Origin of the sequence: Streptomyces sp. CMB-StM0423 (assembly GCF_002847285.1) — a bacterium.
Taxonomy (GTDB): Bacteria; Actinomycetota; Actinomycetes; order Streptomycetales; family Streptomycetaceae; genus Streptomyces.
In genome coordinates this window covers 5,965,691-6,020,715 of the sequence record NZ_CP025407.1, presented here as the reverse complement: position 1 = coordinate 6,020,715, position 55,025 = coordinate 5,965,691, and the positions used below count along the sequence as shown (strand labels likewise).

General features: G+C 73.7%; 51 protein-coding genes and 7 pseudogenes (2 of these 58 running past the window's edge). 27 read left to right on the top strand and 31 right to left on the bottom strand.

Annotation, left to right across the window (positions count from 1 at the left end):
* The 3 genes and pseudogenes from CXR04_RS26150 to CXR04_RS26135 all read right to left on the bottom strand — a co-directional run.
* Positions 1-942, bottom strand: partial view of a glycosyltransferase family 39 protein gene (locus CXR04_RS26150; protein WP_234380507.1) — the 5' portion only. 774 nt of this gene lie to the left of the window's left edge; 942 of the gene's 1,716 nt are visible here — the first part of the coding sequence; the start codon lies at positions 940-942; the stop codon falls past the left edge of the window.
* 383 nt (positions 943-1,325) lie between these two features.
* Complete coding sequence (locus tag CXR04_RS26140) at positions 1,326-1,808, bottom strand: SRPBCC family protein (protein ID WP_159072395.1); 483 nt, start codon at positions 1,806-1,808, stop codon at positions 1,326-1,328.
* Positions 1,809-1,999: 191 nt separating this feature from the next.
* Positions 2,000-2,653, bottom strand: a pseudogene (locus CXR04_RS26135) (peptidoglycan recognition protein family protein); the annotation flags it as partial.
* Positions 2,654-2,871: 218 nt separating this feature from the next.
* Between CXR04_RS26135 and CXR04_RS26130 the strand changes: the two are divergent.
* Both CXR04_RS26130 and CXR04_RS36150 read left to right on the top strand, forming a co-directional pair.
* Complete coding sequence (locus CXR04_RS26130) at positions 2,872-3,267, top strand: EF-hand domain-containing protein (protein ID WP_234380506.1); 396 nt, start codon at positions 2,872-2,874, stop codon at positions 3,265-3,267.
* On the top strand, positions 3,195-3,434 hold the full coding sequence (locus CXR04_RS36150; protein WP_234380505.1) for an EF-hand domain-containing protein: 240 nt from the start codon (positions 3,195-3,197) through the stop codon (positions 3,432-3,434). Before CXR04_RS26130 ends, CXR04_RS36150 begins: the two co-directional genes overlap by 73 nt.
* 74 nt (positions 3,435-3,508) lie before the next feature.
* Here CXR04_RS36150 and CXR04_RS26125 read toward each other — a convergent pair whose 3' ends face one another.
* Positions 3,509-3,829: an AzlD domain-containing protein gene (locus tag CXR04_RS26125; RefSeq protein WP_101424696.1), complete on the bottom strand. Its 321-nt coding sequence runs from the start codon at positions 3,827-3,829 to the stop codon at positions 3,509-3,511.
* A complete protein-coding gene (locus CXR04_RS36520; RefSeq protein WP_267898208.1) occupies positions 3,826-4,647 on the bottom strand; it encodes an AzlC family ABC transporter permease in 822 nt (273 codons plus the stop codon). Before CXR04_RS36520 ends, CXR04_RS26125 begins: the two co-directional genes overlap by 4 nt.
* Before the next feature lie 74 nt (positions 4,648-4,721).
* On the opposite strand from CXR04_RS36520, the gene CXR04_RS26115 reads away from it, so the two are divergent.
* The gene (locus tag CXR04_RS26115) at positions 4,722-5,282 is read left to right on the top strand and encodes a helix-turn-helix domain-containing protein (RefSeq protein WP_101424694.1); all 561 of its coding nucleotides are present in this window, start codon (positions 4,722-4,724) and stop codon (positions 5,280-5,282) included.
* 57 nt (positions 5,283-5,339) lie between these two features.
* On the opposite strand, the gene CXR04_RS26110 is transcribed toward CXR04_RS26115, so the two are convergent.
* Both CXR04_RS26110 and CXR04_RS26105 read right to left on the bottom strand, forming a co-directional pair.
* On the bottom strand, positions 5,340-6,101 hold the full coding sequence (locus tag CXR04_RS26110) for a TNT domain-containing protein (RefSeq protein WP_101424693.1): 762 nt from the start codon (positions 6,099-6,101) through the stop codon (positions 5,340-5,342).
* 160 nt (positions 6,102-6,261) lie between these two features.
* Positions 6,262-6,924 carry an arsenate reductase/protein-tyrosine-phosphatase family protein gene (locus tag CXR04_RS26105; protein ID WP_234380504.1) on the bottom strand — a complete coding sequence of 221 codons (663 nt, stop codon included), beginning with the start codon at positions 6,922-6,924 and terminating at the stop codon, positions 6,262-6,264.
* A 165-nt stretch (positions 6,925-7,089) separates the two neighbouring features.
* On the opposite strand from CXR04_RS26105, the gene CXR04_RS26100 reads away from it, so the two are divergent.
* Positions 7,090-7,521: an SseB family protein gene (locus CXR04_RS26100; RefSeq protein WP_101424691.1), complete on the top strand. Its 432-nt coding sequence runs from the start codon at positions 7,090-7,092 to the stop codon at positions 7,519-7,521.
* A gap of 41 nt (positions 7,522-7,562) precedes the next feature.
* Here the strand turns inward: CXR04_RS26100 and CXR04_RS26095 are convergent, their stop codons facing one another.
* The 6 genes from CXR04_RS26095 to CXR04_RS26070 form a co-directional block, all read right to left on the bottom strand.
* Entirely contained in the window at positions 7,563-7,937 is a 375-nt protein-coding gene (locus CXR04_RS26095) for a DUF6221 family protein (RefSeq protein WP_234380503.1), read from the bottom strand.
* A gap of 144 nt (positions 7,938-8,081) precedes the next feature.
* Positions 8,082-8,528, bottom strand: coding sequence for a DUF7144 family membrane protein (locus CXR04_RS26090; RefSeq protein ID WP_101424690.1), 447 nt, complete (start codon positions 8,526-8,528; stop codon positions 8,082-8,084).
* A gap of 146 nt (positions 8,529-8,674) precedes the next feature.
* Positions 8,675-9,418 carry a potassium channel family protein gene (locus tag CXR04_RS26085; RefSeq protein ID WP_234380501.1) on the bottom strand — a complete coding sequence of 248 codons (744 nt, stop codon included), beginning with the start codon at positions 9,416-9,418 and terminating at the stop codon, positions 8,675-8,677.
* Positions 9,415-10,212 (bottom strand): family 1 encapsulin nanocompartment shell protein, encoded by a 798-nt coding sequence (locus CXR04_RS26080; protein WP_101424689.1) that lies wholly within the window; start codon positions 10,210-10,212, stop codon positions 9,415-9,417. The genes CXR04_RS26085 and CXR04_RS26080 overlap by 4 nt, the downstream gene beginning before the upstream one ends.
* Positions 10,209-11,261 carry a Dyp-type peroxidase gene (locus CXR04_RS26075; RefSeq protein ID WP_101424688.1) on the bottom strand — a complete coding sequence of 351 codons (1,053 nt, stop codon included), beginning with the start codon at positions 11,259-11,261 and terminating at the stop codon, positions 10,209-10,211. Before CXR04_RS26075 ends, CXR04_RS26080 begins: the two co-directional genes overlap by 4 nt.
* A gap of 120 nt (positions 11,262-11,381) precedes the next feature.
* A complete protein-coding gene (locus CXR04_RS26070) occupies positions 11,382-11,756 on the bottom strand; it encodes a DUF6401 family natural product biosynthesis protein (protein ID WP_101424687.1) in 375 nt (124 codons plus the stop codon).
* 198 nt (positions 11,757-11,954) lie between these two features.
* Here CXR04_RS26070 and CXR04_RS26065 point away from each other — a divergent pair, with 198 nt between their 5' ends.
* Positions 11,955-12,944: a glycoside hydrolase family 6 protein gene (locus CXR04_RS26065; RefSeq protein ID WP_101424686.1), complete on the top strand. Its 990-nt coding sequence runs from the start codon at positions 11,955-11,957 to the stop codon at positions 12,942-12,944.
* Between the two features lie 105 nt (positions 12,945-13,049).
* Here the strand turns inward: CXR04_RS26065 and CXR04_RS26060 are convergent, their stop codons facing one another.
* Both CXR04_RS26060 and CXR04_RS26055 read right to left on the bottom strand, forming a co-directional pair.
* Positions 13,050-14,876, bottom strand: coding sequence for a tetratricopeptide repeat protein (locus CXR04_RS26060; protein WP_159072394.1), 1,827 nt, complete (start codon positions 14,874-14,876; stop codon positions 13,050-13,052).
* Between the two features lie 405 nt (positions 14,877-15,281).
* Positions 15,282-15,974, bottom strand: a complete 693-nt coding sequence (locus CXR04_RS26055; protein WP_101424684.1) for a haloacid dehalogenase type II — start codon at positions 15,972-15,974, stop codon at positions 15,282-15,284.
* Between the two features lie 313 nt (positions 15,975-16,287).
* On the opposite strand from CXR04_RS26055, the gene CXR04_RS26050 reads away from it, so the two are divergent.
* Entirely contained in the window at positions 16,288-17,304 is a 1,017-nt protein-coding gene (locus CXR04_RS26050; protein ID WP_101424683.1) for a lytic polysaccharide monooxygenase auxiliary activity family 9 protein, read from the top strand.
* Between the two features lie 153 nt (positions 17,305-17,457).
* Here the strand turns inward: CXR04_RS26050 and CXR04_RS26045 are convergent, their stop codons facing one another.
* Positions 17,458-18,087, bottom strand: a complete 630-nt coding sequence (locus CXR04_RS26045) for a TetR/AcrR family transcriptional regulator (protein ID WP_101424682.1) — start codon at positions 18,085-18,087, stop codon at positions 17,458-17,460.
* 118 nt (positions 18,088-18,205) lie between these two features.
* Here CXR04_RS26045 and CXR04_RS26040 point away from each other — a divergent pair, with 118 nt between their 5' ends.
* The 3 genes and pseudogenes from CXR04_RS26040 to CXR04_RS26030 all read left to right on the top strand — a co-directional run.
* A complete protein-coding gene (locus CXR04_RS26040; RefSeq protein ID WP_101424681.1) occupies positions 18,206-18,643 on the top strand; it encodes a nuclear transport factor 2 family protein in 438 nt (145 codons plus the stop codon).
* Entirely contained in the window at positions 18,640-18,969 is a 330-nt protein-coding gene (locus tag CXR04_RS26035; protein ID WP_101424680.1) for a heavy-metal-associated domain-containing protein, read from the top strand. Before CXR04_RS26040 ends, CXR04_RS26035 begins: the two co-directional genes overlap by 4 nt.
* 29 nt (positions 18,970-18,998) lie before the next feature.
* Positions 18,999-19,322 (top strand): annotated as a pseudogene (locus tag CXR04_RS26030) (anthrone oxygenase family protein); the annotation flags it as partial.
* Positions 19,323-19,379: 57 nt separating this feature from the next.
* Here the strand turns inward: CXR04_RS26030 and CXR04_RS26025 are convergent.
* Positions 19,380-19,751: pseudogene (locus CXR04_RS26025) on the bottom strand (ADP-ribosylglycohydrolase family protein); the annotation flags it as partial.
* Between the two features lie 322 nt (positions 19,752-20,073).
* Positions 20,074-20,571: pseudogene (locus CXR04_RS26020) on the bottom strand (MarR family winged helix-turn-helix transcriptional regulator); the annotation flags it as partial.
* A gap of 95 nt (positions 20,572-20,666) precedes the next feature.
* On the opposite strand from CXR04_RS26020, the gene CXR04_RS26015 reads away from it, so the two are divergent.
* From CXR04_RS26015 to CXR04_RS26005, 3 genes are all read left to right on the top strand, one after another.
* Entirely contained in the window at positions 20,667-22,103 is a 1,437-nt protein-coding gene (locus CXR04_RS26015; protein WP_101424679.1) for an MFS transporter, read from the top strand.
* Positions 22,104-22,218: 115 nt separating this feature from the next.
* A complete protein-coding gene (locus CXR04_RS26010) occupies positions 22,219-23,016 on the top strand; it encodes a thymidylate synthase (protein ID WP_101424678.1) in 798 nt (265 codons plus the stop codon).
* Positions 23,013-23,510, top strand: coding sequence for a dihydrofolate reductase (locus CXR04_RS26005; RefSeq protein WP_101424677.1), 498 nt, complete (start codon positions 23,013-23,015; stop codon positions 23,508-23,510). Before CXR04_RS26010 ends, CXR04_RS26005 begins: the two co-directional genes overlap by 4 nt.
* A gap of 256 nt (positions 23,511-23,766) precedes the next feature.
* Here the strand turns inward: CXR04_RS26005 and CXR04_RS26000 are convergent, their stop codons facing one another.
* From CXR04_RS26000 to CXR04_RS25990, 3 genes are all read right to left on the bottom strand, one after another.
* On the bottom strand, positions 23,767-24,543 hold the full coding sequence (locus tag CXR04_RS26000; RefSeq protein ID WP_101426612.1) for a DUF4232 domain-containing protein: 777 nt from the start codon (positions 24,541-24,543) through the stop codon (positions 23,767-23,769).
* A 352-nt stretch (positions 24,544-24,895) separates the two neighbouring features.
* On the bottom strand, positions 24,896-25,879 hold the full coding sequence (locus CXR04_RS25995) for a hypothetical protein (protein WP_101424676.1): 984 nt from the start codon (positions 25,877-25,879) through the stop codon (positions 24,896-24,898).
* 140 nt (positions 25,880-26,019) lie between these two features.
* Positions 26,020-26,628, bottom strand: coding sequence for a class I SAM-dependent methyltransferase (locus tag CXR04_RS25990; RefSeq protein WP_101424675.1), 609 nt, complete (start codon positions 26,626-26,628; stop codon positions 26,020-26,022).
* A 348-nt stretch (positions 26,629-26,976) separates the two neighbouring features.
* Here CXR04_RS25990 and CXR04_RS25985 point away from each other — a divergent pair, with 348 nt between their 5' ends.
* From CXR04_RS25985 to CXR04_RS25955, 7 genes and pseudogenes are all read left to right on the top strand, one after another.
* Positions 26,977-28,080 carry a DUF1996 domain-containing protein gene (locus CXR04_RS25985; RefSeq protein ID WP_101424674.1) on the top strand — a complete coding sequence of 368 codons (1,104 nt, stop codon included), beginning with the start codon at positions 26,977-26,979 and terminating at the stop codon, positions 28,078-28,080.
* A 26-nt stretch (positions 28,081-28,106) separates the two neighbouring features.
* Complete coding sequence (locus CXR04_RS25980; protein ID WP_101424673.1) at positions 28,107-29,954, top strand: discoidin domain-containing protein; 1,848 nt, start codon at positions 28,107-28,109, stop codon at positions 29,952-29,954.
* A gap of 49 nt (positions 29,955-30,003) precedes the next feature.
* Positions 30,004-31,035 (top strand): LacI family DNA-binding transcriptional regulator, encoded by a 1,032-nt coding sequence (locus CXR04_RS25975; protein ID WP_101424672.1) that lies wholly within the window; start codon positions 30,004-30,006, stop codon positions 31,033-31,035.
* 2,703 nt (positions 31,036-33,738) lie between these two features.
* A pseudogene (locus CXR04_RS25970) lies at positions 33,739-34,275 on the top strand (STAS domain-containing protein); the annotation flags it as partial.
* A 222-nt stretch (positions 34,276-34,497) separates the two neighbouring features.
* Positions 34,498-35,544 (top strand): ArsR/SmtB family transcription factor, encoded by a 1,047-nt coding sequence (locus tag CXR04_RS25965; protein WP_101424671.1) that lies wholly within the window; start codon positions 34,498-34,500, stop codon positions 35,542-35,544.
* 103 nt (positions 35,545-35,647) lie between these two features.
* A complete protein-coding gene (locus tag CXR04_RS25960; protein WP_101424670.1) occupies positions 35,648-36,568 on the top strand; it encodes a hypothetical protein in 921 nt (306 codons plus the stop codon).
* Between the two features lie 59 nt (positions 36,569-36,627).
* Positions 36,628-37,107 carry a hypothetical protein gene (locus CXR04_RS25955; protein ID WP_159072393.1) on the top strand — a complete coding sequence of 160 codons (480 nt, stop codon included), beginning with the start codon at positions 36,628-36,630 and terminating at the stop codon, positions 37,105-37,107.
* A gap of 58 nt (positions 37,108-37,165) precedes the next feature.
* Here the strand turns inward: CXR04_RS25955 and CXR04_RS25950 are convergent, their stop codons facing one another.
* Positions 37,166-37,810, bottom strand: coding sequence for a PadR family transcriptional regulator (locus tag CXR04_RS25950; RefSeq protein WP_101424668.1), 645 nt, complete (start codon positions 37,808-37,810; stop codon positions 37,166-37,168).
* A 111-nt stretch (positions 37,811-37,921) separates the two neighbouring features.
* Here CXR04_RS25950 and CXR04_RS25945 point away from each other — a divergent pair, with 111 nt between their 5' ends.
* On the top strand, positions 37,922-39,343 hold the full coding sequence (locus CXR04_RS25945) for a carotenoid oxygenase family protein (protein ID WP_101424667.1): 1,422 nt from the start codon (positions 37,922-37,924) through the stop codon (positions 39,341-39,343).
* A gap of 170 nt (positions 39,344-39,513) precedes the next feature.
* On the opposite strand, the gene CXR04_RS25940 is transcribed toward CXR04_RS25945, so the two are convergent.
* On the bottom strand, positions 39,514-39,957 hold the full coding sequence (locus CXR04_RS25940) for a carboxymuconolactone decarboxylase family protein (RefSeq protein WP_101424666.1): 444 nt from the start codon (positions 39,955-39,957) through the stop codon (positions 39,514-39,516).
* Positions 39,958-40,090: 133 nt separating this feature from the next.
* On the opposite strand from CXR04_RS25940, the gene CXR04_RS25935 reads away from it, so the two are divergent.
* Complete coding sequence (locus CXR04_RS25935) at positions 40,091-40,978, top strand: sigma-70 family RNA polymerase sigma factor (RefSeq protein ID WP_101424665.1); 888 nt, start codon at positions 40,091-40,093, stop codon at positions 40,976-40,978.
* Between the two features lie 128 nt (positions 40,979-41,106).
* Here CXR04_RS25935 and CXR04_RS25930 read toward each other — a convergent pair.
* The 3 genes and pseudogenes from CXR04_RS25930 to CXR04_RS25920 form a co-directional block, all read right to left on the bottom strand.
* Positions 41,107-42,426 (bottom strand): annotated as a pseudogene (locus CXR04_RS25930) (PQQ-dependent sugar dehydrogenase); the annotation flags it as partial.
* A 182-nt stretch (positions 42,427-42,608) separates the two neighbouring features.
* A pseudogene (locus CXR04_RS25925) lies at positions 42,609-43,142 on the bottom strand (3-keto-disaccharide hydrolase); the annotation flags it as partial.
* Between the two features lie 306 nt (positions 43,143-43,448).
* Positions 43,449-44,099 (bottom strand): HAD family hydrolase, encoded by a 651-nt coding sequence (locus tag CXR04_RS25920; protein ID WP_199850532.1) that lies wholly within the window; start codon positions 44,097-44,099, stop codon positions 43,449-43,451.
* 127 nt (positions 44,100-44,226) lie between these two features.
* Between CXR04_RS25920 and CXR04_RS25915 the strand changes: the two genes are divergently transcribed.
* On the top strand, positions 44,227-45,105 hold the full coding sequence (locus tag CXR04_RS25915; RefSeq protein WP_324842872.1) for a sigma-70 family RNA polymerase sigma factor: 879 nt from the start codon (positions 44,227-44,229) through the stop codon (positions 45,103-45,105).
* 12 nt (positions 45,106-45,117) lie between these two features.
* Here the strand turns inward: CXR04_RS25915 and CXR04_RS25910 are convergent, their stop codons facing one another.
* Positions 45,118-45,453 (bottom strand): hypothetical protein, encoded by a 336-nt coding sequence (locus CXR04_RS25910; RefSeq protein WP_159072392.1) that lies wholly within the window; start codon positions 45,451-45,453, stop codon positions 45,118-45,120.
* Between the two features lie 92 nt (positions 45,454-45,545).
* On the opposite strand from CXR04_RS25910, the gene CXR04_RS25905 reads away from it, so the two are divergent.
* From CXR04_RS25905 to CXR04_RS25885, 5 genes are all read left to right on the top strand, one after another.
* Positions 45,546-46,028, top strand: a complete 483-nt coding sequence (locus CXR04_RS25905) for an NUDIX hydrolase (protein WP_101424660.1) — start codon at positions 45,546-45,548, stop codon at positions 46,026-46,028.
* A gap of 70 nt (positions 46,029-46,098) precedes the next feature.
* Positions 46,099-47,184 (top strand): S-(hydroxymethyl)mycothiol dehydrogenase, encoded by a 1,086-nt coding sequence (locus CXR04_RS25900; protein WP_101424659.1) that lies wholly within the window; start codon positions 46,099-46,101, stop codon positions 47,182-47,184.
* On the top strand, positions 47,181-47,798 hold the full coding sequence (locus tag CXR04_RS25895; RefSeq protein WP_101424658.1) for an MBL fold metallo-hydrolase: 618 nt from the start codon (positions 47,181-47,183) through the stop codon (positions 47,796-47,798). Before CXR04_RS25900 ends, CXR04_RS25895 begins: the two co-directional genes overlap by 4 nt.
* Positions 47,799-47,971: 173 nt before the next feature.
* Positions 47,972-49,129, top strand: coding sequence for a lactonase family protein (locus CXR04_RS25890; RefSeq protein ID WP_101424657.1), 1,158 nt, complete (start codon positions 47,972-47,974; stop codon positions 49,127-49,129).
* Between the two features lie 322 nt (positions 49,130-49,451).
* Positions 49,452-51,020 (top strand): class I adenylate-forming enzyme family protein, encoded by a 1,569-nt coding sequence (locus tag CXR04_RS25885; RefSeq protein ID WP_234380499.1) that lies wholly within the window; start codon positions 49,452-49,454, stop codon positions 51,018-51,020.
* Positions 51,021-51,041: 21 nt separating this feature from the next.
* On the opposite strand, the gene CXR04_RS25880 is transcribed toward CXR04_RS25885, so the two are convergent.
* From CXR04_RS25880 to CXR04_RS25865, 4 genes are all read right to left on the bottom strand, one after another.
* On the bottom strand, positions 51,042-51,353 hold the full coding sequence (locus tag CXR04_RS25880; protein WP_101424655.1) for a hypothetical protein: 312 nt from the start codon (positions 51,351-51,353) through the stop codon (positions 51,042-51,044).
* Between the two features lie 34 nt (positions 51,354-51,387).
* Positions 51,388-51,870: a hypothetical protein gene (locus tag CXR04_RS25875; RefSeq protein WP_101424654.1), complete on the bottom strand. Its 483-nt coding sequence runs from the start codon at positions 51,868-51,870 to the stop codon at positions 51,388-51,390.
* Between the two features lie 24 nt (positions 51,871-51,894).
* Positions 51,895-53,478 carry an RHS repeat-associated core domain-containing protein gene (locus CXR04_RS25870; protein WP_101424653.1) on the bottom strand — a complete coding sequence of 528 codons (1,584 nt, stop codon included), beginning with the start codon at positions 53,476-53,478 and terminating at the stop codon, positions 51,895-51,897.
* A 95-nt stretch (positions 53,479-53,573) separates the two neighbouring features.
* Positions 53,574-55,025: the 3' portion of an ABC transporter permease gene (locus CXR04_RS25865; RefSeq protein WP_199850531.1), read on the bottom strand. 1,038 nt of this gene lie beyond the right edge of the window; only the last 1,452 of its 2,490 coding nucleotides appear in the window; its start codon lies off the right edge, out of view — the gene reads right to left on this strand; the stop codon is at positions 53,574-53,576.

Genomic DNA, 55,025 nt, shown 5'->3' with positions numbered 1-55,025 from the left:
CGCGAAGTGCGTGAGACGCCGCGAGGCACGCGGGACGAACCCGGCGAGCCCGACGCCGAGGACCACGATCGCGGCGTACTTCAGCAGCGCGACCGGGCCCGGCATGCCGATCCAGTCCACCTGCGCGGACTGCCCGGCGCTGCGCACCGCGTGCGGCGTCAGCCCCACCGCGACGCAGCCCACGGCCACCCACCAGCCGCGCCGGGCCGCTTGCCCCGGGCGCCGCAGCCACAGGGTCACGCCGTGGGCGGCCATCGCGAGCACCGCGAACTCGTGCAGCAGGCCGGCGGCCAGCATCAGCGCGGCGTAGCCGGCCCAGAGCCGGGGGCTGCGCTCGTCGAGGGCGCGGACGAGCAGCCAGCCGGCCCAGACCAGGCAGGCGGCGACCAGCGCGTACGACCGGCCCTCCTGCGCGTACCGCTGCACGTCCGGGACCAGCGGGTACACCAGCCCGGCGACGAGCCCCGCGCGCGGGCCCGCCAGCCGGCGGCCGAGGAGCGCGACGCCGGCCGCGGCGGCGGCCGTCGCGAGCACGGAGGGCATCCGGAGCGCGAGGAGACCGCCGTCCCAGAGGCCGAAGACGCCGTGCATCAGCAGGTAGTAGAGGCCGTGCACGGCGTCGAAGTGCGGCAGGGTCTGCCACAGCGCGGTCAGGTCGCGGTGGGCCATCTCGTACGTGACGGCCTCGTCGCGCCACATCGTGCCCTGCCGGCCGAGGCCCCACAGCCCCAGGACGAGCGCGAGCGCGGCGGGCGCGAGGACGAGGGGCGCGGTGGCCACGCCGCGGCCCGGCGCCCGGACGGCTTCGGCGAGGGCGGTGGCGGCCGGGCGGTGGCCCGGCGGCTCCGCGTCGGGGGCGGGGGCGAGGCCGCGGTGCTGGACGGTGGCGATGGCGGGCTCCGGCGGGAGGGAGGACAGGACTCCCCGGAGTCCAGCGGCCACCCGTTTGATGGGCAGCCCCCACTCGACCGGCCTATCAATTCGGCTAGCGTGAAAGGGGGGCGGGAACGCGATGGGTCGCCGGGAAAAGGCGCTGGATCCGGCCGCCGGACCGGTGCAGCGGTTCGCGTACATGCTGCGCATGCTGCGGCACGAGGCGGGCGCGCCGACGTACCGCGAGCCGACCGGGCGCGCCGGTTACTCCGCCGAGGGCGACAGGGAGCTGCGGGTGGCCGCCCCGCACACGCCGCCGTACCCGCTGAGGGTGGACCCCGACCCGGCTCGACTCGGCCCACTCGGCCCGACTCGGCCCGACTCGGCCCGGGTCGGCCCGGGTCGGCCCGGGTCGGCCCGGGTCGGCCCGGGTCGGCCAGGGTCGGCCAGGGTCAGGTGAGGGTGTGCAGGAGTGCTTCGAGGTTGTCGAACGACGTGGTCCACGTCGCGCGGGCCCCGGGGCGGCGGTCGGGCGGGTAGGGGCGGGTGAACGTCAGGCGGGTGCCGGGCGGGGCCGGGGTCAGGTGGATGCGGGTGGTGACCGGTGCGGGGGTGCCGTACTCCGGCATGGGGGCGGAGGTGAGGACGAGGAGGTGGGGGGCGGCGAGTTCGGTGATGTGGTTGCGGAGCCAGTAGCGGTCGCGGTCGGTTGTGTCCTCGTGGGTGTCGTCGGCCGCGTCGACCATGCAGTAGTCGAAGCGCCCGCCGACGTACGGCTCGACGGTGACGGTGTCGCGCGGAACGGTGTAGCCCCGCGGACCGATCCACCGCGCCAGCAGGTCCGCCTCCGTCCACGCCCGGTGGACCAACCGGGGCGGCGCGGGCAGGTCCCGGACGACGAGCGGCGCGGTGGTGTCGGCGGGCGATGCGGTCACGGTGCCTCCGCTGGGTGGCTGGCGGACTTGCCGCCAGATGCAACCTGCACGGCGCGGCGAGGCTTCCCGAGCGGCGGGGCGGGGTGGCGGACGGGTCGGATGGGGCGGCTGGCCGGGTCCGGTTCAAGGCGGGCCGGGCTGGACCCCACGGATCGAGCACGCGGCGATCGGGCTCGGCCCGCTCCGGATCAGGGTGCGGGGGTTGAGGGGTCGGAGGGCTCCGGTGCGGGCTCGCCTTCCGGCTTGCCCGCCAGGCGCTTCGCGATGCGTTCGCGCATCCCCGGCATGCCGAAGCCCACCGGGTCGATCTTCTGGTTCGTCCACTCCTTGTGACCGATCACCGACTTCGCCTGCCAGCCGTGCGCCCGGCACAGCGCCGCCGAGGCCCGCTCGGCGGCCTCCAACTGCGCGTCGGGCCACGGGTCCTCGCCGTCGCCGAGGTTGATGCACTCGAAGCCGTAGAACCGCGCGTTGCCGTCGGTGTTCTGCTCGTTGGGCGACGGCGGGCGCTCCCCGTACCGCTCGGCGATCACCGCGCGCAGCACCTCGTCGTCCCCCAGCCCCGCGTGGTTCGCCCGGCCGTGGCCGACGAGGTGGACCCGGCCGCTCTTGTCGATGACGCCGTGGCAGAGCGGGCCCGGCAGGTCGGTCCTGCCGCGGTAGCAGAGCCGGACGCTGTCGTCCGTGCCGGACGTGGCCGTGTGGTGGAGGACCACCCCGTGCACCGGGCCCCACGGGCCCATGTGGTTGCGATTGTGCGTGCGCCATTCGCCGTGCTCGACGATCGTCAGCCCCTCGCGCTTCAGCGCGCGCAGTACGACGGCGGCGGACAGTGGTTCTGCCATGCGAGCAACCCCCCGGTTTTCCCTGGCTGGTGACGTCGGTCCGCGCCGGTCTTCGGCGCCGTCACGCACTCATCGTAAATGTTTCATCACTCTCCGTAAAGGGGTCGGCTCCCCCTCCGTCTCCGGGCCACCGTGCGCCCGTCCGGGCGCCCTGTGTACCCCGGCGGACCGGCCGTAGCGTCGTGGGCCGGCGGCAATTCCTGCGGAGAGGACGGCTCGTGGAGGTATCGACGTTCCTGGCGCGGAAGCTCGCGCGGCGCTTCCGCACGTACGACACGGACGGCGACGGCTACGTCGACCGCGCGGACTTCGAGCGCGCCGCCCGGCAACTGGGCGAGGAGTTCGGCCACGGCCCCGACTCGCCGGCGCGGCGCCGGGTGGAGGAGCTGTGCCTCGGGGTGTGGGAGCGGCTCGTACGGGCCGCGGACACGGACGGGGACGGGCGGGTCGACGAGGCCGAGTACGCGGCGGCGTTCGCCGCGGGCTGCTGGAGACGCCGGAGGACTTCGCCGAGGGGTACGGGGAGTTCCTGGAGGCGATCATGGCGATCGCCGACGTCGACGGCGACGGCTCGCTCGACCGGGAGGAGCACGTGCGCTGGACGGGCGCACTGATGAACCTCCCGGCGCACGACGCCCGCGAGGTCTTCCGCCGGCTGGACGCCGACGGGGACGGTCGCGTCACCACCGCCGACCTGCTCGCCGCCATCAGGGACTACTACTTCGACGACGATCCCGCCTCGGCCGGGAGTTGGCTCCTGGGTCCCCTCGACCCCGCTTGACACCCGCCGGCCGGGACCGCCGGGTTCACCCCCCGGCCCGTACGGCACGGGCGGCAACGGCGGGCGGCGGCCGGTCAGTCCACGCCTGGCAGCCGCAGCAGCGCCGCCGTGGCCGCCGCGGCGACGACCACGACCACGAACGGCGCCCGCCGCCACGCCAGGACGCCGCCGACCGCGACGCCCGCCGGCCGCGCGATCCCCGCGAAGCCGCCGCCGTCCAGCAGTGCCTGCGTGCCGACCAGGGCGGTGAGCAGCACGATGGCCGCGACGGTCATCAGCCGCTCCACCCGCGGCTCCAGACGTACGCGGGAGCGCAGCGCGGGGCCGGCGAAGCGGAAGGCGAACGTGCCGGCGCCGAGCACGAAGACGGCGAGCACCAGGGCCGTCGTGCTCACGGCACCCGCTCCTCGTCGTACGAACCGGCCCCGGGCTCGTCGCCACCGCCACCCGGCACACCGCCCCCGGGCACGCCGCCTTCAGGCACCGGACCGCCCACCGGACCACCCTGCGCCACCGCACCGCTCCCCTGCTCCGGCGCCGCCTCGCCGCCGCCGGCCCCCGCCACCGCGAGCCCCGCCAGCGCCAGCAGCACCGGCACCCCCGCCGGCAGGAACGGCGCCGCCGCCAGCGAGACGCCCACCCCCACCAGCGCCGCCCGCCGTGTACCCGCCTCGCGCAGCGACGGCAGCACCAGCGCCAGCAGCACCGCGGGGAACGCCGCGTCCAGTCCGAAGGCGTCCGTGTCGCTCACCGCCGTACCGCCCAGGGCACCGAGCACCACCCCCAGGTTCCAGCAGACGAACAGGCCCACGCCGCACGCCCAGTACGCCGCCCGCCGCCGCACCGGGTCCCGCTGGGCCAGCGCGAACGCCACGGTCTCGTCGATCATCAGATGGCTGCCGGCGAACCGCCGCAGCCTCCCGCCGCCCAGCGCGTCGCCGACGGTGAAGCCGAACGGCACGTGCCGCGCGTTGACCAGCAGCCCCGCCGCCACCGCCGCCAGCGCCGTACCACCGGAGGCGACGATGCCGACGAACATGAACTGGGCCGCCCCCGCGAAGACCACCACCGACAGCAGCACCGGAAGCCACAGCGGCAGCCCCTCGCCGACCGCGATGGCCCCGAAGGAGACGCCGACCAGGGTGTCGGCGGCGCAGACGAGCGCGATATCGCGGGCGAGGCCGCCGCGCAGGGTTCGCCATATCGAACGCATGACTGCCATGCTGAACATCCGCTACTCTGTTCGTCAAGCCGAATGAACGACCGACAGAGCGAACGGAGTGCGTCATGGTCCCGAGCGGCGGAGCCCCCCTTGACGCCATCGCCGCGTCGCTCCAGCGCGAGCGCCGCCGTACGGGGCTGACGCTGACGGAGCTGGCCCGCCGGGCGGGCATCGCCAAGTCGACGCTCTCCCAACTGGAGTCCGGCACCGGCAACCCGAGCGTGGAGACCCTGTGGGCGCTCAGCGTCGCGCTCGACGCGCCCTTCTCCCGGCTGGTCGAGCCGCCCCGCCCGCGGGTGCAGGTCATACGCCGCGGCGAGGGCCCGTCCGTGCCCTCCGAGCACGCCGACTACGCGGCGACGCTGCTCGCCTCCTCCCCCGCCCACGCCCGCCGTGACATCTACCTCGTCACCGTCCAGCCCGGCACCCCGCGCCGCTCGGATCCGCACTCACCCGGCGTCGTGGAGCACGTGATACTCAGCAGCGGGCACGCGCGCGTGGGCGTCGCGGAGGAGCCGGTCGACCTGGAGCCGGGTGACTACGCCTCGTACCCCGCCGACGTCCCGCACGTCTTCGAGGCCCTGGCACCGGACACGGTCGCCGTCCTCGTCTCCGAGCACGACTGACGCCCCGCCCCGCCGGCCCGGCACCCAGCCAGCCGGGCATGACAGGGGCGCCAGACGTTACGCGGGCGCCAGGTAGCCGTGCTCCAGCAGCCAGGTGACGTTCAGCCGCTGCCCCTCGCCCGGGTCGAGGAACACCGGGTCCAGCTTGATCTGCTCGCCCCCGCCGGGCTGCTCGAACCACGGCGCGACCGCCCCCTGCCAGACCCAGAACGGCTTGGTGACCTGGTAGACGCGGTAGTCGCAGGGGGCGCCGGGGTCGCGGGTGTTGAGGTTCTGCGGGGGCAGCGCGCGCTCGGCGTAGCGGTCGCCCGCGGGGGCGAGGTAGCCGCCGTACTCCGAGCCGAAGCGGTCGAGCAACTGCCCGGCCTCCAGCCGCGTCGCCTCCCGGTCGACGGTCCCGTTGACCTCGGCGAAGCCGTCGTGCGGCGGGTACTTCCAGGTGCCGCCCTCTGCGGGGCCCGTCCAGTACTTCTCCAGGAACGCGGCGGGCGTGAGCGCGCCGGTGGGCCGCCAGCCCCGCAGCAGCGGCCCCACCCGCGGCTCCCACCGGCCCGGCAGGTACTCGGGCCCCAGCCGGGCGTCGCCGAGCCGCTCGCCGGTGCAGACGGGCGCGGCCCGCAGGGAGGCCCCCACGGCGGGCGCGGGCACGGCGGCCCGGCCGGCGGAGGCACCGTCGGCGGCCGGACGGTGGACGGCCGCGGAGTGGGTCGCCGGGTCGGGGTGTCCGGCGGCGACTGCCGCGGCGGGGAGGCCGCCGGCCAGCCCTGCGGCGGCGACGAGGACGGCAAGTGCCGTGCGTACGGTGCGGGTTCGCGTCACGGTGGGGGCCCTTCGCGCTCGGCGGTCGGCGGCCCCACCATGATCCGCAGGGCGGGCGGCGGGCCCGCAGACCAACACGCGCGCCACCGCCCGCCCTTCGGGTGAAGCGGGCGCGCCCAGGCGGGCGTACGGAACCCGTGGGCGCGGTCGTACGCCGCCGTCAGCCGCGGGGCGGTATGCCCAGGTCCGCGAGGAGTTTGCGGACCCGCTGCTCGATCTCGTCCCGCAGCGGACGCACCTCCGCCGCCACCCACCCGTGCGGATCGGCCAGCGGCCAGTCCACGTAGCGCTTGCCGGGGAACACCGGGCAGGCGTCCCCGCAGCCCATCGTGACGACCACGTCCGCCGCCCTGACCACCTCGTCCGTCCACGCCGTGGGGAACTCCCCGGAGATGTCGATCCCCCGCTCCCCCATCACCGCGACCGCCGCCGCGTTGGCCGAGGCGCCCGGCGCGGAACCCGCCGACCAGGCCACCGCGCGGTTGCCCGCCAGCCGGGCCATCAGGCCCATCGCCATCAGGCTGCGTCCGGCGTTGTGCACGCACAGGAAGAGCACGACCGGCCGCCCGTCGCCGCTCACCCCCTCCACCCGGGCCAGCGCGTGCAGCCGGCGGCGCGCGTAGCGCTCGGTGAGCCGCGGGAGGTCGTCCGGCGGGGCGCCGCGTACCGCTATGTCCCCGTACGCGCCGTACAGGAACCGCTCGATGGTCTGCTCGCCGAACACCCCCTGGAACTCCGCCCGTAACCTCTTGGCGGCGGTGTGCAGCGCGAGCCGGTGACCGGCTCTGGGATCGGGTCGTGCCTGGCCCCCGGGGTCGCTCATCGCCGGATTATGGTCCCTCCGGGCCGCGCGCACACCCGGAACGGCTCCGTCACCCGTTCGGGGAGTGACAGCGGGGGCACGTTCGACGCTGTACGGGGTAGGCAATGCCGCGGGCGGGCCGGAAAGGGACTGCGCGCCGCGGCACACCGGAGGAAGCGAAGGACCATGACCGAGGCACCGCAGGGGAGCGACCCCTCGACCACTCAGCGGGCGCTGGAGGCACTGGCGACCGACGCCAAGGACCCGGCGGCGCTGCACGCGCTGGCCCACAGCGAAGTCCTCGTGCCCGTGCCGGACGAGGGACCGGGTCCGCCGGAGGAGGGCGCGGAGCAGGAGCGCGCCGGATCCGAGGAGAGCATGATGCTGCCGGTGATGCAGCAGCCGAACGGCGACCGGCTCGTGCCCGTCTTCACCTCCGAGTCCCGGATGGGGTACGCGCTGCCCTCCGTCGACAGGTACCGCAAGCTGCCGCTGGTGCTGCTGGCCAACGCCTGGCCGTCGGACGAGGTGTATCTGACCATCGACACCGGCAGTCCCGGCGCGCTGACGCTGAGCGCCGCGGGCGTACGCACCCTCCTCGGCCGCTCCGGCGGCTGACGCCGCGCCGCCGGCGGCTCACCCCGCGCCCCGCCGGGGCCTCACGGCCCCGGCGGCGGCCGCCACGCCTCCCGGTACCCGGGGTGGCGCTGGTACGGCAGCGCCAGCGTCGCCACGACATGGATCATCGCCGTCGCGCAGCCGTCCAGCCGGGCCGCCTCCAGCGCCTCGCCCGGCTCGACGCCGAGACCGGCGGCGGCCCGCTCGGCGATCCTGCGCCCCGCCTCGTCGGCGATGAGGGACCACCGCTCGCAGTTGTCCACGACGGCCTGCTTGGCGTTCAGCTCGGCGACCTCCCGCTGCCAGTGCTGCAACCGCTGCTCGACGGCGGTCCTGCGCTGCTCCGTGTACCGCTCGCGGAGGAATGCGACCAGATCGCGGGCGCGGTGGGCCGGCTCGTGGAAACCGTTGTTCATGTCTGCGGCGCTGACGGTTCACACCTCCACACGTCGGGACCCCCGTAGTTCAGCGTCACCGCATGGAAAGGTGTCACACCGCATCAGCCGGAGCGGGCGCTTCCGCATGGGAGCGGAGGCGCCCGCCGCCGGAGCCGCGAAGCCTCAGACGAGGGACCGGGACCTGTCGGTGCACAGCGCCCAGATCACGAAGATGCCGATCGCGATGTTCACGATCGCCCACACCGGCAGGTACGGCAGCCACGCGAAGTTGGCGATCACCGCCAGGGCGGCCAGCGCGACGCCCAGCAGCCGGGCCCACTCGTTGCCCATGAGTATGCCCAGGCCCGCCGCGGCGACGACGACGCCGAGGATCAGGTGGATCCAGCCCCAGGTCGTCAGGTCGAACTTGAACACGTAGTCGCCCTGCCGGGCGTACACGTCGTTGTGGGCGATGCCCGCGATGCCCTGGAACACGGCGAGGACGCCGTACACCAGCATCAGCACCCCGGCGAACACCGTGCCCCCCGTCGCCCAGGGGCTGCCGCCGCGGTTGGGTGGGGTGGGGCTCGACGGCGTGGTGTCGTGGGAGGAGGCGGTGGGGGAGGTCATCGGAACACACTCCTTGCCGAGGGCCGCCGGGGGGTGGCCAGGAGTCCCAGCATCACGCCGGGACCGCGGGCGGACGATCCCGTGACGGCCGTACGGGTGAACGCCCCGGGCCCCGGCGCCGCCCCGGCCCGGCCCTGCCCCGGGCCTCAGCCCCGCCCCGCGCCCCGGCCTGCGGCCCCGTCCGCCCGGCCGCCGCCCGGCCCCGTACCGCCGCCGCGCCTGCGGTCGCCGTGCCGCCGCCCGCGCCCGTGCCGCCGCCCGCCGTGCCGCCGCCCGTCCGCCGTCTGCCGCTCCCCGAGCGCCCGGCGCAGCCGGCGGCTCAGCGCGGTCGCGGCGGCGGTCAGGAAGACGAAGCTGTACGAGATCTGCCCCATCACCAGGATCCGGGCCGTCTGCCCCTGCGCGGTGATGTCCCCGTAGCCGACGGTCGCCACGGTCGCGACCGTGAAGTAGAGCGCGTCGACCCGGGTCCGCAGCCCGTGGAACTCCCCCGACTGCCGGGCGATCGAGCTGTACGCGGCGGAGAAGACGAGGAGCGAGGCGATCATCAGCAGCGGGATGGTGACCCCGGGGCGGGCGTGCGGCACGTCCATCAGCACCCCCCGGATCTCGCGGAGCAGCAGCAGCGTCACCGCGCCCAGCGCCAGCACGAAGAGCGTCCAGCTCAGCTCGGGCCTCTCCGCGCCCAGCAGGTGCAGCGGCAGCAGGAAGTACGCGACGACCATGATCGCCACGGGTACTGCTTCGCGCAGCCAGGGCAGCAGGGGGTCCCGGCGGCGCTGCGGGCCGCGATCCCCTTCACCGCCCCCGTCGCCGTCACGGCCGTCGTCCCGGGCGTCGTCGCAGTCGCCGCCCCTGGCGTCGTCGCCCCCGTCGCGCCCGGCCGTCACGCCCGTAGGACGACGATCGCCTCGTCCGTGTACGTCAGGAACGTCAGCGTCTCGTGCAGGTAGAGCTGCACCGTCTTCGCGTCGTGCGCGGTGTACCCGATGGCCAGGTCCTCGCCGAGGCGCAGCTCGAAGTCGCCGCCCCGGGTGGACAGCGCGAGCCCGCCGGTCATGGCCGGGGCCCAGATCAGCTCGCCGTCCAGCAGCCGGGAGATGTGCTGGGCGACCGGATAGCCGTGGTCGGCGGTCTCGCTCACCGCCGTGTACGCGTCCGCCCCCAGCAGCAGCGAGTACGGGCCGTCCACCCCGGCCAGCCGCAGCGCCGAGAGCGCCTGGCTGACGGTGTCCGGGTAGTCGCGTACCTCGGCGGGCAGGCTCAGCTCGGGCAGCGAGCTGCGCGTGCGCAGGCCCTCGACGCCGGCGGCCGCGTACCCGTCGGCGATCATCCGGTCCTCGGCGAACGCGGCAGTGCGGGCGGCGTCCTTGACCGGCTGCCAGTCGGAGTCCTGGGAGCCGCGCTCCACGTCGTCCACGGCGTCGCGGCTGACGGTGAACGGCACCCGCAGCTCGATCAGCGACTGCGCCGCGCGCAGCCGCGCGGTCGCGCCGGGCGCGGGCGGGGCGATCTCCTCCAGGTGCCCGGTGCCGACGGCGGCCAGCCCGGGGCCCTCGGGCCCGGTGACGTCGACGACGCGGCGGCCCGCGACATGGCGGCGGAAGGTGCGCCGGGCCTCTTCCTCGATCTCCGCCCAGGCCGCCTGGGTGACCGGAGCGAGTTCGCGGTGCAGGTTGTTCATCGTGCGGGTGCTCCTTTGAGGCCGCCGATCCCCAGCGAGCCGTCACCGGCGCCCTGCGGGTCGGGTACGGGGTCCGGGGCGACGGGGTCCGGAACGGCGGTCGCCGCCGCGCCGAGGGCGGCGGGCAGGTCCGGGAGGTCGTCGAGGAAGCCGGCCGCGGGGGCGAAGAACAGGCAGCCGGTCACGGCCGTGGAGAAGTCCAGGATCCGGTCGTACGTCCCGTGCGGGCGGCCGAGGAACATGTTCTCCAGCATTTCCTCCAGCACCCCGGGCTCGCTCGCGTAGCCGATGAAGTACGTGCCGAACTCGCCGTCGCCGACGGAGCCGAACGGCATGTTGTCCCGTACGACCTGGCGCTCCTCGCCGCCCGGGCCCGTGAGGGTGTTGAGCGCGACGTGCGAGTCGTCGGGCTGCACCCCCTCCGGCAGTTCGGTGTTGCCCAGCTTGGTGCGCCCGATGACCCGCTCCTGCTCCTCGGTGCTCAGCGCCTCCCAGGCTTCGAGGTCGTGCACGTACTTCTGCACCATCACGTAGCTGCCGCCGGCGAACCGCGGGTCCTCGGGTCCGGTGAACACCGCGGCGCCCGCGGCCTGTCCGACCGGGTTCTCGGTGCCGTCGACGAAGCCGAGCAGGTCGCGCATGTCGTAGTACTTGAAGCCGTGCACCTCGTCGGCGACCGCGACGGCGTCGCCGAGCCGGGCGCGCAGCCGTCTGGCCAGCTCGAAGCAGAGGTCCATGCGCCGGGAGCGGATGTGGAAGAGCACGTCGCCCGGGGTGGCCACGGCGCGGTGGTGCTCGCCCGCCAGCTCGCGGAACGGGTGCAGCCCGGCCGGGCGCGGGCCCTGGAAGAGCCGGCCCCAGACGTCGGCGCCGATGCCGGCGACGCACGTCAGATCGTCGTCGGGGGCGCCGAAGCCCACGGCGCGCTGGAGGGCGGGGAGGTCTTCGAGTACGTCGCGGATCGTGTCCTCGCCGCCGGGCGCGACGGTGACGACGAGGAACACCGCGGCGGTGGCGGGCGGGGCCAGCACGGGCTGGGGTTCGGGCACGGTCCCTCCTGGTCACGGGGGCATTCGTGACGATACGGGACGTACCGGACAGCGCAATCCGGCGGCGGGCCGCGTTCACCCGCTTGTGCGGCGGGGAGTCGCAAGGGGGTCTTCGCCGGGTCAGCCCGACAGGAGGTCGTACTCGCGGATCAGCCAGCAGACCGCCGTCAGCCGCAGCACCGCGAAGTCGTATCCGACCGGCTCGCGCCAGTCGCTCTCGGCCAGCACGTCGGTGAACCCGACCACGTAATCCGTCAGATCCTCGCGCCGCATCCGCTGCGGCGCGCAGACGCGCTCGATCCGCTGCGGCAGGAGGTCGTGCCAGGGGCGGCGCTGGCGGGGCACGAGCGCATCGCGTACGGCGGCCGCGTGCTGGTCGACGGCCGCGACGAGCCCCGGCTCGAAAGCGAACTCCGACAGCCGGGGCAGGTACCTGGCGGCGACGGCGGTCAGCGGGCAGCCGACGGCTCCGTCCTCGGGTCCTCCCACGTTCACCGGTCGACTGTAACCCGGATCCCGCGGGCCTCCCGCCGTGCGGTACGCCCCACGCATCCCCGCCCCGCGCGCGGGCGGTGTTTCCAACCCGGCGGTCCGCCGCTATGCTCCGGCAACGCATGGGAGCGCTCCCAAAACGGCACACCTCCCACCCGGGGACCCACCCGTCTCCGGCAGACGCGACAAGGACGGACCACCATGCGCGTACGCATCCTGCGCCGATGGCGCCGCACCACCCTGGCAGGACTCCTCGGCGCCGGCCTCGCCCTCGCCGGGCTCGCCACCCCGGCCCCTGCGGCGGAGTCGCACTCCGGACGAGGCACCCCGCACGCCTCCGCCGCACTGCCCGGCCCCCTGTACGTCGACCCCGACTCCCAGGTCCGGCGGTGGACCGCGGCCAACCCCGGCGACTGGCGGCAGCCGGTCATCGCCGACCGGATCGCCTCCCGGCCGCAGGCCCGCTGGCTCTCCCAGTACAACCCCGGCACCGTGCAGCAGGAGGTCACCGGCTACATGTCCGCCGCCGGCGACGCCCTGCCCGTGCTCTCCGTCTACGGCATCCCCAACCGCGACTGCGGCGGCGCCAGCTCAGGCGGCGCCCCCGACCTGCCCTCGTACCAGAACTGGATCCGGCTCATCGCCGCCGGCCTCGGCGACCACCCCGTGGTGGTCATCCTGGAGACCGACGCGCTCGCCCTGGAGGACTGCCTCGACCAGGCGGGCCGCGACGCCCGGCACGCGGCGCTGCGGCAGGCCGTCACCACCCTGAAGGCCGCGGGCCCGCAGACCCACGTCTACCTCGACGGCGGCCACTCCGCCTGGCACTCCCCCGGCGACCAGGCCGCCCGGCTGGCGGCCTCCGGGGTCGCGGCGGCGGACGGCGTGTTCACCAACGTCTCCAACTTCCGCACCACGGCGGAGGAAGTCGCGTACGGCAAGCAGATCCTGGCCGCCCTCGGCGACCCTGACCTCAACCTGGTCGTGGACACCAGCCGCAACGGCAACGGCTCCAACGGCCAGTGGTGCGACCCCTCGGGACGCGCGCTGGGCGCGGAACCGACGCTGGCGACCGGGGACGACGCCGTGGACGCGCTGCTGTGGGTCAAGCCGCCCGGCGAGGCTGACGGCTGCGCGGCGCGGGCGGGGCAGTTCGTCCCCGACCTGGCGTACGCGCTGGCGACCAACTGAGCCTGCTCGCCCGGCGAGTCCGCCTGCCACCGGCGGGCGTTCAGCCGGTCCGGTCCGGGTCGGCCGCCACCGACCCGGACCGGACCCGGCTCTCAGGGGTGGCTCTCACGGATGGATCAGCGACTCGTATCCCGCGCGCACGTCGGACTTGGACGACGTGACGTACGCCACGGACGGCGGGCCGGTGTCGACGTCGTAGTACGTGTACGGCAGCAGGGCCGGGCAACTGGAGCCGCCTATCTCCACGCTGGTCTTCTCCACCAGCTTGCCGGTGCGCAGTTCGTACACCCGCACCGGGATCCGCCGGTTCTTGAACGACACGTTCTGGATCTTGCTGTTGCCCGGGCCGTACTCGTACGGGCAGGTCGCGACGGTGGCGCCGTAATCGGTCTCGCCGGCGCAGATCACCACCACCGCGTCCTTCGCGTCCTTCGCCTTCCAGGAGGACGGGAGCTTGGACCGGTGCTTGTTCTGCCCGTAGAGCATCGCGCGGTGCGGGCCGCCGCCGCGGTAGGGCTTCGCCCCGCGGTACGGGGCCGGGTTGTCGCAGTACTCGGGCTTGCCGCCGCCCCCGCCGGACAGCAGCCCGCGTACGTTGTCGAGCTGGATGGCCAGGTCCGCGCGCTCGATTCCGTCCTCGGACGCGCCGGCCAGCTCATGGTCGGGATACTCGTCGAGGAGCTGCCGGTACTGCGCACGGGCCTCCTCCCAGGTGCCGTCGGCCATCAGCGCGTCGCCGCACCCGACCAGCGCGGCGGGCGCGACCTCGGGGACGACGTCGGCGGCCCGGTCCAGCGCGTCGTCGCCGCTCTCGCGCTGCGCGAGCCAGTCGGTGACCTTCTCCGTCTGGCAGGCGTCGTCGGTGGGGAGCGCGCCGAGGAACCCGTCCAGCACCTCGTCCACGTCGCCGCCGCGGTCCTTGCCGCCGTTCTCGCCCGTGAACTCGTCGAGGACGGTGCCGAGATGGCCGAAACCGGCACTCAGCGCGGTGGTGTCGCCGGTCAGCCCGGCTTCCAGCTTGTCTCCGGCCTCGGCGAGGAAGAGGTCTGCCCGGCGGTCGTCGGCGCCCTTCCAGAGCGCGGCGGGGTGTTTCGCGTACTCCTGGAGGGTGCGGGCGCCGCGTACGCGGTGGCGACCGGACTCCTCCTCGGCCTTGAGCAGCAGCTCGCACGCCTCGGTGCTGTCCTCGGCGCGGGCGGTCAGCGGGGCGTCGGCGAGGCGGTGGCCGAACCAGAGGCCGTCGAGGTCGGAGACGGCCTGGTCGCACTCGCCGGCGCGGTGGGCGTCGGCGGCGTTGTCCTCGATCCGGGAGGCGTCGAGGCGCAGGGAGGTGCAGGCGAGGAGGACGGGGGCGGCGACGAGGAGGGCGACGAGGCGGTCGCGGCGCACGTTCGCGGGGAGGACGGGGGGTGCGGCGGGGGGCGGGGGCGGGGGCGTGGGAGGCGCGTCGGCGGGCTCGGGCTGAGGCTCCGCGGCGTGTGCCGCTACGGCGGGCTGCGCGGGCTCCGTCGGCTGCGACTCCGTGGCCTGCGGGGATGCCCCCGGCGCGGCGGCGCCGCGGCGGGGCAGGCGGCCCCCGGCGAGATACCAGCCGTGCACCGTGACGCCGATCCACCACGCCAGCACGACGGCCTGGAACCACGCGTTCCGTCCGGCCGTCGCCAGCAGGATGACGAGTATGACCGACACGCCCGCGGTGCCGAGCGCGATCCGGGGCCTGCGGAGCATCCCGTACCCGATGCCCAGCAGCGAGGCGTTGGCGAGCCCGACGGCGTACGGGTCCCGGGCCCGTACGGGCACGGGCGCCAGCTCGAACACCGGGCGGTCGGGCCCGGACGCGAGTATGTCGGGTTCGGTGGGCTGCTGCCCGGAGCCGGCGGTCCTTTCGGGCTCGGCGGGCGGCTCGCTGGGCATCGGGGGAAACGCTTCCATCGTGATCCCTTTCTCGGGCGAGCCACCGGCGGGCCGTCCCCATCTTTCGGCACCGGAGCCGGGAGGGGTCCCGGAACACCCGCCCCCCGGCGGGCACTTGAGCCGCCAGGAAGAGCGTGGCCCATCGCGGCCCCGCCGAACAGGCAGAACCCGGCCTTGCCGCGGGTCACGGAAGTGCACCCGGCGCCGCGCGCCCCTTGCGGGACGGGTGCGCCGAGTGGGGCCGATGGGGACTTGCGGAGTGCGCTTGCGGCGGCGTAAGAGCAACGGCGGATGTGCCGCAGCGCGCGCTGCGGCACATCCGCCGTCCACGTTGCCGTCCGGTCGCGGGCATGCCGGGCCGGGTACGCGCTACGCGCCCACCCGGCCCGCCGCGTCTTTCTGCCGGCGCACCCGCCGTGCGCCTTACTCCGCCGTCAGCGTCTGGACAAGACCCTCCAGCCCGTCGAAGTGCCAGTCGAACGCGTCCGTCGCCGCCGGCGGATCGCCGACCGGCCGCGGGACGTACGCCGTGCGCAGCCCGTTCTCCTGCGCCGCGCGCAGGTCCCAGGCGTGGGCGGCGACCATCAGCACCCGTTCGGGCGGGCAGTCGGCGGCTTGCGCGGCGAGCCGGTAGACCTCGGGCGCCGGCTTGTAGGCCCGTACCGCCGCGCCCGACAGGGCCTGGTGCCAGCGCAGCCCGCCGTGCGCGGCGAGATGGAGCAGCGCGGGGCCGGAGGCGTTGGAGAGCCCGGCGACCGGGAAGTGCCGGGCGATGCGGTCGAGTCCGGCGGCGGAGTCGGGCCACGGGGGCAGCCGCCGGGTGGCGGTGGCCAGCCGGTCGACGGCGGCCGGGTCGGTGGCGCCGGCGCGTGCGGCCACCAGTTCGGCGGCTTCGCGGTCGACGGTGTCGCTGTCGGCGTACGGGCGCTCGCCCCGGGCCATCCGCGCCTGCTCGGTCTCGACGTGCCGCTGCCACAGGGCGAGGAGTTCACCGGCCGCCGTGTCGTCGGCGGCGGGCGCGGCGGCGCGGATCTCCGCGCGCAGCCCGCCGGGTTCGTCGACGAGCGTGCCGAGGACGTCGAAGACGACGACCCGGGCGTCACGGATCTCGGGCATGTGTTTCTCCTGTTCGCGGCGGGGCTGTCGTGATCGGCAACAACGCAGCCGGCCGGCCCATGCCCGGAGGAGGGGAAGAGATGTCGGCACGCGGGCGCACATTCCGTTTACAGCCGCGAAATCCCGCGCTACCGTCAATGGGAGCGCTCCCATTGACCTGTTCACGACGAACGTGAGACCCCCCGCCAGGTCGGTCGCCGGCCCCGGCCCCGGGCCCGAGCCCCGGTTTGCTCCGGGACGGCCCGGCGGCCCGGCACGCGCACCGAGGTCGCGGGCTCTCGCGTCAGCGCTCAGGGAGAACCCGAAGGAGACCATGACCATGGCTGTCCAACGACTCGTCCGCGCCGCAAGATCACTCCGCCTCCGGCGCACGCTCGCACTCGCCGGGGTCGCCGGCGTCGCGACCGCCGCACTGGCGGTGCCCACACCCGCGTCGGCCCACGGCGTCGCGATGGTGCCCGGCTCGCGTACGTTCCTGTGCTACAAGGACCTGATCGCGAACAGCTCCACGCAGATGCCGCAGAACCCGGCGTGCAAGGCGGCGGTGCAGTCCGCCGGTACGACGCCGCTGTACAACTGGTTCGCCGTACTGGACTCCAACGCCGGCGGGCGCGCCCAGGGCTACGTACCGGACGGCAAGCTCTGCAGCGCCGGCGACCGCAGCCCGTACAGCTTCTCGCCGTACAACGCGGCCCGCACCGACTGGCCGCTCACGCACCTCACCTCCGGCTCGAACATCAACCTGCAGTACAGCAACTGGGCGCACCACCCGGGCCGGTTCGAGGTCTACATCACCAACAACGGCTGGACCCCGTCCAAGACGCTGGCCTGGGGCGACCTGACGCACCTGCAGACGGTCACCAACCCGCCGCAGGCGGGCGGCGCCGGCTCGGACGGCGGGCACTACTACTGGAACCTGCAACTGCCGCAGCGCAGCGGGCAGCACATGCTGTTCATCCAGTGGATCCGCTCGGACAGCCAGGAGAACTTCTTCTCCTGCTCGGACGTCGTCTTCGACGGCGGCAACGGCGAGGTCACCGGGCTGACGCCGGGCGCGATGTCGGCGGACGAGGTCGAGGCGCTGGGCGAGGGCCAGGAGAACACCAAGGCCGACCCGGTCAAGGGCGCGCACGGCGACCACGGCGCGGCGGCGCCGCAGGCGCAGGCGGTGGAGACGCTGAACGCGGGCGAGTCGAACCTGGCCGCCTCGTCGGACGACTCCTCGGCGGTGCTGCCGGCGGCGCTGGCGGGCGCGGGCGCGGTGATCTTCGCGGGCGGCGCGCTGGTGTACAACCAGCGCCGGAACGGCCCGGGGAGGCAGCAGGGCTGACGGCGGCGACGGGGGCGGCACGGACGGCGGCGCCGAGGGGCGCCGCGCGGGGCGGGGCGAGCACGGGGGCGCCCGGCCTTGCGAAGGGCCCCGCGGCCCGGGCCGCCGGGCCCGGGCCGCGGGTCGTATCCCCAACCTCACAGGGCAATACACCTAGTCCTCCGCCTCCGCCCCGTGCAGACGCAGCACCCCCACGCGCAGGGCTTCCGCCGCCGCGGCCGGGGTCATCCGGCCGGCGGCGACCTCCGCTCCCGCCGCGTGGCCGAGGGCGACGGTGGCGGCGGCCAGCCAGTGCGGCTCGGCGTCGCGCGCGAACTCCCCCGACTCCTGGCCGCGGCGGGCGATCCGCTCCAGCCGGTCGGTGATCGGCCGGTGCTGCTCGTCCTCCTGCCGGCGGTCCGCGGGGGGCGGCTCCGCGTGCCGGAGGCCGGGGTAGCGGTCGGCGATCTCCCAGCTCACGTCGAGCAGCCGCAGCAGACCCGTGGCGGCGGGGAGTTCGTCGAGGCGGGCGGCGTCGAGCGCGGCGTCTGTCTCCGCGGTGACGCGGTCGAAGACTGCGGTGAGCACCTCGTTGCGCGAGGGGTAGTGGGCGTAGACGGTCTGGCGGGTGACGCCCGCGGCGGCGGCGATGGCCTCCACGCTGACCTCCGGCCGCTCGCCGAGCAGCCGGACCGCGGCGTCGACGATGGCGGACCTGCTGCGCTCGGCGTCGGCGCGGCGGCGGCGCGGGGCGGGGCGGCGGCCGGCGGACTCGGCGGGTTCGCTGGATCCCTTGGACGACAAAATCTTACACCTTGTCAAAGTTAGGTCGGGCGCTATATCTTACGGAGTGTAAGAGATAGCGCCCTGCGGGTGCTACGTCGCCGTGCGCGCGGGCTCGCCCGCCATCGGGGGGAGCGAGATGACAGAGACAGCCCGCCAGTTCATGGCCGAGTTCTTCACCTCTTTCACGCGTGAGATCACGGCGGACGGCAGCGACCCGGGCCCGGTCGTCGACCGTTACTACACGCCCGACATCGTGCAGACGGCCGACGGGATCCGCATCGACCGCGAGCGGCTGGTGGCGCACATCCGCCCGGTCCGTAAGAACCTGGCGGACTTCGCCTTCGAGGTGCACGAAGCGCTGCGGGACGGAGAGCGGATCGCGGCCCGCTTCACCATCCACGCCACGGACCGCAGAGGCAGGCGCACGGCCACGGAGGTCCATCTCTTCGGCGAGCTGGCCCCGGACGGCCGGATACGGAGGACGCACCAGCTCAGCAGGACCATCAAGGACCCGGGGGCGGAGGGGAAGAGCCCGCGCGGGAAAGCGGCGAGCAAGGAGGGGGACGGCCTGTGATCGAGACCCGTCACACCGTGCTGGGCATGGTGTGCAGTCACTGCGCGGCCATGGTCGGCGAGGAGATCGGCCGGGTCCCGGGGGTCACGGACGTGCGCGTGGACGTAGCGGCCGAGACCGTGGTCGTGCGGGCGGACCGCCCGGTGCCGCGGGAGCACATCCACGCCGCCGTGGAGGAAGCCGGCTACACCCCGGGCCCACCCCTGCCCGAACCGCCCGACACCGGCGCGGGTGACACCGGACCACCTGACACGGGCCCGCCCTCCCCCGCACCCCCCGGCGCCGTACGGCCCCGCGCCGCACCACCCCCGCCGAATCACCCCTGACACCACAGAGTTAGCCCGTGCCGATCCGTATGCTCACCGCCGTCGTCCTGCTCTCCGCCGGGCCGCTCGCCGGCGCGTTCGGCTACGGCGCGGTGAACCTCGGCCCGACGTTCGACGCCGTGCCGCTGGAGACCCGCCTGTCGTTCCACGCCGAGCTGATGAAGATGAACTCGCCCGTGATGCAGACGGCGATGACGCTCACCGCGCTCAGCGCGCTCGTCCTCGCCCTGCTGCACCGCGGCCGCGAGCGGCTGCTCGCCGCCGGGGCCACGCTGCTGGCGCTGGCCTCGTTCCTCTTCACCCGGTTCGGCAACGTGCCGATCAACGCCGACATCAAGAGGTGGGCCGTCCCCTCGGCCCCCGCCGACCACGCGGAGATACTCCGGCGCTGGGACCTCTACAACAACCTGCGCCCGTTGGTTGATCCGGAAGTGGACAGCGGCGGCGCGGTCCCAGGAGTTGCCGTTGGTCAGGACGTCTTCGGTCTGCAGGCCGATGTCCTTGGGCTCCGATGCCGCCCAGCGCTGGAAGCGGGCGAAGATGTCGGGCAGATCGAGTCCGCGGCGTTCCAGCAGCGACTCCGCGACCAGAACGGCCATCTGCGTGTCGTCAGTTGCCTCGCCGGGGTCCCAGCCGCCACCACCGCACATCTCGCCACCGGCACCGGGCGCGGGAACCCGCACGGAAAACGCGCCCCCGGGACCGAACTCGAAGGGGCCGCCCAGGGCGTCACCCACCGCTGAGCCGACGATCACGCCGGCGGCCCGCTGCATCCGCTTCATTCGCGCAGGCTAGCCGTACCGCGCCGACGACCAAGGGGCCCTGTGCCCTTGTGACAGACCGGTGCCCTATCGGTGCCGCCGCGGGCCGGGCGATCCCGGCCAGTGGTCAGCGGTGGACGATCTGGCAGCCCGCCACACGAGACCTCCGCCCCCGTCAGGCCCCCGCCCCCGACGGGCCGTCGCCGCCGGGGCGGCCCGCGGCACCGGCCCCGCCCGGCACGCCTGCCTCGCCCGCCCCGTCCGCCCCGTCCGGCCTGTCCGCCCCGTCCACCCCGTCCGGCCCGTCCGGCCCGTCCGGCCTGTCCGGCCCGCCGTCGGCGATCCGTTCCACCTCCGCCGCCCACTCGTCGACGTGCGCGACGAAGTCGTCGACCATCCGGTGGAACAGCTCCGCCAGCGTCCGCAGATCCTCCGGCGACCACCCCGCCAGCGCCCCCTGCATCCCCCGGCACGCCACCTCGCGGATGCGCCCGATCGCCTCGCGCCCGGCGGCGGTGAGCTGGATGCGCTGCGCCCGGCGGTCGTCCGGATCCGGGACGCGGGAGACGTAGGCCGCCTTCTGCAACTGCTGCACCTGCCGCGTCACGTGCGACGCCTCGACCCCCAGCCGGTCCGCCAGCTCGCCCAGGCGCAGCGGCTCGGAGTCGTCGATCTGCCGCAGCAGCGCCACCGCCGCCCGGTCCAGCGGCACCTCGGCCAGCGCCATCAACCGGTCGTGCTGCCGCGCCCGGCTGCTCAGATACGCGATACGGCTGAGGGCGCGCTCGATCTCGGCCACGTCCGAGGAGACGTGGGTGGCTTGAGGCGGCCGGACAGACATGGGGATCACTTTAACCTTAATTTGCTTGACTCAACTAAGTATCACATGCTTGCGTAAGTCAAGTAATCCACTTCCCGTCGCAGGAGTCCACCCCGATGACAGACACCGCCACCACGGTGGCCGAGGACGGCCGCGCCGACCAGCCGGAACAGTCCTCAGGACCCGGCCTGACGCTGCTCGCGCTGGCGTCCGCCGGACTCGTCGTATCGCTGCAGCAGACGCTGGTGCTGCCCCTGCTCCCCCAGCTCATGCAGACGTTCGACATCTCGGTCGCCGCCGTCTCGTGGGTCTTCACCGCGACGCTGCTCGCCGGGGCGGTCGCCACGCCGCTGCTCGCCCGCTTCGGCGACATGTACGGCAAGAAGAAGATGATCTCGGTGACGATGGGCCTGCTCGTCGCCGGCTCCGTCATCTGCGCGATAGCCGACTCGCTCGCCCTGCTCATCGTCGGCCGCGCCCTCCAGGGCACCGCCGCGGCCGTCATCCCCCTGGCCATCGGGATGATCCGCGACTCCTACCCGCGCGAGCGGGTCACCACCGCCATCGGCGTCGTCAGCGCCACCCTCGGCGTCGGCGGTGCCGTGGGCATGCTCGTCACCGGTCTCATCGCCGACAACACCGACTCCCACCACCCGGTCTTCTGGATCGCCGCCGCCATGGCCGCCGTGGGACTGCTCTTCGTGCTGTTCTGCACCCGCGACTCCGGCCGCCGCGCCGGCGGCCGCCCCGACCTGATCGGCGCCGCCCTGCTCGGCGGCTGGCTGGTCAGCCTGCTGATCGGCATCAGCCAGGGCAACTCGTGGGGCTGGACGGACGCCCGCATCCTCGGCCTGTTCGCCGCCGCGGTCGTGCTGTGCGCAGTATGGGTGGCCGTCGAACTGAGGCTGCGCGAGCCGCTCGTACGGCTGCAGATCCTCGTCGGCCCCAAGTCGCTCTCGGCGAACCTCGCCTCGCTGCTCCTCGGCTTCTCGATGTTCGCCGCCTTCACCCTGATCTCGAACTTCATCCAGACCCCCGAGGCCGAGGTCGGCTACGGGCTCACCGGCTCGGTGCTGGACGTCGGCCTGTACATGCTGCCGAGCACCCTCACCATGCTGGTCTTCTCCGCGCTCTCCGGCCGGATCGAGGCCCGGATCGGCGCCGCCTGGACCCTCGCCACCGGCTCGGTCATCGCGGGCGTCGCGTACCTCTGGCTCGCGCTCATGCACGACTCCGCGCTCGACGTCATGATCTTCAGCGGCATCCAGGGCCTCGGCATCGGCATCGCCTACGCGGCCCTCGGCACGCTCGCCGTCCAGCACGTACCCATGGACCAGAGCGGCATCGCCAGCGGCATCAACTCCCTCGTGCGCACCGCCGGCGGCAGCATCGCCAGCGCCGCGACCGCGGCGGTGCTGGCGGCGCAGGTCATCGACGGCACCGAGGTGCCGACCGTCGACGCGTACGTCCTGTGCTTCGTCATCGCCGGGGTCGCGGCCGGCGCGGCGGCGGCCATCGCCGCGGTGCACGGGCTGCGGCACGGCCGCAAGTAGCGCGTACGGCCCCGGGCGCCCGTTCCGTACGGCACCCGGGGCCGGACCCGCCGCCAGGCGGTGGGAGGGGTTCCGCTTCGCGGTCTGCCTGGTGGGCGGCAGTAGACTCGCCGCTGTGGCGGACACCCAGTACGAAGACCTGTTGCGAACCGTGCTCACCTCCGGGACGGCCAAGGCCGACCGGACGGGCACCGGCACCCGGAGTGTCTTCGGGCACCAACTGCGCTACGACCTCGCGCAGGGCTTCCCGCTGATCACCACCAAGAGGGTCCATCTGAAGTCCATCGTGTACGAGCTGCTGTGGTTCCTGCGCGGCGACTCCAACGTCGGCTGGCTACAGGAGCACGGCGTCAGCATCTGGGACGAATGGGCGGCACCGGACGGCGAACTGGGCCCCGTCTACGGCGTCCAGTGGCGCTCCTGGCCCACCCCGGACGGCAGGCACGTCGACCAGATCAGCGACGTACTCGACACCCTCCGCAGCAACCCCGACTCGCGCCGCATGATCGTCTCCGCCTGGAACGTCGCCGAGCTGGAGAACATGGCGCTGCCGCCGTGCCACGCCTTCTTCCAGTTCTACGTCGCCGAGGGCAAGCTCTCCTGCCAGCTCTACCAGCGCAGCGCGGACCTCTTCCTGGGCGTCCCCTTCAACATCGCCAGCTACGCGCTGCTCACGCACATGGTGGCGCAGCAGACCGGCCTCGAACCCGGCGACTTCATCTGGACCGGCGGCGACTGCCATATCTACGACAACCACGTCGACCAGGTGACGGAGCAGCTTTCGCGCACGCCGTACGAGTTCCCTGAGCTGCGGCTGCGCCAGGCAGACTCGCTCTTCGACTACGCCTACGCGGACGTCGAGATGCTCGGCTACCGGCACCACCCGGCCATCAAGGCCCCGGTCGCGGTGTGAACGTAGGGCTCATCTGGGCGCAGGCGCGCGATGGCGTGATCGGCGCGGACAACGGCATTCCGTGGCGCCTTCCCGAGGACATGGCGCACTTCAAGGCGACCACCCTCGGCCACCCGGTGGTGATGGGGCGCAGGACCTGGGACTCGCTGCCACCGCGGTTCCGCCCGCTGCCGGGCAGGCGCAACGTCGTGGTGACGCGCGACCCGCGCTGGACCGCGGAGGGCGCGGTCGGCGCCGGGTCCGTCGACGGGGCGCTGGAAGTGGCCGAGGGTTCGCCGGCGGCCACGATGGTGTGGGTGATCGGCGGCGGGGAGGTCTACCGGGCCGCGCTGGCGCACGCGACGATGCTCTCGGTGACGGAGGTCGACACGGCGGTGGCGGGCGGCGACACGTACGCGCCGGTGCCGGGACCGGAGTGGCGGGTCGCCGAGGACGGCGGCTGGCAGCTCAGCAGGTCGGGCCTGCGGTACCGCATCCGTACGTTCACGAGGTAACACCGGAACGCGCTGCCGCAGCGCACCGGAAACCGCGCTATCAAACCCCGCACACCCGCCCAAGGGTAGGCGCCTCCTCTGACATCGCACGCAGCCCACGACCCTCCGGGCGCGACCCCGCCGCTCCGGCGGCGGTGTCCCCGGGGCGAGAGGCCGCAGGGCGAGGAGCGCTACGCCGCCGCGGGCCCCGGGGCAATGTCACAGGGCGCGGCTACCCTTTGAGCGGGAGTGCGGGGCCGGTACGGGATGGTGCGGGTCAGCCGGTCTTCTGCCAGGCGCCGACGCCGAGTTCGCCCGTCGTGCCGAGGTCCAGTTCCGGCGTCACCGTCACCGGTGCGGCGTCGGGCTTCGCCCACACCCGTACGTACGGGACATTGACCGCCTCGCCCGCCTCGACCGTGTTGCGCCACACCAGTTGGGTCGACGCCCGCTCCCCCGGCTGCAATGCCAGCGGCCGCGGCGGGGAGTCCGCCCCGGTGCCGGACGCGATGGCGGCGCCGCCGCGGCGGATGCGTACGCCGGTGACCTCCCGGTGCTCCTCGTCGAGGAGTTGCAGGCGCGGATAGCCCTCCAGCCGGTGCACCTCGGTGCCGCAGTTCTCCAGGTGCATCCCGACGACCCGCAGGCCCATCGCGGCGTCACCCTCGTCCGCGTACAGCCGCACCCCCGTCGGCGGGCACGGACCGCCCGTCGACGGCGCCTCGTCCGCCGGAACGCTCCGCACCTCGCCGATCTGGACCTGGGCCACGCGACCGGCCGGCACCGGGTCGGTGACGTCCGCCTGCTCAGGCACCGTACGTCCGGCCGGGACCGACTCCACGATCTTCTCCGGGTACGACAGCACCTCGCCGGAGGCGGTACGGACCTCGAAGGCGACGGTGTACGTCATCGCCTCCGACCCGCGGTTGGCGATCTCGAACTCCACCCGCACCGGCTCCGCGCTCTGCGGGTTCGTGTGGATGCGGGTGATGGTCACGCCGTCCACCTCCACCGGGGTCGGGTTGCCCGGCGCGGTCGGGGCCCCGGCGTCCACCGCCCCGTCCGCCGGCTCGGTGCCGCAGCCGGCGAGCAGCAGCACGGCGGCGAGACCGAGGGCGAGGGGGCCGACCTGACGGGTACGGAACGGCCGGGAGGCACGGGTCGCGGGGCGCATCCGCCCAGTCGACCAGGGCGGATGCGCCGCGGCCGTGACGGGGCTCACTCCTTCTGCCACAGCACGGTCACAGTTCAGCGCCCCGGTCCGGCCCCGCGGCTCGGAAGGGGACCCGGCCGTAGCCCATCCACAGCCCGGAGCCGAAGCTCGGCCAGGGACAGCCCGCGGCCCAGCCGCGGACCGGCCGCCCCCGCCGCCGCTCAGCCCCGCCGCCGCTCATCCCCTGGTCCCCTCAGCCCACCGGCACGCGCGCCAGCCGGAGTTCGTGCGCCCCGTCCGGGCGCGCGGCCTCGAAGTAGATGTGCCACGTGCCCTCCGCCACCACCGCGTCGACGTAGCGCACCGAGCCCGTGCCGTACGGGACGGTCGCCCACGGCCCCTCGGTGCTGAGCCGGTGCCAGGTGCGCAGGTCGTACGAGAGCGCGAGGCCGCAGTTCTCCTCGTAGTTCTGCTCGTGGGAGGCGATGCCGTCGTAGAAGCCGAGCCAGCCGGCGCCCGGGCCGAGCGGGACGGCGGAGTTGAGCCGGGTCTGGTACGCGTCCCAGCCGCTGCCCGTGGGCATGGCCTCACCCTGCCAGGCGAAGGTCGCGCCGCCGTCGAGGGAGAGGGCGAGACCCGTGGGGTGGGTGGTGACGCCGGTGTTGAAGACGTCGGCGGTGGCGTGCGCGCGGTCGGCGTCGGCGGCGGCGATCCCGGCGGCCGCGTAGCTCGCGAAGAGGTAGGTCACCGGGCCGTGCCGGAGGGTGTACGGGTCCTTGACGCCCTCGGTGCCGGTGCCGGCGGCGGTGAGCGCGGGGCGGGCACCGGCGAGGTCGAAGGCGTCGGGCGCGGCGGCGTCGACGACGTCGATGCGCCAGCGGGAGTCGGCGGGGTCGACGTAGCTGAGATAGAGCTGATAGCCGCCGGAGGTGGGGAGCAGGCTGAAGCGCTCCATCGAGTCGGTGCCCAACTGCCGGCTCTCCACGCTCCACACGTCGGTGAAGTCCACCCCGTCCTCGCTCACGGCGACGGCGCACCGCCAGCCGCGCTCGCCGCCGGGGTGCCCCCGCGGCCGCCGTCGCCGGTACGTCATCAGCCACCGCCCCTGCTCCGGCTCGTACAACACCCCGGGACAGCCGGTCCAGTACCCGGCCTCGGGGGCCTCGGGCAGCATGACGACCTCCGCCTGCGCGGGGTCGAAGGCGGGCAGGGGCGCGCTGATGCGGTGGGTCGGCATGCTGATCAGCCTAAGAGCCCGGCGGCCGGGGGCGTAGACCGCGCAACGTGACGAGCAGGTGAACTCGCACGTGAGCGAGGTGAGGCGAGGCAGGGTGGGGCGGGGCGCGGTGGGGCGGGGACTGCCGGGGCGGCGGCCGGTCAGGGCGCGTGCCAGGTGAGGCTGTAGCGGCGCAGGACGTGGCGGTGGTAGCGCACGCCGGGAAGTACGCGCCGGGCTTCGGCGCGGATCTCGCCGTAGCTCATGTGCGGGCTGATGAACGGCATGCCGGTCGGGAAGGAGGCGCGCCGCAGCACCTTCGCGGCGCGTACGACGGGCGCGGCGGCGACCATGACCGCCCAGTCGCCGACGCTCGCCTCGCGGGCGAGGCCGACGACCACGAGGACGCCGCCGGGGCGCAGCAGTTCGCGCATGCGGACGAGGGCGGGGGTGAAGTCCATCTGGTGCACGGCGGAGACCGAGCAGATGAAGTCGTAGCCGGCGGCGGGCAGGTCGGCGGTGAGGAAGTCGCCCGCGACGAAGTCGATCCCGGGCCGGCCCGCGGCCTGTTCGCGGGCGCTGGCGATCATCTCCGGGGAGTTGTCGACGCCGGTGACGCGCTCCGACCGCGCGGCGAGCTTGCGCGCGAGGAGGCCGTCGCCGCAGCCGACGTCGAGCGCGTCGCGGCAGCCTTCGGGGACGGCGCGGAGGATGCCCGGGTGGCGGGCGACGTTGGTGTTCCAGTACGGCGTGAGGTCGGAGTCCGGCATCGGTGCATGGTACGGACGGGGGGCGCAGGGGCGCGAGAGGAGGCGGACGGCGGCGTACGCGCGCGGGCGTACCCGGGCGCGCGCCCGTGGGACGTACGAGAAGTGCGGGAAACAGCGCGAAGTGCAGGGCGTAGGGCCCGTATCGGCGCGCCGCCGCCGGACCGCAGGCCACGGCCCCCGGACCGGTGCGCGCCCAACTACGGTCCCGGACCGACATTTGGCGCGTTCCCGCGTATCGGTGCACGCGTCCGTGCCGGCTCTCTTGACGGCCGTTCTCCGGAGCGTAACCATCCAGCCCAATGGGAGAGCGCTCTCCCGCTCTCCTCCCCCACCCCCAGGAGGCCCCCGATGAGGAGATCGCGGCTCTACGCCGTACTCCTGCCGGCCCTGGCCCTGGCGCTGTGCGTCACCGCACTCGGCGCCATCGCCGTCACCGGCGGGAAGGCCAGCGCCCGCACCACCGCAGCAGCCGGCGGCACCGACGACCCGGCCCACGCCGCCCACGTCGCCCACGTCCAGCCCCGCCCCGTCGCCTCCGGCGACGACCCCGACGGCGACGGCTACATCCCCGCGGAACCGCCCGTCACCGGCGTCGTACCGTCCGACAAGGAGCCGCCCCACCGCTACTTCCACGAGTTCCAGGCCAACTGCTCGGTCACCCACACCAAGCCGGACGACCCCATCGTCTACCCCGGCCAGCCCGGCAAGTCCCACGACCACACCTTCATGGGCAACGACACCACCGACGCCTACAGCAGCACCGCCTCGCTCGACGCCGGCGGCACCGAGTGCAAGGCGCCCGGCGACAAGTCCGGCTACTGGATGCCCACCGTCCTCAACGGCGGCCGGCCTGTGCTGCCCGTCGGCGAGCAGGTCATCTACTACAAGGCCGGTGTCACCGACTACACCAGCGTCCGCCCGTTCCCCAAGGGCCTGCGCTTCGTCGTCGGCAGCCCGCTGCAGAGCGCCGAGGAGTTCCGCAACCACCCGGGCTTCGTAGAGGGCTGGGAGTGCGGCGAGAGCTACTTCAACGTCGACTTCCCCGCCACCTGCCCCGGCACCCCGGACACCCAGCTCAACATCCGGATGCAGGCGCCCAGTTGCTGGGACGGCCGCTACCTGGACACCCCCGACCACAAGAGCCACATGGCGTATCCCGTGGTCAAGGCCGGTACGAACAACAACGTCTGCCCGCAGAGCCACCCGGTGGCGCTGCCGATGATCGAGTTCAAGATGGCGTTCCCGGTGAACGGAGACATGTCACGGGTCGCGCTCTCCAGCGGCCGCGGCTACTCCTTCCACTACGACTTCATCAACGTCTGGGACGACGCCACCCTCAAGGCGCTCGTCGACCACTGCGTCGTCGGCGCGCTCCAGTGCAACGCGCGCGGCTACGACGAGACCCACCCCGAAGCCGGCGCCGCCCTCAACGAGGACTACGAGCTTCCCTGACCCCCACCGCTGGAGGATCCCTTCCCATGCACCCTCGACCCCCCGCACCCCCCGGCACGGCGAGACCCCGGCGCGCCCGGGGCCTGCCCGCCGTACTGCCCGCCCTCCTGGCCGCCGGCGCGCTGCTGGCCGGCCTGACGACCGCGCTCCCGGCCGCCGCCGCGCAACCGGCGCCGGAGCCCGCCTCCGTGACCGCCCCCGCACCCCAAGCCGCCGCCGCGAGCGTCGTCAAGGTCACCGGCCCGCAAGGCGCGTGGCAGCTCACCGTCGACGGCCAGCCGTACACCGTCAAGGGCCTGACCTGGGGCCCGCCCGTCGCCGAGGCCGCCTCGTACATGCCGGACGTCGCGTCCCTGGGCGCCAACACGGTACGTACCTGGGGCACCGACGCCACCACCCTGCCGCTCCTCGACGCCGCCGCGGCCAACGGCGTCAAGGTCATCGCCGGCTTCTGGCTCCAGCCCGGCGGCGGCCCGGGCAGCGGCGGCTGCGTCGACTACGTCGCGGACACCGCGTACAAGAACGACATGCTCGCCGAGTTCCCCCGCTGGGTCGAGACGTACCGCGACCACCCCGGGGTGCTGATGTGGAACGTCGGCAACGAGTCGGTCCTCGGCCTGCAGAACTGCTACCAGGGCGCCGAACTGGAGCGCCAGCGCGACGCGTACACGAGCTTCGTGAACGAGGTCGCCGAGCGGATCCACCAGGTCGACCCGAACCACCCCGTGACCTCCACCGACGCCTGGGTCGGCGCCTGGCCGTACTACAAGCGCAACGCCCCCGACCTCGACCTGTACGCCGTCAACGCGTACGCCGCCGTCTGCGACGTGCGCGCCGCCTGGGAGGCCGGCGGCTACGACAAGCCGTACATCGTCACCGAGGGCGGCCCGCCGGGCGAGTGGGAGGTCGAGGACGACGCCAACGGCGTGCCCACGGAGCCGTCCGACGCCGCCAAGGCAGAGGGGTACGGGCGCGCGTGGGACTGCGTCACGGGCCACCGCGGCGTCGCGCTCGGCGCCACCCTGTTCCACTACGGCATCGAGAACGACTTCGGCGGCGTGTGGTTCAACCTCACCCCGGACAAGCAGCGGCGGCTGTCGTACTACGCGGTCAAGGAGGCGTACGGACGCGACACGGGCGGCGACAACACCCCGCCGGTGATCTCCGGCCTGCGCGTCGGGGACGCGGGCGCGGGCGCGGGCGCCGTGCCGGCGGGCCGGGAGTTCACGCTCTCCGCGAACATCGCCGATCCGGACGGGGACGCGCTGACGTACGGGGTGCTCGTCAACAGCAACTACATCGACCAGGACAAGGCGCTGCGGCCGGCGCAGTTCCGGCAGACGGGCGCGGGGACGTTCGCGGTGACGGCGCCGGACCGGCTCGGCGTGTGGAAGGTGTACCTGCGCGCGACGGACGGCAAGGGCAACGTCGGCATCGAGACGCTGTCGGTGAAGGTCGTCCCGCCGCCGGTCGACGGCACCAACGTCGCCCGGGGCAAGCCGTCCACGGCGTCCACCGAGCAGACCGACGCCTACGGCGGCTGCCCCTGCGAGGCCGGCGACGCGACCGACGGCAGTTACACGACCCGCTGGGCCAGCTCGTGGGCCGACCCGCAGTGGCTGCGCGTCGACCTCGGCGAGCGGACGACGTTCACGCACGTCCAGCTCGCATGGGAGGCCGCCTTCGCCAGGTCGTACGCGATCCAGGTCTCTGACGACGGGCAGAACTGGCAGACGGTGTACGAGACCACCGCGGGCAACGGCGGCATCGACGACCTGGAGGTGTCCGGCACCGGCCGCTACGTGCGGATGAACGGCACCGCGCGGGGCAGCGGATACGGGTACTCGCTCTACGAGTTCGGCGTGTACCGCTGATCGATCAGGCGTTGGAGAGCGATTTCCCGCGCGTGCTATAAAGGCGCGTATGGGCCGACCGCCGACGCTGGAGGACGTGGCCCGGGTCGCCGGAGTGTCCCGGGCCACGGTCTCGCGCGTGATCAACGGCACCCGGAACGTCGACCCGGCGCTCCAGGAGACCGTCCGCGCCGCCGTCCGCACCACGGGCTACGCACCCAACAGCGCGGCCCGCTCCCTCGTCACCCGGCGCACCGGGGCGGTGGGCCTGGTGATCTCCGGCGCGGGCGAGGGCGGCGACGAGGCCGCGTACCGGCGCTATGTCTTCTCCGACCCTTTCTTCGGCCGCATCGTCGACGGCGTGATGGGCGCGCTGCGCCCGCGGGGGATGCACCCGATGCTGATGCTCGCGGAGACGGCGGACGCGCGCGAACAGGTCGTCGCCCACCTGCGCCAGGGCATCGCGGACGGCGCGCTGCTGGTCTCCACCCACGGCGAGGACCGGCTGCCGGGGATGCTGACGGCCGCGGGCGTCCCGACGGTGCTGTTCGCGCGCCCGGCCCGCCCGGTCCCCGCCGGATACGTGGACCTGGCCCACCGCGACGGCGCACGTCTGGCCGCGGAACACCTCCTCGCCCGCGGCTGCCGCAGACCGGTGACGATATGCGGCCCGCTGGACGTACTGGCGGGACAGGAGCGGCTCGACGGCTTCAGCCAGGCGATGGCCCGCCACGGCCACGCGTACGTCCCGTGCGCGGAGGGCAACTTCACGGCGGCGAGCGGCGAGCAGTCCATGACCCGCCTGCTCCGCGAACACCCGGACCTGGACGGCGTCTTCGCGGCGAACGACCTGATGGCGCGAGCGGCGGTGCAGGTCCTGCGCGAGCAGGGCACGCGGGTCCCGGAGGACGTGGCGGTGATCGGCTTCGACGACAGCAGCGCGGCGACGTCGACGCGCCCGGAGCTGACGACGGTGCGGCAGCCGGTGGAGGAGATGGCGGGGGAGATGGTGAGCCTGCTGCTGACGGCGTTGGAGTCGCCGGGGTCGAGCCCGAGATCGGTGATCTTCGAACCGGAACTGGTGGTACGGGAGTCGGCGTAGGGGGTCTGTACCCGGCGGGAGGGGGCCAGAGGTCCGTACCGGACGGGAGGGGGCTGGGGGTCCGTACCGGAGGGGAGGGGGCCAGAGGTCCGTACCGGAGGGGACAGGGCTCCGTACCGGAGGGGAGGGGGCTCCGTACCGGAGGGGAGGGGGCCGGACGGCGCGGTCGGCCCGGGGCGTCGAGCCGGGAATCGAGGGGTGTCGGACGACCCAGCGCAGGGTGGGCGCGCAGCACCGGGGAGCGAGGCCGGCGCACGGGGTACCCGGCTGGCAGGGGGCCGAGCCCCGGGGGTACGGCGTCGGGGTGGGCGGTCTCGTAGATGAACGGGTCGACGTGGGTTTTGGAGCATTGGGGCCCCCGGCTAGGGGCCCAGCCGCGTCCCTGAGGGAACGGGCTCCGGCCGCAGCGGCGATGATCGGGGCCACCCGTGCCCGCCGGTATCCGGAACCTGTCTGCCCGGGGAAGCAGTGCCCGACTCCCCGCCGCACGACGTGCATCCGCCCGGTGACGGGGCGCGCCGGGGGGGCTGTCCGTATCGCGGCAGCGGAGGAATTGGGTCGTAACTCGCGGTAACACCCCCGGATGCGGCCCGAATCGGCCTCGAAGGGCCGACTTTTGCCCACCCGGACGCACCCACCCGGCCACTCGCCTTTCAGGCGGTTCGGAACGGACGCGGCTGGGATGAACTCCCGGCGACCCGGCCAGAGAATTCAGCCCAAATCGCCTACTGGGCCCGGCTTTTGCCGACCTGGGCGGGCCAGCGCCGCCCAGGCTGCCTGGAGTGAGTGCCACTGCGGCAAACTCGCGGCAGTCAGTCGGCGGAACTAACCCGAATCGCCCGCCCGGCCTGGCTTTCGCCCACTCGCGTGCACTCGCCGGACTTCAGGCGGGCCAGCTCGCCCCGAGGTCACTCGGTATGAAGGGAATCGGGCCGAACTCGCAGTTACCCTCCCCGTGGACTGGGCATATCGCCCGCGTGGGGCGACTTTTGCCCATCGGCGTGCGCGCGGCCGGTTCTGGGGTTGGTGACCGGCGTTTGTGGCGGCTGGGCGGAGGAAATGGGTCGTAACTCGCGGTAACACCCCGGGATCCGGGCCGAATCGGACCCCGGAGCCCGACTTTCGCCCAGTGGCACGCACGCGCCGGGGCCCCGGTCTTGTTTCGGCGGGGGAGCCCGCGACCGGTTCTGCCCCGGCACGGCCCGGGCCCCCGCCTGCCGGGGTCGCCCGCGATCGGTGCAGCCCCGGCACGGTCTTCGCCCCCCGCCTGCCGGGGGTGTCGGCGACGGGGGGTAAGCCCGGAACTGCTGGTTCGCCCCCAGGGAGGCGGGGGGTATCCGTGATCGGGCCTGGCCCCTTTCCGGGCTTTGCCCCACGTCTGCCGGGGGTTTGGGCGAGGGGGGTGAGCCCGGATCCGTTGGTTCGACCCCCGGGCTCGGGGGCATCCGTGATCGCGTCTGGCCCGTCTCCGGGCTCCGCCCCCGCCCGGTGGCGGCATCGGCGACCGGGCTGAGCTCGGATCCGTGGGCCACCCCCGTCCCCCCGGGGGAGCCGCGGGCGAGGGGGGTGAGCCCGGATTCGTTGGTTCGACCCCCGGGCGGCGGTGCATCCGTGATCGGGTCCGGCCCGTCTTCGGGCTTCGGCCCCGGCAGTCGGAGGGATGGGTGATCGGACTGAGCCCTGATCCGTGGGGTCCGCCCCTGCCTGCCGGGGCAACTGCGATGTGGCGCAGCCGTCTCCGGCTTCCGCCCCGCCGGACGGGGACAGCGGCGATCGGGCCCGGCCCGCCTCCGGCTTCCGCCCCCTCCGTCGCCCGGGGCATCGGCGATCGGGCCCGGCCCGCCTCGGGCCTCCGCCCCACGTCCGCCGGGGTCATCGGCGATCGGGGAGGGCCCGGCGCCCGGCAGCCCGGCCACCCCGTCCGCAGGCTCGGCATCCGTAGTCCTGTTCGAGGGTGCCCGCTCCCTCCGGGCCACCCATAGCCGCCGGTCTTTCGGGCCGGAGTCCGGTGTCAAGGGTGGGGCGAAGCCCCATCGCGAAGCGACGTTCCCGCAGCGAAGCGGAGGGGACGCCCTTGACACCGGACGGAGGACCGCACACTCAGGAGTGGGGTGGCCCGGGGGGAGCCCCAGCGACGCCCTACTCCCTTCGCCGCACCCCCCGTACACCGGCACCCCCCACGAAGCACCGCCATCCCGGCGCCGTACCCCCCGTACGCGGGTACCCCCCACGCAGCACCGCCACCCCGGCGCCGCACCCCCCCCGTACGCCGGCACCCCCCACGCAGCACCGCCACCCCGGCGCCGTACCCCCGCACCCGCCCCGCACAAACACGACGTACCAGCTCAGCGCCCTGCAGCCCCCCGCATTGTCAGACCAGCCGCATACCCTTGGGCGGGCGTGAGGGCACGTACGGACGCGAACGGACGCACCAGACCCGGCACATACCTTGGGCGGGCGCGAGGGGAAGACCGGGGGCAAGCGGACGCACCAGACCCGGCGCATACCTGGGGCGGGCCCGGGGGGAAGACCGGGGGCAAGCGGACGTAGCAGGCCCCGCGCATACCTTGGGCGGGCGCAAGGGGACGTACGAGAGCGAATGCATCAGACCCAGCGCATACCTAGGGCGAGCGTGAGAGGACGTACCGGAGGGAACCATCAGACCCGGCGCATACCTTCGGCGGGCGCGAGGGGACGCACGGGTACGCCGTGATCATCGGCCTGCTCGTCGCCGGCGCCCTTGCCCTGCGCGACGTGGCCCGGCAGGCGCGGCTCGACCAGGTCTCCTTCAAGGCCCACCTCCCCGGCGACCACACCGACGAGGAGCACTCGCTGCTCGCCGAGCACATCGTCAAGTACCGCCTCGAAGGGCCCCTGTTCTTCGCCGGCGCGCACCGCTTCCTGCTGGAGCTGACCGGCATCGCGGACGTACGCGTCGTGATCCTGCGGATGTCCCGGGTCTCGACGATCGACGCCACCGGCGCGCTCGTCCTCAAGGACGCGGTGGAGACCCTCGACCGCCGCGGCATCGTCGTCATGACCTCCGGCATCCGCCCCGAGCACCGCCGGGCGCTCGACTCCGTGGGCGCGCTGGATCTGCTACGGGCCGAGGGCCGCGAGTACGCCACCACCCCCGACGCCGTCGCCGCCGCCCGCCGCCACCTCCACGGCGCCGGCATCCTCCCCGCACCGCGCCCCGCCCCCCGCACCGCCACGCTCGTCGAGGAGCCGAACCGCTAGCGCGGAGTATCCCCGCGGAGCAGAGCGGCGGCGCCCGCGTACTCCCCCCGCACGCCCGCCGGTTACTCCCCGGGTGCGATGTCCTCCGCCGCGAATACGGTCACGCTGATACGCCGCCGTCGCCTTCGCGACGCGCGCGCGAACCGACCGAGGGCCGACCGACGACCGGCCGAGGCGAACCGCCCGCCGAAGTCGGCCCGGCCGATGACCAACGGGGGACCCATGTTGCAGGTGCACTTCACGGCAGACGATCTCGCGCGGGTACGCGTCGCACCGGCGCCCGACCACTTATGGGAGATCACCAACAGTTTCCAGCTCCTCATGGCGCGCCGGATCCCCCCGGCGTTACGCGAGTGGCACGGCCGCGTCCGCCCGCTGCTGCCCGCGAGCAGCCGCCTGCTGGTGCCGCTGCTGCCGCCCCGCGGCTACTCCCCCGACTTCCTCACCCCGGAACTCGGCGGCCCGGTCGACCTCGACCGGGCCCTCGCCGCCGTCCTCGGTACGCCCCGGACCGTGCTCCGCCGCGACCTCGCCCGGCTCGCCGTCACACGGGCCAACGCCGCGTGGGGCAGCGGCTCGTGGGGCCGGGCCCCGCGGGGCGGGCTGCGGCCGCTGCCCGCCGAGGTCCGCGCTCTGGCGGCGGGCGAGCCCGCGGCGCTCCGCCGGCTGGCCGCCGCGCTGCGGGCGTACCACGGCTGGGCGCTGGCGCCCTTCTGGCCGGGGATCCGCGCGCAGGTGGACGCCGACCGGGCCGTACGCGCCCGGGCGGTGCTCCAGGGCGGCACCGCCGGGCTGTTCGCCGGCTTCCGGCCCGCGCTGCGCTGGGAGCCGCCGCTGCTGCGGGTGGACTACCCGGTCGTACGGGACGTGCGGCTCGACGGCCGCGGCCTGCTGCTCCAGCCGGGGTTCTTCTGCTTACGCACGCCCGTCATGCTCGCCTCGCCAGGCGCCCGGCCGGTCCTCGTCTACCCGATCCAGCACACCCCCGACTGGCTCCCGCCCCGCACCGCACCGCCCGGCACCGCCCTCGACGCGCTCATCGGCCGCACCCGCGCCGCCATCCTGGAGGACGTCGCCTCCGGCCGTACGACCGGCGAACTCGCCCGCCGCCTCGGCGTCACCGAAGCCGCCGCGAGCTACCACACCGCCGTCCTGCGCCGCGCCGGCCTGCTGCTGAGCATCCGCCGCGGCAGGCACGTACTGCACACCCTCACGCACCCCGGCGCCGTCCTCCTGGAGAGTCCGGCCGGCAATCCGGCCGACGCTTAAAGCAGCTTTTCAGTGTGTGGCCCGGCGGTGCCCGCCGCGGCCAGGCTGAAGGCAGCACACGGGGAACAACCGGGGACAACACGGGGAACAACACGGGGGATTCATGCGACGACGCACCAGCGCCATCGCCGGCCTGCTCGCCACCGCAACGGCGTCGCTCGCGCTGCTGACCGGCTGCACGGCGGACGGCACGTCGACGGGAGCCGCGGGCCCGGAGAGCGGCCGCGACCGCGAACTCACGCGAGCCGAGCAAGCCCGCCTCGACGAGGCCGAACAGCGCCTCGTCCAGCGCTGCATGGCGCGCCAGGACTTCCCGTACTGGATCTTTCCGCGGGTGAGCGCCGACACCGAACGGGCCTTCTCCGACGACTTCGTCCAGGACGATGTCGCCTGGGCCCGCGAGCACGGCTACGGCGGCCGGCTCAAGAAGGCGTTCTTCGCCGAGAAGAAGCGCGACCGCAACCTCGCCTACCGCCAAAGCCTCTCCCCCGGCGCACGCGAGCGCTACACCACCGCGCTGTCGGGTGGCCCGGACACACCGGTCCGGTCGGTGAAGCTCCCAGGCGGAGGCACCGTCGGCACCATGCTCGGCGGTTGCGAATTCACCGCCCGGAAGGAGCTCTACGGGGACGTGGACGCATTCTTCCGCGCCGACAAGATCGCCACGAACCTCAGCGGCCTCTACTCGCCCCGGCTGATGCGCGACAGGCGCTACACCGCCGGCGTGAGCGCGTGGTCGTCGTGCATGAAGAAGGCCACCGGACGCGCCTACGCGACCCCGGCCGCGACCCGCGCCGACGCGGCGGAACGGACCGGCGGGCTGAGCGGCAAGCGGGCGCACGCCGTCGAGGCCGGCCTCGCGGTCGCGGAGGCCACCTGCTCCCGGCAGACCTCCCTGGCCGCCACCCTGGCCGCCCTGGACCGCGAGTACGGCGACCCGGTGCGCAAGCGGTACGGCGAGGAGATCGCCACCGCCGACAGCATGAGGCTGGCCGCCCTGGAACGGGCCGACCGCGCCTCGTAGGACCCCATCGCAAAGACCCCATCTCTCATCGAGTACGGAGACAGAAAGGGAACGACGCCATGCGTAAAATCCATGCCGCCCTGGTGGGGGCAGTCATGACCGTGACGGCGAGCACGATGCTCACCGGCCTCGCCGAGGCGGCCCCGGCGGCACCTCTGGGGCCCAACTGCGCCAGCCAGTACTACCAGTACAAGGGCGACGGATACGTGCGTATCTATGACGGTGTGGACTGCACGGAGTACCTCGACAGGGCCGCCACCAGCGACAACAACTGGGGAGACAGCGTGGCCCCGGTCGAGAGCCACGCCAACGACAGGGCTACGTCGCTGCTGAACACCGGCACCTACGCCGGGGGCATCAACAACGTCCAGTTCTGGGAGCACAAGGGCCGTGTCGGCGGCACCGGCTGCCTGGCCTGGGAAGAGCTGTACATCAGCGACCTGCGGGACGACAGGTTCGCAGGCGTCAGCACCGCGATCGCCAACAACAAGATCAGCTCGCACGACTGGCGGTCCGGCTGCACCAACCCCTGGAAGTAGGGGTCCGACAGCGCGCCGCCCGGGCCGACCGCCCGGGCGGCGCGTTTCCCTGCCCCCCTCAGCGCCCCCGCAGCCGCGGATCCACCACCCCCGCACCCCCCTCGGCGATCTCCGCCCAGAACGCCACCGCCAACTCCTCGAACCGCAGCCCGGACGCCAGCGCCGCGGCCTGCGGAACGCCGAACCGCGCGCCGGACGGGTCGGAGGCGGACGACGGCTCGGGGACCTCCGCCAGGATCGCCTCGTACTCCGCCAGCTTGCGCCGGTGCGCCGCCATTTGCGCCTCCGCCAGCCGTCGCACCCCGGCCACCTCCGACCCGCCGAGCTCGCCGCCCGGCTCAGACCCCTCGGCCCCCTCAGCCCCGCCGGATCCCCCCTCCCGCTGGAAGTACAGCCGCAGCAGGCCCTCGTCGCGGACGTCCGTCGCGCCCTGCGGCGGGGCCGTCAGCCACGCGGCGAGCGTGTCCCGCCCCTCCCGGGTCAGCGCCAGCGTCCGCCGCCTGCGCCCGGTCTCCTCGCGTTCCTCCGTCACCAGCCCGCGGCGTACGAGCCGGGCGGCCTCCGCGTAGATCTGCGAGCGCGGGAAGTCCCAGAAGTGCCCGACGCTCTGCTGGATCTCGCGGTCGAGCGCGTACGGCGTGGCGGGGCCCGCCTGGTCGAGGAGGCCGAGCACGACGTAGGCGCTGGCGGAGAGCGACGGCATGACATCTCCCGGTCTGGACGGTCTGAACCTCGGCGTTGCACACCGGACTTCGGCACCGGAGCATCGAAACAGTACAGGCTGCACGTTTCCATGTGACGATCGGAGCCCGAGATGGCCACCGCAACCCGCCGCGCCGACCCTCATGACAACCCGTACCTGGAGGGCAACTTCGCCCCCGTCTCGGACGAGCTGAGCGTCACCGGCCTCCCCGTCACCGGCACCCTGCCGCCCGAGCTGAACGGCCGCTTCCTGCGGACAGGACCCAATCCCGCCGCGTACGAAACCGGCGTGGGCCACCACTGGTTCATCGGCCGGGGCATGGTGCACGGCGTCCGGCTGCGCGACGGGCGAGCCGAGTGGTACCGCAACCGGTTCGTACGGGGCGACGCCCCCGAGGACTCGCCCAACACCAACGTCCTCGCCCAGGGCGGCCGGCTCCTCGCCCTCGTCGAGGGCGGCGGCGCGCCCGTGGCGATCGCCCCGGACCTGGACCGGATGCGGACCTGGGACTCCGGCGGCGCGCTGCGCCGGGGCTTCACCGCCCACCCGAAGATCGACCCGGCCACCGGCGAGATGCACGCCGTCACCTACCTGCTCGACCCCGCGTCGGAACACCTGCGCTACGTCGTCGTCGACGCCACCGGCACCACGACGCACACCGCCGACCTGCCCGTACCCGGCGTGCCGATGGTCCACGACATGGCCATGACCGCCGCCCGCGTCGTCGTGCTCGACCTCCCGGTGACCCTCTCGGCCGCCGCCGCGGGCCGCCTCGCCGCGGGCACGCCGCAGAGCGGCGACGCGCTCCCGATGCGCTGGAACGACGAGCACCCTTCCCGGGTGGGCGTGCTGCCGCGCGGCGGTACGGCGGCGGAGATCAGGTGGTTCGACGCGCCGCGCTGCTACGTCTTCCACGTCCTCAACGCGTACGACGCCCCCGACGGCTCGATCGTGATGGACGTCGTCCGCTACGACACGGTGTTCCGCGACAGGTTCCGCGGCCCTGCCGACGCGCTGCCCGCGCTGGCCCGCTGGACCGTCCCGCCGCACCGGGGCGCCGTCGCCGAGCAGATCATGTCGGACCGGAGCATCGAATGGCCCCGGATCAACCGCGAACTGACCGGGCGCGCCCACCGCTTCGGCTGGTTCGGCGGCATCGGCCCGGAGAGCCTGCGGCTGTCCGACGACGTCGGCCGCGACCGGGGCGGCAGCTTCGAGCCCGGGCCGCTGGTCAGGTTCGACACCGCCACCGGCGAGTCCGCGGCCCACCACTTCGGCGCCGGGCGGGTGACGCAGGAGCCGGTGTTCGTGGCCCGGCCGGGGGCCGCGGCGGAGGACGACGGGTGGATCCTGTCGGTCGTCTACGACGGCGGCACCGACCGCAGCGAGCTGGTCGTACTCGACGCCGCCGACGTCGCGGCCGCGCCCCTCGCGCGCGTACACCTGCCGCGGCGCGTCCCCTTCGGCTTCCACGGCAACTGGGTCGCCGACGACGAGATCGGCGCGCAGCCGCCCGCCGCCCCGCCGGCGTAGCGGGAAGGCCGGCCCGCGGTCCAGGGACATCACCGGCCCCGCGGTCCCACGACCGCCGACGGCCCGCGGCCCGCGGTCCACGAGCCTCGACCGCCCGCGGTCCCACGGCCCCGGACCGCAGCCGGGCCGGTCCGCCGCCCGCGGACCGGACCGGTGTGCGAAGCCCCCGGTCAGGAGCTCCAGTCCTGCGGCACCTGCTTGGTGGTCGCGTTGAGCCGGTTGAACAGGTTGGTCACGGCGATCGTCAGCACGATGGCCGCGAGGCCCTTTTCGTCGTAGTGCTTGGCGGCCTCGTCCCAGAGGGCGTCGGGCACCGGGTCGCTGCGGTCGGCCATCCGCGTCGTGGCCTCCGTCAGCGCCAGCGCGGCGCGCTCCTCGTCGGTGAAATACGGCGCGTCCCGCCAGGCGGCGACGCTGGCGAGCCGCTCGTCGGTCTCGCCGCTCTTGCGGGCGTTACGGGCGCCGGAGTCGACACACGAGCTGCACCCGTTGATCTGGCTGGCGCGCAGGTGCACCAGGTCGAGCGTGGTTTTCGGTACCCCGCCGGAAAAGGCGGCCTTGTAAATGTCCCCGACGGACTGCATGGCATCGAGAATCATGGCCGGATTCTGCATTCGCGGTTGCATGGAATATCACTCCTCATGGGAATTGCGTGCCGCCGGATTCCGGCGCGCACACTGCTACGACGTCTGCCGGCGGGCGGGTGTGACACCTGCCCGCCGCGCGGCCGCACCGGCAAGGTGGATGATGGTGGCCATGTACGAGAGCGAACTGCTGGCCGGCCGGTTCGAGGAGAAGCGCCCGCGGCTCCAGGCCGTGGCCCACCGCATGCTCGGCTCCGCGGAGGAGGCCGAGGACGCGGTGCAGGAGGCGTGGATCAGGCTCCAGCGCGCCGACGTGGCGGCCGTCGAGAACCTCGACGCCTGGCTCACCACCGTCGTCGGCCGCGTCTGCCTGGACATCCTGCGGGCCCGTACCCGGCGCGAGGAACTGTTCGAGGAGCTTCTCGACCAGCACGCCGACCCCCCGCCCGCCGCCCCGGCCGACGAGGCCGCCGACCCGGAGCAGGCGGCGATGCTGGCCGACTCGGTGGGCAAGGCGCTGCTGGTCGTGCTGGACACGCTGGAGCCGGACGAGCGGCTGGCCTTCGTGCTGCACGACATGTTCGCCGTGCCGTTCTCCGACATCGCCGCGGTCATCGAGCGCAGCCCGGCGGCTACGCGGCAGCTTGCCAGCCGGGCCCGCCGCCGCGTCCAGGGCGCGTCGCCGCTGCCGGACCTGCGGCGTCAGCACAAGGTCGTGAGCGCGTTCCTCACCGCAGCCCGCAGCGGCGAGTTCGACCGGCTGCTGGCGCTGCTGGCGCCGGACGTCGCGATGCGGGCCGACGCCACCGCGGTGGGCATCGGCGCGGCGCAGGCCACGCACGGGGCGCAGGGCGTGGCGAGGATCTTCTCCGGCGGCGCGCAGGGGGCGCGGCTCGCGCTGGTCGACGGGGCCGTGGGCGCCGTGTGGCAGGCGAAGTCGCGCACGATCGTGGCGTTCGGCTTCACCCTGGAGGACGGCAGGATCACGGCGATCGAGCTGGTGGGCGAGCCGGGTCGGCTGGAGGAACTGGACATCGTGGTGCTGGAGTAGCCGGGTCCGGCACCGGGCGGGCCGGGAGGTCGCGCAGGGCCATCCCGGGGGCCGCCGGGGACACCGCCGGGCGGGGGAACCGCCCGGCGGCGCTTACGGCTATGCGTCTTCCGTTGCGCCTACTCGGCTCCGCCCGCGACGTAGTCGATGCGGTAGATCCCGGCGTCCGTGTTGGTGCTCCCGCGGCCGACGCCGCTGCCCGCTCCGAAGTCGATGACGTAGAGCGAGCCGTCCGGGCCGAACTCGGCGTCGAAGGGCTGGATCCAGCTCATGCCCTCGAACACCGGGTCGATCGACTGCAGCTTGCCGTCCGCGTACGAGAACGTCTTGAACCACTTGCGGGTCAGCTCGTAGTTGAACCACTTGCCGTCGTACGCCTCGGGGAACTTCGTCGCGCTGTCGAGGTCCGGGTCGAAGTCGTACGCGGGACCGCCCATCGGGCCGCCGCCGCCGGAGCCGAGCTGCGGGAACTCGGCGGAGGCCGCGTACGAGTACCAGACCTGCGCGGCGGTGGCCGGCGGCAACTGCGTCTTGCCCGTGTTGTTCGGCGAGTTGTTCACGGGCGCGGCGCAGTCGAACTTCCCGCCTGAGGTGCCGGCGGCGAAGTCGTAGTCGTTGAACGGGATGTTGTTGCCGACGCAGTACGGCCAGCCCATGTTGCCGGCCTTGGAGATCAGGTTGTACTCGACGATGCCCGCCGGGCCGCGGTTCTCGTTCGCCGTACGGGCGTCGGGGCCGTAGTCGCCGACCATCAGCGCGTCGGACGCGGGGTCGACGGAGATGCGGAACGGGTTGCGGAAGCCCATCGCGTAGATCTCCGGGCGGGTCTTCTTCTCGCCCTTGCGGAAGAGGTTGCCCTTGGGCACGGTGTACGTGCCGCCCTCGGTGGGCTTGATGCGGAGCACCTTGCCGCGCAGGTCGTTGGTGTTGGCGGCGGTGGACTGGGCGTCCCAGGCGTGCCGGCCGGCGCGCTCGTCGGTCGGGGTGAAGCCGTCCGACTCGAAGGGGTCGGTGTTGTCGCCGGTGGCGGCGTACAGGTTGCCCTTGCTGTCGAAGGCCAGGGAGCCGCCCATGTGCACGTTGGCACGGCCCTCGCCGCGCCAGGTGGGGACGGACAGCAGCACCTTCTGGGAGGCGGGGTCGAGCCGGTCGCCCTTGAGGGTGAACCGGGAGATGTTGACCTTCTTCTCGGCCTTGTCGGAGTGCATGACGTACAGCCGGTGGTTCTGCGCGAACGCGGGGTCGAGCGCGAGCCCGATCAGCCCGTCGGACTGGGTGGTGAACTCCAGCGGATAGTCGAAGTCGTACGCGGTGGTGACCTCCCGCGTCTCCTGGTCGACGATCTGCAGCTCACCGGTGCGCTGCGCGTACAGCACCCGCCCGTCGGGCGTGACGGCCAGCTCGAACGGGTCGGCGAGGTCGGAGTCGACCAGCGCGGTGCGGGTGAACCCGGCCGCGTTCGGTGCGCTCGTGCCGGTGGGCTCGGGCGCGGCCACGGCGGAGGGGGTCGCCACCAGTAAGGCGGGCAGGACGGTGAGCGCGGCGACGAGGGACAGGGGTTTGATCGTGCGGCTCATGGGGCTCCCAACGGTGGAGGCGGTGCGGCGGGACGACGGTCCCCGCCTGCGCGTCACTTGCCATAGACCTCGATCACGATGTTCCGGAACGAGACCTCGTCCCCGGTCCCGTGGTTCTGCAACCCGATGTGGCCGGGCCCGAGCCGGCGTTCGGGGACGGTGTCGGTGTAGTCGTTGATCTGCACGCCGTTGAGCTCCACGGTGAGCCGGTCGCCGTCGACGCGCAGGTCGTAGGTGTTCCACTCACCGGGCGGCTTGAGCGCGGCGTCGCGGGCGGCGATGTCGGGCAACTGGAACCCGTACACCGCGCCGGTGGTGCGGTCGGGGGAGTCGGTGGCGTCGATCTGGACCTCGAAGCCGGCGTTGCGGATGGCGGGGTCGTCACCGGCGGGAAAGCCGAGGTGGACACCGGAGTTGTCGTCGCCGGCCATGCGCCAGTCGAGGGTCAGGTGGTAGTTCGTGCCGAACTCCCGGCCGGAGTACCAGATGAGGCCGAGCCCGCCGTACGAGGTGAGCGCACCGTCGGCGAGCGTGAACCCGCCGGGCCCGGCCTGGCTCCAGCCTTCGGTGCCGGTGCCGTCGAAGAGGACGAGGCGTTCGGCGGCGGGGGCGGCTTTCGCGGCGGGGGCTGTGCCGGGCGCTGTGGCGGCGGGTACGGGGGCGGGGGCGGCGGCGAGGAGGCAGCCGGCGGCGGCTGCGACGAGGGCGGCCCGGAGGGGGATGCGGCGGTGGGGGGTGGGCACAGTGGTTCTCCTGAGATCGCGAAGAAAGCGCTTTCTGACTGTGCTCTGTCAACGTAAGCCTCCTGCCGCCCGGGGTCAACGCCCCGGTACGTACGGGAAATCGCGCCCCGCGACGACGCAGCCCGGCCGCCCGCCGCTCCGGCCCCGCGGTCAGCCCGCCAGCAGCGCGGACAGGTCGCGCATGTCGTCGAACACGGCCGTGCCCGGCCCCGCCAGCCGCGCGGCCGGCGTGAGCCCGCCGCAGTAGCCGAAGGCCCGCATCCCCGCGGCCCGGGCCGCCTGCACCCCGTAGGCGCTGTCCTCGACCACCGCGCAGCGGTCGGGCGGCACGCCCATGGCGCGGGCGGCATGCCGGAAGAGGTCGGGAGCGGGCTTGCCGCGCGGGACGTCGGCCGCGCTGAATATGCGGTCCTCGAAATGGCGGAGGAGACCGGTGCTCGTCAGGCTGCGCCGGATGGCGGCGTGGTCACCGTTCGACGCGACGCAGAATCCCGTGGTGAGTCCGTCGAGAACTTCCGGAATGCCGTCGACCGCGGTCAGTTGTTCTGCGAGCGCCGCCTGGTAAAGGTGGTCGTATTGCCGGTGCCAGCCCTTTTCCAGCCGCCGTCCGAGCCGTTCCTCGACCACGGCCGTGTAGACCTCGATGGACGAGCCCACGAACAGCTCGACCATTTCGGCTTCCGTGAAGGTGCATCCCAGCTCGGCCATGACGACCGCGTCGACCTTGACGCATATCCGCTCGCTGTCCACGAGCACGCCGTCGCAGTCGAAGATCACCAGTTCCACAGGGCTTTGCGTCATGCACAGCAGCGTAGAGCGGTCACACACGGGGCAGAATTACCCATAAGCTCGGAATATCCCGTATGTTGCTGTTCACACTGCCGGGCTTCGCGCGGGTCACTACCATGACGCGCGCCGGGAGGGACATGTGACAGTGAACGCTCAGCAGTTGCAGGCGGACTTGTTCGAGACCCGCAGACCGCGCCTGCAGGCGATCGCCTATCGCATGCTCGGCTCGTCCGGCGACGCCGAGGACGCGGTCCAGGAAGCCTGGATACGGCTCCGCCGCGCGGACACCGACCAGGTGCGCAACCTCGACGCCTGGCTGACCACCGTGGTGACCCGGGTCTGCCTCAGCATGCTGCGCGCCCGTCAGTCCCGGCGCGAGGACCTCACCGACGAGCAGGTCCACGAGCCCGAACGGGACCGCCAGGAGGCACCGGATCCCGAACGGGAAGCCCTCCTCACCGACTCGGTAGGACTGGCCCTGATCGTCCTCCTGGACACGCTCAGCCCCGCGGAGCGGCTCTCCTTCGTCCTGCACGACCTCTTCGACGTACCGTTCGACGAGATCGGCCGGATCATCGAGCGCTCGCCGGCGGCGGCCCGCCAGCTCGCCAGCCGCGCGCGCCGCCGCATCCAGGGCGCGGCGACGCCGCCCGCGGCCGACGCCAAGCGCAGCCGCGAGGTCGTCTCCGCCTTCCTCCTGGCCTCCCGCGGCGGCGACTTCGAAGCCCTCCTCGGCATGCTCGACCCCGACGTCGTCCTGCGCGCCGACACCCCCGCGGTACGGCTCGGCGCCCCCGAGGAGGCGTTCGGCTCGGTGGCCGCGGGCCGGTTCCTGTTCGGCCGCGCGGGCGGCGCGAAGGTCGCGCTGGTCGACGGCGCGGTGGGCGCGGTCTGGATCCGCGACGAACGCCCGGTGGTGGTGTTCAGGTTCGGCATCGTGGGCGGCCTGATCACGAGCATCGGCCTCACCGCCGAGAGGAGCCGGATCGACGGGCTGAAGCTGGAAGTCCTCACCTGAACCCGTGCCGGGTCACAGGGCGTCGCGCAGCACCCCGGCCAGATGGTCCCGGGCGATACGCCCGGACTCGGGATAGCCGACGATCCAGTCGACGGTCACGGTGATGACGCCGTCGGCGTTCGCCACGACGACGTCCCCGCTGCGCCGAAACCCCGCGACCCGCTCCCGAATCCGCTCCCGCTGCCGCGCATCCAGTGCGGCGCACGCGGTGGTGTCGACGGTGAGGACGGTGTAGAAGCCGCCCAGGGTGGGATCGGCCCGGCCGACCCCGGGATCGGCGGGAAGCTCCCAGCGCAAGTCGTCCTCGGGAATGAGGATCGACGCATCGACACGAAGTCCGGCCGTCATCCGCCCATGCTGACACACCCCGCCGACGGGGCTTCACCGACCGCAGGAGGGAAGGCGCCGATGCAGATGTCGGCTCTCACCGGAGGTTCCCGATGCACACCGCGCGTGTCAGGACTGCCGTCTACGTGATCCGCAGGCGCCCGGGTGGGCGGGAGTTGCTTGTGTTCGATCACCGGGACTTCCCCGAGGCGGGGACTCAGGTGCCGGCCGGGGGTGTGGAGGGCGGGGAGTTGCTCGCCGAGGCCGCGTTGCGGGAGATCGCCGAGGAGACCGGGGTGGCGGGGGTGACGTTGGGGGCTGCGCTGGCCGTGCAGCAGAGTCCGCCTCCCCATACCGGGCAGCCGCAGGTCACCGTCTACTTCCAGGCCGAGACCGCCGAGACCCGGGACGACTGGATGCACACCGTCGTCAGCGGCGACGAGGACCAGGGGATGGTCTTCCGGTGCTTCTTCGTCCCCCTGGCGCGGGCAGGCGGGCTGCTGGCCGGGGATCAGGGGGAGTTCGTCGGGCTCGTTCGGCAGGCGGCAGGCGGCAGGCCGTACGCGGTAGGCGGCGTCTTCCGTTCGCCTCGCTGACGCCCGCCTCGCCCCTCCGGAGACGTCGGCGACGTACTGTATGAGCCCCCCGCCACGAAGGGAGCGCCCCATGCCCCAGGACGTACGAGCCGTCGTCGCGCGCGCGAAGAACGAGCCGGTGGAGATCGCCACCGTCGTCGTGCCCGACCCCGGGCCCGGGGAGGCGGTGGTGGCGGTGCAGGCGTGCGGGGTGTGCCATACCGATCTGCACTATCGCGAGGGGGGCATCAACGACGACTTCCCCTTCCTCCTCGGCCACGAGGCCGCCGGCGTCGTGGAGTCCGTCGGCGACGGCGTCACCGACGTGGCGCCCGGCGACTTCGTGATCCTCAACTGGCGTGCCGTGTGCGGCCGGTGCCGGGCGTGTGAGCGGGGGCGGCCCTGGTACTGCTTCGACACCCACAACGCCACGCAGAAGATGACCCTCCAGGACGGCACCGAGCTGTCGCCCGCGCTGGGCATCGGCGCGTTCGCGGAGAAGACCCTCGTCGCCGCAGGACAGTGCACGAAGGTCGACCCCGAGGCGTCCCCCGCCGCGGCCGGGCTGCTCGGCTGCGGCGTGATGGCCGGTCTCGGCGCCGCGCTCAACACCGGCAACGTCGGCCGCGGCGACTCCGTCGCCGTCATCGGCTGCGGCGGCGTCGGCGGGGCCGCCGTCATGGGGGCGCGGCTCGCGGGCGCCGGGAAGATCATCGCGATCGACGTGGACCAGCGGAAGCTGACCACCGCGACCCGCCTCGGCGCCACCCACACCGTCGACGCCCGCGCCGCCGATCCCGTCGAGGCGGTACGGGACCTCACCGGCGGCCACGGCGCCGACGTCGTCATCGAGGCGGTCGGCCGCCCGGAGACGTACAAGCAGGCGTTCTACGCCCGCGACCTCGCCGGCACCGTCGTCCTCGTCGGCGTACCCACGCCCGAGATGAAGCTGGAGCTGCCGCTGCTCGACGTCTTCGGCCGCGGCGGCGCGCTGAAGTCCTCCTGGTACGGCGACTGCCTGCCGGCCCGCGACTTCCCCATGCTCATCGACCTCTACCGGCAGGGCCGCCTCGACCTCGACGCCTTCGTCTCCGAGACCATCGGACTCGACGGCGTGGAGGCCGCCTTCGCCCGGATGCAGGCCGGCGACGTGCTGCGCTCGGTGGTGATCCTGTGAGCCGCGCCCGCATCGACCACCTGGTCACCTCCGGCACCTTCTCGCTCGACGGCGGCACCTGGGACGTCGACAACAACGTGTGGATCGTCGGCGACGGCACCGAGGCCCTCGTCATCGACGCCGCGCACGACTCCGACGCCATCGCCGCCGCCGTCGGCGACCGCCGCGTCACCGCGATCGTCTGCACCCACGCGCACGACGACCACATCGACGCCGCCCCCGCCCTCGCCGCCAAGACAGGCGCACCGGTGCTGCTCCACCCCGACGACCGGGTGCTGTGGGACATGACCCACCCCGACCGCGCCCCCGACGCCGCCCTCGCCGACGGCCAGACGCTGCCGGTCGCGGGCACGGAGCTGACGGTCCTGCACACCCCGGGGCACGCGCCGGGCGCCGTCTGCCTCTACGCCCCTGAGCTGGGCACCGTGTTCACCGGCGACACCCTCTTCCACGGCGGCCCGGGCGCCACCGGACGCTCGTACTCCGACCGCCCGACGATCGAGGCGTCGATCCGCGCGCGGCTGCTGACGCTGCCGCCGGAGACGGTCGTACGGACCGGGCACGGCGAGACGACCACGATCGCGGCGGAGGCGGCGGGCGCCGAGGGCTGGTGATCCCCCGGGGGCGGTGAAGGGGTACGGAACGGGCGGCCCTCGGCGGGGTGTCCACCGGCTCCGTGCCTCGGCCCAACCGGCCCCGGCGCCGTTGACCCGCCCCGGGGGTCCCGGCATGCTCATGGCCGGGACATGCCACCCCACGTCACTCCATCCCCCACTGGAGGTCTCCCATGCCGTCCCGCCCCACACGCCGCGCCGTCCTCATGGGCGCCGCAGGCATAGGCGCACTCGGCACCACAGGCACCGGCACCGCCCACGCCGGCCCGCCGCAGACCGCCCGCCCCCTCGCCCGGCGCTCCCTCTACCTCGGCACCTACGGCCAGGGCATCCTCGCCTGCACCTACGACACCGCCACCGGCGCCCTCGCCGCCGCCGACGGCGGCTTCGGCAACGTCACCAACCCCGACTTCCTCGCCCTCTCCCCCGCCGGCGGCGTCCTCTACTCCACCGTCGGCGGCGGCGCCGAAGGCGGCGTACGGGGGTACGCCATCGGCGCGGACGGCGCGCTCAGCGCGCTCGGCGGCGTGCAGTCCACCGGCGGCACCGGCGTTACGCACCTGTCGGTGCACCCCGGCGGCGGGCATCTGCTCAGCGCCAACTACAGCAGCGGCAGCGTCGCCGCGCACGCCATCGAGGCGGACGGCAGCGTCGGCGAGCGCACCGGCTTCGTCCAGCACTCCGGTTCGGGACCCGACCCGGACCGCCAGGAGGGCCCGCACGCGCACCAGATCGTCACCGACCCCGCCGGCGGCTTCGTCTACGCCGTGGACCTGGGCACCGACTCCGTCTACACCTACGCGCTCGACCCCGGCAGCGGCGCCCTCTCGCCGGTCTCCGAGGCGAAGGCAGTGCCGGGCGCCGGGCCGCGGCACCTGGTCTTCCATCCGCGGGGCGCGTACGCCTATGTGGCCAACGAGCTGGACAGCACCGTCACCGCGTACGCCCACGACGCGGAGACCGGCGAGCTGACCCGGCTGGCGAGCCTGCCGACCCTCCCCGGCGACGTGGACCCCGGCGGCAACTACCCCGCGGAGATCACCGTTTCGGCGGACGGCCGCTTCGTCTACCTCTCCAACCGGGGCCACGACAGCGTCGCCCGCCTCGCCGTCGAGGACGACGGCGCCGCGCTGCGCCTCGTGGACACCGTGCCCTGCGGCGGCAACTGGCCGCGACACATCACGCTCTCGCCAGACGGCGCGCTGCTCTACTCGGCCAACGAACGGGGCCGCACCATCGGCGTGTTCACGGTGGACGCCGACACCGGTGCGCTCACCGCGTCGGGCGAGCCGTTCGCGACGGCGTCCACCGGTTGCGTCCTGCCCACCTGAGCGCGGCGGGCCGGCCCCCGGGCCCGTCACGTTGTGTCACCTCGTGGCGGGCCGGGGGGGTCCGGAGCGGCCACCGGAGCCCGCGGGCACCGGACTTCACGATTCGAACGTCTAATCAAACACGACCTCACACCCCGAATCCGACGCCCGAGAGGTCGGGCGTGTCTTGTATGTCGCCTTTCCCGTGACGAATCCTCAAGTAGACGCCAAGTCGCCCCCTGTTGGCGGCCAAGCCGGCCGCCCCACACTGTCGGCGCGCGACCCCGGGCGGCCCGCCGCCCCCGCGTAACCGAACGTGACGCCGGTCTGGGTGGAGGGCCTCATGAGCCAGATTCCGAACCACAAGCGCGGCCTCTATCTGGGTACGGTGCCGGAGCGGGCCGCGGCGAAGCACGGCGCCACCCTGCTGACCCTCGACCACGACCTCGACGCCCTGCCCGAGGCCGGCCGCCGGCTGACGGTCGCCGAGGTGGCGCTCTTCGCGGCGGACCTGGCGAACCGGCTGGCGGCGGCGGGCGTACGGGCCGGGGAGCACGTCGTCGTCTACAAGCGGGCCAACTTCGACGCCTGGCTGCTCGCCACCGCCGCCGCCCGGCTCGGCGCGATCCCCGTCCTGCTCTCCCCCGCCCTGCCCGCGCCCACGGTCGCCGCCCTCCTCAGGCGGCTGCACGGCCCGCACCGCCCCCACCTGCTCACCGACGGCCCGAAGCTCGCCGAGCTGGCCGGCCTGCCCCTCGACGAGCTGGCCACCTCCGTGATCGGCGTGGCGGGCGCAGGCCGCGGCGTGGCGTCGCTGGCCCGGCTCGCCGGCTCCCCGCCCGTACCGCCGGCGTACCAGGGGCTGGACGAGCCCGCGATGATCACGCACACCTCGGGCACCACGGGCGTACCGAAGCTGGTCGTCCACACCCCGCGCACCATGCGCGCCCGGCTGCGCCCGCAGCTCGTCATGCTCGCGCTGCTGCGCCGCCGCGAGACGGTCGCGGTCAGCGTGCCGTTCGTGCACTCGCGGCTGTTCGCGGCGATGTCGCTGGTGCTGATGAAGGGCATGCCGACGCTGCTGCTCAACAACCACGAGCCCGCGGACGTCGCGAAGTTCTTCCTGAAGAACCGGCCCGGGCTCATCGAGGCGCTGCCCAACTCGTTCCTCGCCTGGGAGGGCCTGGCCGACGACCCGCGCGAGCCCCTCGCGTCCGTGAAGTACTTCTCCTCCACCTTCGACGCCATCCACCCGCGCACCGTACGCCGCCTTCTCGACGCCTCCCGCCGCCGAGCGCCGCAGTTCTTCCAGATCTACGGCCAGTCCGAGGTCGGCCCCGCCGTGGGCCGCCCCTACTTCCGCCGCGACGCCCACGGCATGGACGGCCGCTGCGTCGGCTTCCCGCTGCCGGGCAGCGCCCGGGTCCGCGTCGTCCCCCGGAACGACCGGAGGGTCTCCGCGACGAACCCCGGGTTCATCGAGGTCCGCTGGGACGGCATCGCCAAGACGTACCACGGTGAGCAGGAGCGCTACGACGAGAACGTCCACAACGGCTGGTGGCGCACCGGCGACGTCGGCTACCGCACCCGCGCCGGGTGCCTGCACATGCTCGACCGCGAGATCGACACCATCCCCGGCGTCGGCTCCAGCCTGGAGATCGAGGACGCCGTCCTGGACCGCCTCGACGAACTCGTCGAACTCGTCGTCGTCCAGGGCCCCGACGCGGAACCGGTCCCCGTGCTGTGCACCCGCGACGACAAGCCCCTGGCCCCCGCCCGCTGGCAGGCGGCCACCGCCGACTACCCCCAGCTCGGCGCGCCCGTCCACCTCCCGCTCGCCGAACTCCCCCGCACCGCGACCCTCAAGACCCGCCGCGTGGAGCTGTCCCGCCTCCTCCACGACCGCCTCTGACCCCGAAAGCCGTCCGCAGACTCAGTCCTCCGGCAGCGTCCACTCCGGCCCGCCCCGCGGCGGCGCCTCGCGGACGTCCCAGCCGGCGGGATCCGCGTCCGGCTCCCGGTACGGCACGTCCCCCGCGCAGCAGAGGCCGTAGGCCCAGAATTCGGGCAGCTCGTGACACATGAGGCCGGGGTACGGCCCGATTTCCATGCCGCCGTACGCCCGGTTGATACGGGCCACAGCCTCGGCCCGGGAAATGCCGATGCGCCGCACCATGACATCGGCGATGTCCCGGAAATACCTCAGCATTCCCTCGTCGAGGTCCGTCGTGAATTCCTCCGTCATGATCCGGCCGGACCATCGTCTCCCGCCGCCGGCCTCACTGCGCGAAGCTCTCGCGCAGGTCGCGGAGAACGGTCCCGGAGAAGGGGTCGGTGGCCGGGTCGTCCGGGGTGAGGAGGCTGACCACGAAGAAGCCGCTCAGCATGAGGCCGATGGACTCGACGGACTCGGCGACCTGCTCCGGTACGCCCGAGACACCGGTGACCGCGCCGGCCGTCAGCGGCCGGCCGTAGCGCGAGTAGAACAGGGCGAACGGCCCCTCGCCGGTGCCGTCCAGCGCGTACCCCTCGTCCTCCCAGTGCTGCTCCATCGCGGCGTCACGGGCGAAGCCGAGGATGTTCGACTCGGACGCGTCCGGCTCCTCCGGCAGTTGCCAACTCCCCAGCGCCGTACCGTCCAGACGTACCCCGTTCAGGAAAAGCCCCGGCCAGTGCCGCGCCCGCCGCTCCAGGAATCTCCGCGCGGCCTCGGGAAAGCCGAGGTCCGCGACGAAGTCGGTGGGGTATCCGGTCAGGTCCACGGTTGCTCCTGTTGCGGTGGTGTCCTAGGGGGTCCAGCCAGAGGTGGGTCCGTGAGAGGAGATCGCGCTCTTGGGGATATTGAGATCACCTGGGCTGTACCATACGTGCTTGCCCCGATCACCCCTGATCGCCTTGAAGAGGGCCTTGTCCATCTCGAACTCGATCAGGTACTCGGACTTTTCCTTGGTGAGGCCGAGGAACGACTTGAAGCCGCCCGGCTTCTTCAGGATGTCCGCCGGGCTCATCGGGGTCACGTAGACACCGGTCGGGTGTCCCTTCGCCGGGGCACTGGCCTTGAGAAGGATGGCATCCTTCCCGCCGCCGCTCATGATCCGCTGGTAGCTGTCCTTCGTGGTGAAGTGGCGGACGACCACCTTGCACGGCGTGAGGCCGAGCGGATCGATCTCGGTGAGCGGGTTGGCGACGTACCCGTGGTGGTTCGGGGCCGGGTCGAGACCGAGCGGGTCGGGGCTGAGATAGCGCGAGGTCTCGGGGTCGTAGTAGCGCTGGTTGTTGTAGTGGAGCCCGGACTCCGCGTCGCGGTACTGCCCGGGGAAGTCGAGCGGGCAGTTCACTGCCGGCGCCGGCCCGCCGTCGGAGCCGCCCGCCAGGGGCCGGCCCCACAGCGTGGCCCGCCGCTCCCACGCGACCGCGCCCTCGCGGTCCAGCAGCGAGGTGGGGGTGCCGGCGAGGTCGGTGACGATGGCGTAGAAGCGCCGGTCCACCTCCTCCTGCCCGAGTTCCTTCCCGAGTTGCGGGCCGGGCTCCGGGCCGGGTGCCGCAGGCCCTTCCACCTGGGTGAGCGGCCGGTCGGATCCGGGTTCCCAGTCCCAGGTCGTCACCCGGCCGTCCGAGGTCTCCTCGGCCAGGCGCGAGCCGTCCCAGGCGAAGACGGTCTCCTGGGTCGTCGCCGAGCCGTCCCGGCGGCGCTTGCCGATCCGGCGGCCGAGCGGGTCGTACGTGTACTCCCACAGGGCCCCGTCGGGACAGGTGAGCGCGAGGAGCCGGTCCTCGGCGTCCCACTCGTACGCCCACTCCCTGAGCTTGCCCGACAGCGTGCGCACGCTCTTGCGGACCAGCCGTCCCTGGCCGTCGTGCTCGTACCTGCGGCGTCCCGCGGTGCGCAGCAGCGTGCCGGAGTACGTGAGAGAGGTGTCGTCGTCCGCGGATTCGGCGAACCGGTCGCCGGCGCGGATCTCGGCCGCGGTGAGGTTGCCCAGCGGGTCGTACGCGTAGCGCTCGCTGTGCTCCGCCGAGGTGAGCGCGGTGACCCGGCCGAGGCCGTCCAGCGTCATCTCGGCGGCACCCGCACCGGTCATCCGGCCCGCGCCCCGGTAGCGGAAGTCCCACTGCCGGGTGCCGCCGCCCTGGACGAGCGTCTGCGACACGAGCCGCCTGCCCTGGTCCCAGACCTGCCGGAGCACGGCCGCCGGGCCGACGCGCCGCTCGATCTCGTTGCCGGGGGCGTCGCGGCGGAACGCGACGGTCATCCCGGCGGTGGTGAGCGCGGCCACCCGGCCCTCGGGGGTCCACGACCAGTCGGAGGCGGCGCCCGAGGGGGTCACCCGGCGCAGCCTCCGGCCCAGCGCGTCGTAAGTGCTGGTCACCGCCCGGCCGTTGCACTCCTCCGCCAGCAGACGGCCGCACGGGTCGGAGACGCAGGAGAACCGGCACGTGCCGGCTGCCGCCCTTGCCCCGGCCCCTACGACCAGCGGCGCAGCACCGCCCGCGCCGGGAGCGTGACCGCGAGCAGTGCCAGACCGCCCGCGCCGGCCACGAAGGACCCGTACACCAGGGGCGGCACGTACGGCGCCGCACCGGTCAGGCCGCTCATCATCGGGATCAGCGTGGCCGCGGCGATCGCCGAGCCGACGACCACGCCCACCGCCGAGACCAGGGCGCCCTCCCAGCGGAGCATCGCCAGCACCTGGCGCCGGGTGGAGCCGACGAGGCGCAGCGTGCCCAGCTCACGGCGGCGGTCGAGGACCGTCATCACCAGGGTGTTGACGGCGGCGACGGCGGCGAAGCCGCCGAGGACCGCGGCCATGGTCTTGTTGGACCAGGAGCCCAGCTTCGCGTCCAGGCTCTTCTCGGTTGCGTAGCCGGCCGCGTCGGTGACCTCGCCCAGGTCGCCGAGCGCCCGCGCGTCCCCGCCGCGGACCAGCAGCGTCGTGTCGAAGCCCGAGGTGACGTGCCCGTCCAGGGCGGCCCGGTCCATCGTCACCGTGCCCAGGCCGAGGCCCCGGCCGTAGACCGAGACGACCTCCGGGTCGGCCTTCGTGCCGTCCGGCAGGTAGAGCGGCAGCCGGTCGCCGACGGAGACGCCCGCGGAGGACGCCAGGGTCTTGTCGATGGCGATCCGGTCCTTGTCGAGCCGGTCCAGGCTGCCTTCGCGTACGTCCAGGTCCTGCACCTTCGCCAGCTTGCCGGCGGAGGTGACCCCCTGGGTGGCCGCGCCCAGCAGCGACTTGAACTCGCCGGAGCCGACCGGCACCAGCACCTGGGTGTTGAGCACCCCGACCGCCGTGTCCACGCCCGGTGCGCGGGCGGCCTCGGCCGCCGCGTCCGCCGGCAGCCCGGCCGGGTCGGTCACCACGTGGTCCGCGGTGACGCCCGCACGCAACTGCTCGTCGGCGGCGTGGTTCTCGCTCGTGTTCATGAAGACGAGCGTCGAGGCGAACGCCATCGCGAGCGCGATCGGAGTGATCGCGGACGCGAGCCGGCGGGCGTTGGTGCGGGAGTTGGCGGCGGCCAGGTGCGCGGCCGCGCCCGCGGCGCGCAGCGGCAGGCCGAAGAGGCGTGCGCACAGCCGCGCCAGCAGCGGGCCGAGCAGCCCGACGGCGAGCATGAAGCTCATGACGACGCCGAGGGAGGCGCCGGCCGCGTCGTCCCCGGAGGAGTTGGCCGCGACGCCGGTGAGGGTCGCGCCGCCGGCGAGGGCGACGACGCCGAGGGCGGTACGGACCACGCCCGGCCGGGTCCGTTCCATCGACGCCTCGGTGAGCGCCTGGCCCGGCTTCAACTTCGCGGGCCGCCGCCCCGCCGCCCAGCCGGCGCCGAGCGCGGTGAGCAGCCCGGCCCCGACCGCGGCGAGCAGCGGCAGCCCCGAGACGTGCAGGCCGACCGCCTCCGGGACCGCGCCGCGGTCCTGGAG

What these genes read in the sequence shown, in the direction of transcription:
- CXR04_RS36150 (WP_234380505.1), top strand. Translation starts at nt 3,195, where the DNA reads ATGGCGATCGCCGACGTCGACGGCGACGGCTCGCTCGACCGGGAGGAG.
- CXR04_RS36520 (WP_267898208.1), bottom strand. Translation starts at nt 4,647, where the DNA reads ATGCGTTCGATATGGCGAACCCTGCGCGGCGGCCTCGCCCGCGATATC.
- CXR04_RS26115 (WP_101424694.1), top strand. Translation starts at nt 4,722, where the DNA reads ATGGTCCCGAGCGGCGGAGCCCCCCTTGACGCCATCGCCGCGTCGCTC.
- CXR04_RS26105 (WP_234380504.1), bottom strand. Translation starts at nt 6,924, where the DNA reads ATGAGCGACCCCGGGGGCCAGGCACGACCCGATCCCAGAGCCGGTCAC.
- CXR04_RS26100 (WP_101424691.1), top strand. Translation starts at nt 7,090, where the DNA reads ATGACCGAGGCACCGCAGGGGAGCGACCCCTCGACCACTCAGCGGGCG.
- CXR04_RS26095 (WP_234380503.1), bottom strand. Translation starts at nt 7,937, where the DNA reads ATGAACAACGGTTTCCACGAGCCGGCCCACCGCGCCCGCGATCTGGTC.
- CXR04_RS26090 (WP_101424690.1), bottom strand. Translation starts at nt 8,528, where the DNA reads ATGACCTCCCCCACCGCCTCCTCCCACGACACCACGCCGTCGAGCCCC.
- CXR04_RS26080 (WP_101424689.1), bottom strand. Translation starts at nt 10,212, where the DNA reads ATGAACAACCTGCACCGCGAACTCGCTCCGGTCACCCAGGCGGCCTGG.
- CXR04_RS26065 (WP_101424686.1), top strand. Translation starts at nt 11,955, where the DNA reads ATGCGCGTACGCATCCTGCGCCGATGGCGCCGCACCACCCTGGCAGGA.
- CXR04_RS26060 (WP_159072394.1), bottom strand. Translation starts at nt 14,876, where the DNA reads ATGGAAGCGTTTCCCCCGATGCCCAGCGAGCCGCCCGCCGAGCCCGAA.
- CXR04_RS26055 (WP_101424684.1), bottom strand. Translation starts at nt 15,974, where the DNA reads ATGCCCGAGATCCGTGACGCCCGGGTCGTCGTCTTCGACGTCCTCGGC.
- CXR04_RS26050 (WP_101424683.1), top strand. Translation starts at nt 16,288, where the DNA reads ATGACCATGGCTGTCCAACGACTCGTCCGCGCCGCAAGATCACTCCGC.
- CXR04_RS26040 (WP_101424681.1), top strand. Translation starts at nt 18,206, where the DNA reads ATGACAGAGACAGCCCGCCAGTTCATGGCCGAGTTCTTCACCTCTTTC.
- CXR04_RS26015 (WP_101424679.1), top strand. Translation starts at nt 20,667, where the DNA reads ATGACAGACACCGCCACCACGGTGGCCGAGGACGGCCGCGCCGACCAG.
- CXR04_RS25995 (WP_101424676.1), bottom strand. Translation starts at nt 25,879, where the DNA reads ATGCCGACCCACCGCATCAGCGCGCCCCTGCCCGCCTTCGACCCCGCG.
- CXR04_RS25990 (WP_101424675.1), bottom strand. Translation starts at nt 26,628, where the DNA reads ATGCCGGACTCCGACCTCACGCCGTACTGGAACACCAACGTCGCCCGC.
- CXR04_RS25985 (WP_101424674.1), top strand. Translation starts at nt 26,977, where the DNA reads ATGAGGAGATCGCGGCTCTACGCCGTACTCCTGCCGGCCCTGGCCCTG.
- CXR04_RS25980 (WP_101424673.1), top strand. Translation starts at nt 28,107, where the DNA reads ATGCACCCTCGACCCCCCGCACCCCCCGGCACGGCGAGACCCCGGCGC.
- CXR04_RS25975 (WP_101424672.1), top strand. Translation starts at nt 30,004, where the DNA reads ATGGGCCGACCGCCGACGCTGGAGGACGTGGCCCGGGTCGCCGGAGTG.
- CXR04_RS25965 (WP_101424671.1), top strand. Translation starts at nt 34,498, where the DNA reads ATGTTGCAGGTGCACTTCACGGCAGACGATCTCGCGCGGGTACGCGTC.
- CXR04_RS25960 (WP_101424670.1), top strand. Translation starts at nt 35,648, where the DNA reads ATGCGACGACGCACCAGCGCCATCGCCGGCCTGCTCGCCACCGCAACG.
- CXR04_RS25955 (WP_159072393.1), top strand. Translation starts at nt 36,628, where the DNA reads ATGCGTAAAATCCATGCCGCCCTGGTGGGGGCAGTCATGACCGTGACG.
- CXR04_RS25950 (WP_101424668.1), bottom strand. Translation starts at nt 37,810, where the DNA reads ATGCCGTCGCTCTCCGCCAGCGCCTACGTCGTGCTCGGCCTCCTCGAC.
- CXR04_RS25945 (WP_101424667.1), top strand. Translation starts at nt 37,922, where the DNA reads ATGGCCACCGCAACCCGCCGCGCCGACCCTCATGACAACCCGTACCTG.
- CXR04_RS25940 (WP_101424666.1), bottom strand. Translation starts at nt 39,957, where the DNA reads ATGCAGAATCCGGCCATGATTCTCGATGCCATGCAGTCCGTCGGGGAC.
- CXR04_RS25935 (WP_101424665.1), top strand. Translation starts at nt 40,091, where the DNA reads ATGGTGGCCATGTACGAGAGCGAACTGCTGGCCGGCCGGTTCGAGGAG.
- CXR04_RS25920 (WP_199850532.1), bottom strand. Translation starts at nt 44,099, where the DNA reads ATGACGCAAAGCCCTGTGGAACTGGTGATCTTCGACTGCGACGGCGTG.
- CXR04_RS25910 (WP_159072392.1), bottom strand. Translation starts at nt 45,453, where the DNA reads ATGACGGCCGGACTTCGTGTCGATGCGTCGATCCTCATTCCCGAGGAC.
- CXR04_RS25905 (WP_101424660.1), top strand. Translation starts at nt 45,546, where the DNA reads ATGCACACCGCGCGTGTCAGGACTGCCGTCTACGTGATCCGCAGGCGC.
- CXR04_RS25900 (WP_101424659.1), top strand. Translation starts at nt 46,099, where the DNA reads ATGCCCCAGGACGTACGAGCCGTCGTCGCGCGCGCGAAGAACGAGCCG.
- CXR04_RS25890 (WP_101424657.1), top strand. Translation starts at nt 47,972, where the DNA reads ATGCCGTCCCGCCCCACACGCCGCGCCGTCCTCATGGGCGCCGCAGGC.
- CXR04_RS25885 (WP_234380499.1), top strand. Translation starts at nt 49,452, where the DNA reads ATGAGCCAGATTCCGAACCACAAGCGCGGCCTCTATCTGGGTACGGTG.
- CXR04_RS25880 (WP_101424655.1), bottom strand. Translation starts at nt 51,353, where the DNA reads ATGACGGAGGAATTCACGACGGACCTCGACGAGGGAATGCTGAGGTAT.